Genomic DNA, 57,671 nt, shown 5'->3' with positions numbered 1-57,671 from the left:
TTCTTTAAGTGGTTGATCCGTCGTAATATCGATACCAGCAATCTTCGCAATCTCTGTTGGAGAAACACTACCACCGGCTTTTAAGGCAGTTAACCAATCTTCTACAGCAGGTTGACCTTCATTTTTAATACGTTGTGCCATAATTGTTCCGATAGTTAAACCAGCTGAATAAGTGTATGAGTAAAGTCCCATATAATATAATAGTGAGGTTGACGCATCCAAGTTAACTCAGCACCTGGTGTATACGTTACTACATCTCCCCAGAATGCTTTAATCACATCTAATTTAATTTCATTTAGCGCAGGGGCATTCAATGATTCACCTTTATCAACACGTTGATAGACTTCTCGTTGATAAGCTGCCTCAAGTAAATGCGTGACCATATTATGATAATATGTGCGTGCTAAAATAGAGCCGATTGCCCAACGTTTAAAACGTGGATTATGACTATTTTTGAATAAGTAATTTAGCATTAACATTTCGTTCATTGTTGATGGTGCTTCAACAAAATACATAGATGCTTCAGATTGTAAGTAATTTTGATGCGCTTGTGCAAATGTAAAATGGCCTGCATGACCTAATTCATGAGCTAGCACAAATGCCTCTGTCATTTTACCTGTCCACGAAATAAAAATATAACTATGTGACGCATAAGGGCTCGCACAATAAGCACCCGTTTGTTTACCTTTATTTTGTGGAAAATCTATCCATCTTTCATCATAGGCTTGATTTAACATTTTAACATAATCAGCACCTAAGACATCCAGTGCACCAAAAATATATTTTTTAGATTCTTCAATTGTAATTTCAGGCTCATATGTAGGATCAACCGAAATCTTTAAGTCTTCAAATCGAAGCTCGTCTAATTTATTTGTTCTTTGAATGATTTTCGCATATTTACGCATAATAGGGGCTAAATCAGACATAATCGTATCAATTTGGCGATGATACATCTCTAAAGTAACATCTTGTTCTTCGAGTAGGTACTCAATGACTGAATCGTAACCCCTCAAATCAGCTTCTAATTTTTCTCTTTGGACTTGAGCATTGTATACTGCAGCCGTTGTATGTTCATATTTTTTAATCGTGTCACTAAAATGACGGAAGCTCTTACGACGTAAATCCGTGTCTTCATGATCTTCATAGTAGCCTTCAAACGTCGTATAGTCCATATCATATTGCTGACCATTCACTTCGAAACTTCCGAAATCAATATCAAGCATTTTTGTGATGCCATAGATTTCACTTGCTGATGAAAACGCGGGTGCCATACTCGCCAAAGCTTCTTCTGCTTTGGCATGTAATTGATGCGGTTGTCTTTTTTGCAATTGCTTTAAATAATAACCATAAGGCAACTCATTAATTGCAGTATCCATCGTTTCTTTGTCTAAAGATAGCAACTCAGATTCAACAAAAGACAGTTGGCTTAAAATCTTACCATAATTCGTTGAAAATAGGGCGCTTAACCGTTGTCGTTCTGCGTCTGTAGTATCGACACTCAGCAATAGTTCTGCATAATTCCCTGCGCGATCTAATTCTATTAAGATTTGAGAAAAGGCTTCTAATCCTTTTTTAATGGTATCTAATTGGTTCAATTGCCCTTCATATTGCGCTTTAAAGCCTTGGGCATCTTGATATAATGCGTGAATCGCTTTTTCGTAAGCCGCTGAATCAGCGTATAAATCACTTAAATCCCAAGTTTCAGCTGTAGGAACTTCCGTTCTATGTGGTAATTTTTGAGACATATGTCATCATTCCTCCTTTAAATATGTATGTAACCATATTATAACGTTTTTATATGCATAAACGCATGTCAAAAGATATTGATAACTTAATTTGACTTTTAAAACTGATAAAGTACAGTAATTTTAGTATAATGAAATCTAAATCAAAGCAATTGAAGGAGACTAACCCATATGACGATACTAGAAATGCCGAACTATTTGTGGGTGACTTTACTCATTATGGTCGTCCTCACGTTATTTTGTACTTTAGTGCTCAATAAGTGGTTTTCTACAGCAATAACCATGTTTGTCGTGCTTGGTGTATTGGCATTTATCATACCCAATTTTTATGACATTACGTATGAACCGTTATTAGGATATGCAGCATTTGTCGCAATTCTAAGTTTAATCATTAGCGCATTGTTATGGTATTTTACACGCAATTGGCGAAAACAGCGTCAGCTTAGAAAATTTGAAAAAGAACGTGCACGCTTCGAAAAAAATCATTATCCAAAGTAATCGCAATATCCTTAAGCAAGTTGATATCAATCATCAACGGTTTAGGGATATTTTTTATTTTATGTATAAGGAAAAGGGCTCAATCCCTTTTTTATACATAACTTCCTATAATATATATTATGTAAACTAAAAAGTGATTTTTGAAATACATTGGTCTTTCTATACATATCTATAATGATTTACGTATTTACATATTAAATACATCATTTACCAACGCTTATTATGATTTAACCGTTAGTATTATGTTATGACGTTTATTATTTGCAGCTGATTGGTTTATATATCATTTAAAGATCTATGCAACACATGAATTTGCTATGGCTACATGGTATATATAAATTCACGCTTAGATAATGCGACAAATTTGAAGCTAAAGCCATCCATAGTGCTATAACCATGTTCAATAGCGATATTTAAATACCGTTAAAAGCTTATAAATGTATGATACATCAGCACAATCACTGATTTACAATAATAATACATAATAACATCTAAAAACCTATTGCTAAAGGCTTCAAATTTGCTCCATATGTAACGATTTAGATTCATACAGTGTTTAAGCGCACTCTAAAATGAAAGCGCTGTCAAAAGTCCTTATATGCTTGTTTTAAAATTTATATCACTTATTAGGTTTACATAACATAAATATGGTTAATTCTATTTTTATAAAAAAATTCGCGCTTTTTAGCTCAAAGCGCGAATCAATTGTTATTGTTTTTTAATTTTTGTACGTACTTTATTCAATGTATTGAAGACAAAGTATTTTACTTTATGGATAGGTTTATAAAAGTCACCAATAAGTTCTTCAATTTGCACATTGAATCCTCTTTTAAAGCGATATACACCATAATCTTCACTGTTTTCGGTAAAATCACCGGACAAACCGTAAAAATTGTAACGCTCATAACCATGTTCAAAGCAATAGTTAATCATAAACCAATGCATCGCATATGGTCCCATAAATTGGTTGTATTTCTCACTTGAGCCGCCCGAAAAATAATTGATTTCATAAGCATTTGCAAAATATACACCCGAAGCAAGATGAAGGATTGCACCATCTGTTTGACGTAATTCGCTAGCTCTTAACAATTCTTTTTGGTCATGATCAATTTGCGTATCTAACTCTGCAATTTTCTTGATTTGTTTGTCTGTTTTATTCTCTTTAGACATCATTTGATCACGTCTTGATTCTTTATCATTCAAGCTCTCTTGTAATGTCGTTATATACTCATCAAGATCAATATATGCTAACGGAATCAACACTTTATGGCCATAATGATTAATAAAGTTTTTGAAATAGTCGTCTGTTTTTGACACAAAGCCTGCACGTTCTTCAGTCTCTCTATAAAGCTCTAAAAAGAGATCGATTTCATCTTTTTCTAAAAATCTAACTTTCACACCAAAATTGTTCGCTTTATTGATATTTCTTTTGCGCTGACTATCGAACGATTTTTTTAATGTCTGTGGCGTTTGATCTTTTAAATCGAGTACGCCCATCCATCTCACTTGACTCGATGTGTCATATGTAGTTGTAAAGCCATGATGACGGTAACCGTGCGATTTGAAAAGTTGTACTAATTTATCATTACGCTCTCGATTCGGAAACGGTTGGATATCTTTATCATATATTTGATAAATCCAATATGGATCTATTTTGACATAAAGGCATTTATTTTTCGTTAAATATTGTTCTAATTCTTTTAAATAGAAGTCTACTAATCCTAAATCGCTATAATCCATGACCGGGCCACGATTTGAGTAATAAACATAACTGCCTGCTGTAGGAATTTTTGAAAATAAGCTGGCTGCAAGGATTTGATTGTTGTCATCTTTCACACCAAGCAACACAACTTGAAATCCGTCCGCTTCTCTTGTTGCAATATTTTCTTTTACTTGAAAATAGTGGCTTTCTAAAACAGGATTTTGAACAAATTGGTCGTATTCTTCAACTGTTAACTCTGTAAATTTCATACCAATAAATCCCCTTCTCTTTGCTATATCTTATCTTTTTATCTTGTCTTTTAATTGCTTTAATTTTAAGTAGACTGTATAGGCAGGTTTGTTTATAGGCTTAATAAAATCACCGACATATTCTATTACTTCTGCATTATAGCCTTTTTTAAATTTTATCACACCTGCATCTTCTGCATCTTCTGAAAAATCACCACTAATGCCATAAAAGTTATATCTTGGAATTTGATAATCAATCGCATAATTAATCATTTCCCATTGCACTGCGTAGCTTCCAGCAAAATGACGAAATTCGTTTGCTGTGCCGCCTGCATAATAAACAACCTCAAATGGATTAATAATAAAGAATCCAGCCGAAATCGGTAATGTGTCACCGTGTTTAAGTTGCAATGTTTCTGCTTCTTTTATTTTAGCTTGATTCGCTTCTAGTTGTTGCTCTAAATTTTTCTTTTTATTTATGGCTTTCTGATTTTCAGGACGCTTGTTGATGTCTTTATCTGCTTTTGCAATTTCTTTTTTAAAGTCTTGCGCTTCAGTGTTGAGCTCTGCTAAATATGCATTAAAATCAATATACGCTAGTGGTACGCGGACACGATCTTTATAGTATTTCATACGATGATAATAAAAATCGTCATCTCTATCTACAAAATCTTTTGTTTCAGATGTATCTTCCATAAACGAACGGAAAATATGTAATTCATCTTCGTTTAGATAGCGGACTTTCACACCATTTTTCTGTACTTTTTTCGTATTTCTTTTCCTTAAATTATCCATTTGATTTAAGATGTCTTTTGATGTTTTATTTTCAACATCGAGCACAGAATGAAAACGAATTTGCCTTATTGTATCAAACCCAGTTGTGAAACCTTCATGTTCAAAGTTTAATTCAGCCATTTTATCAAAAAACCAGTCACTGCCGTATCTTTCAATCACTTCACCATCATGGTTTCGCTTTAACATTGGTAAATAAGGGTCTACTCTCAAATACAATGCGTGATATTTCTTAACATATTTTGAAAGTTCATTAAAAAAGAAATGAACGAGCTCTTTATTTTCGTAGTCCATGACTGGTCCGCGGTTTGAATAAAAATATTTAAAAAACTTCATTACTGGCACTGCTGTCAGTAAACATGCTGCTAGTACGTTATTGTTGTTATCTTTAATGCCGACAAGATGTGTTTCAACACCTTCAGCAACCTTTAATTCATAGTTCCCTACCATTTGCGTGAAATGGCTATATGGCATTTGATCTGTAAACGCACCAAATTCAGCCGTCGTTAAATTTGTAAACTTCATTTTAATACTCCTATTTCTCTTTATATCTTCCAAGCATTTTTAATTTGTTCTGCTTTTCCTCTTATGGCATACCTAGAAAAAGCAACAGTGAAGTTTTAAATCCCCAGATTGTTTAAACTCTATCACCGTTGCGATTACGCCATATTCACCCTTTTATTCTTTCTACATTTTAACTTATTCCCTTCAAATTCGCCAATATGACGGTATTAAATTTAAACTAATTCTGAAAAACAGTATGCTTCTAAAAGGGCTTGAGCTGCTTTAATTGAATCTATATGTGTCCGTTCCAATGCATGTGAAGACTCAATTCCTGCCCCAAACAAACCGTGTTTGACATCTGCACCTGCACTTAAAGCGGCAGAAGCATCAGAACCATAATATGGATAAATATCTACTTGATATGGAATGTGGCGTTCACGACATAAAGACACCAGATGATGACGCAATTTTTTGTGGTAAGGGCCTGAAGCATCTTTTGCGCATATTGACACAGTGTATTCGTCTGAGGATTGACCATCACCTAATGCGCCCATATCAAAAGCGATAAATTCTTTGACTTTTGGATCAATATTTGAGTTCGCACCGTAACCAATTTCTTCATTATTAGAAATATAAAACTGAATTGTATAAGGGAGCCGCTTCGATTGTTCTTGATACCATTCCAAAAATTCAATAATGACTGCTACACTGACTTTGTCGTCTAAATGACGTGACTTTACAAATCCTGAAGCCGTAACTTCTGTTCGAGGATCAAAACTGACAAAATCACCGACTTCAATACCTAAAGCACGTGTTTCCGCTTCAGATGTCACCTTTTCATCTATTCTCACTTCCATATTAGTCTCATCACGCACAATTTCATGATTGTTACGATAAACATGTGGCGTCGTCTCATGGATTAAAATTGTACCTCGGTATGTTTGTCCTGTTGCCGTTTCAATCGTACAATATTCGCCTTCAATTGCATTATAACGAAAGCCACCAATAAGAGCTAAACGTAAACGACCATCTTTTAATATCTCTTTAACCATTGCGCCAAGTGTATCTACATGAGCTGTGATACACTTTTTCTTCTCATCGTTGTCGCCCTTAACTTCTATTAGTAATCCGCCTTTATTAGTAATATGTGTCGTGTAGCCACTCAATTCCACACGCTTTTTAACATAATCGATGGCACGCTCAGCACTTCCCGACGGACTATTGATGGCTGTTAATTCAGTTAATGTATCAATGACACGTTCATTCATACTCTTCATCCCCTTCTTCTTTTTATTCTATTGTAACGATGATACGCTAAAATCTCACGTATTCTTATCTCACTCTTGCAATTAAACGCGTTAAAATGATAAACTAGCCATTATTTATTATAAACTCAAGGGGGGACTTTGATGACTCACATCTTTTTTGTTGGTCTCGGTTTAATCGGTGGAAATTTAGCCAGTAATATAAAGTATTTTCATCCAAACGTAACCATTACCGCTTTTGATGCAAATCCCGACCAACTCGAACGTGCACAGTCTATAGGTATTATTGACCATGCCTCTTCAGATTATGAAACGACACTTAAGCAAGCAGACATCGTGATTTTTGCGACACCCGTTCAAACGACAGTTAAATATTTAAAAGCGTTGCCCCATCTTGAAACACAACCCGGTTTAATTGTCACTGATACTGGAAGTACGAAAGCAACGATTCAAGCATTTGAGTCGACTTTATTAGCTGCTCAAATCCACTTAGTCGGTGGGCATCCGATGGCGGGAAGTCATAAATCAGGCGTACTCAATGCAAAAAAGCATCTATTTGAAAATGCTTATTATATTCTCGTTCATAACCTTGCAGAAAATAATGATGCACGTCAGCAAATTCAGCAATTACTCGAACCTACGCGTGCCCACTTTATCCATTTAACTGCTGAAGAACACGATCGTATCATGAGTGTCGTAAGTCATGTCCCTCATTTCATGGCCTCTAGTCTTGTTCATCTTAATGCTTTTTTCGCTTCTGAGTCTTCTTTAATTCAAGACTTTGCGGCTGGAGGTTTTCGCGATATTACACGTGTAGCAAGTAGTAACCCCGAAATGTGGCGAGATATTTCAATTGAGAACAAGGCCCATATCATTTCGACACTTAAACATTTACAGCGTCAGCTTTCGAATACCATTCATTTGCTTGAAACCGAACAGCAAGACGCCCTATATGATTTTTTTAATGATGCAAAATCTTATCGCGATGCCTTGCCAATTCGTCAAAAAGGAGCAATGGAGAGTACTTTTGATTTATATGTAGATATCCCAGACCAACCGGGCATGATTTCAAAAATTACAGATATATTGAGCACGCATTATATTTCTATAAGAAACTTGAGGATTTTAGAGGTTCGTGAAGACATTTACGGTGCTTTACGTATTAGTTTTAAACGTCCGGAAGATCGAGATGCAGCACGTATTGCATTAAAAGACTTTGATACTTACTTAAGCTAACAGACAGGAAATATCAACGCATTTTGCATTTCCTTCCTGACTCGTGTTATAATAACTTCAACAAGAACTTCGTGCATGATATGCACCAATCCCCTCGCTATCGGAAGTAGCGAGGGGATTTTTTCGGCGCTAGCTTATCATATCGCCTATTTTTTCTTATTGCTGCGTACACGTAGCCAATGTGCAAATAACGCAACAATACAACCACTGACAACCGTGGTTGTGATGTGAACAAGAACTTCGGTCATTCATATGCACCTCCTCTCTGCGTCATCATTGACGCCTGAGAGATAGGCGACTTTTTTATTATACCACCTTCATTTTTACAATCCTAGCTTACTTCTTATCCACCGTAAAATAACAATAAATACGGGTATCTCAATCATACAGTTACATTTTATGTCCCGCCATTAAGCCTAATCTTCCATACTTTGTTCCCGCTTCAGTATAGGATATCGCTTTTGAAACGATTCCTTTGCCATATTTCTCTTGTAATTGATCGATCGTTTTCGCCAACTTTTCTTGACGTAACCTTTGAAATTCATCCGTAAATAAATCTAACTGTCTTTCACTTTCAGGTGACATTTTCGTCAACGACACACTCAAGGTCCGATATAATTCATTTGGGTCACAATACGTTTCAGCCAAACGCGCAACAACGTTATAAATATCTTGCTCTAAGTTGGTACCGACTTGTAACGTATACTGTTTAGAGATACCGCCTCCATCTTTGTAACCAAACGAAAAATGAATCGTCTTTGCGAGTTGTTCACGTTCTCGCAAGCGCCGTGCCACATCTTCAATGAGCTCTTGCATAACGACCTTTGCTTCTTGAAATGTATAATCACGCATCAAAATTTGGCTTTTACAAATAGAAGGGTTCATAATTTGATACGTTTCATTGATACGACTTTGATCAATCCCATTCGCATGTAAATGAAGGTCCACACCTATAATCCCAAAGTCTCTTTTTAAGTAAACGTACGGATACTGTGCTAATTGTCCAATTTTAAAGATCCCGCGTGCATTCAACTTTTTCTCCGTTCGTTTACTAATCCCCCAAAAAGAAGTCAAAGGAGAAATCTCCCATACTTTATCTGGCACATCTTCATAACGCCATTCGGCAATATAGCGCGGATTATTTTTAGCTTCATTATCCAGTGCGAGCTTACTGAGTAACATGTTAGAACCGACACCAATCGCACATTGCACTTTAGTTTCTTCATATATTTCTTTAATTAAACGCTCACAAAAAGAATGTAAAGTCGTATTAAAACGATAGTAACTCTTCGTCACATCCATAAAAAACTCATCAATACTGTACTGATGAAAATCTTCTGGTGGCACATAACGTAACGCGATTTTAGAAATCTTTAGTGATATATCTAAATACTTACGCATACTTGGATTAATAATATAAATATCGTTGCGATGCGGAATTTCAAATAGACGTGAACCTGTTTGAATACCTAACTTTTTAAGGGGTTGCGTTGCTGCAAGCACAACCGATCCCTGTCTTTTCGTATCTGCAACTACTGCTAACTTTGTCGTTAAAGGATCTAATCCTTTTTCAATACACGACACACTCGCAAAAAAACTTTTTTGGTCTATACACAAAATATCCCTGTTTTCTAATAAATGATAATCATACATCTCCATTCACCCTCACCTATCTGAAGTTATATTTCTATCATACACGAACATATGTTCTTAAATCAACACAAACAGTACATACGTTCTAATAAAATCATAAAAAAAGCGATGTCGCGCCTTTCATCAGCGGCAACATCGCTCAATTGAATCCTCACTGCTTATGAATGATTAACGTCGGTAAGGAATGACAGCTTCCATCTCTTCATCCAAACCGTGCCCAATATAAACATGAGTATGTAAATAAATATGGCTTTTAAGTGATTTAAACGTTAACGACTCCGGTTTAAAACTAAAGTCTATTTTTTTATCTTCACCTACATCGATAGTAAATGCTTCATCAATCACAAAGCGGTCTAGTTCGTGCGTTAAATATGAAAAGTCACTCGTTTCATCATCATTCGGATATTTTTCAATCATCGTCAATACAATATGTGTCACTTTTTGATCACTCTGACCTGCTTTGAGATGTACACAACCAGAAATTGTATCCGAAAGATCATATTCTCGCTGATTTAAACGAATAAATACTTTCATACCGTTGATGCCTAAAGATGTTAATACATTATCGAAACCCATAAAAACCCTCCATGTCTCTTGTTGTTAATCTTATCATAGCCAAAAATGATTCAATCGCGCAACCGATATCAAAAATGCTATAATGAAATAAAAATTGAGGAGGTCTTATCATGCCTATTGTTACAGTTAAATTATTAGAAGGTCGCACAGATGAACAGCTTAAAAATTTAGTAACTGAAGTGACAGATGCCGTAGAAAGAACAACAAATGCAAAGCGAGAAGCGATTTCTGTTATCATTGAAGAAATGAAAAAAGAACACTTCGGCGTTGCTGGTGTACGTAAATCAGACCAATAATACTAAAACCCCCTGTTTGATTGAAAACAGGGGGTTTTAACATCATTTTAATCATTCAAAAATGCTTGAATTCGCTTTTTATTTTCAGCTTTATCTATACCTAAAGCAGAGCCACCATCATTCGTCGTAATATTTTCGTAGCTTCCTTTAACAGGAACACTTAACGTCTTAATATCTTTATCACCACGGACAATAAAACTGAAGCCTGTTTGATAGATTGCTGAATCTGGCATGTTCGTACCGACATAACCCCGCATAATGCCCGCTAATTTAGGCGCCTTCATAATAGATGAAGGTTGTACGAGTTGTTGTTTCAATGCCGACATCACTTGTTGTTGACGACGTACACGTCCAAAATCCCCTTCCGGATCATTACGAAAACGTGCATAACCTAGTAACTCTTTCCCGTTTAGGCGATGATAGCCTTTTTTCAATGATACACCAATTTTGGCAGACATATCTTTTTCAACGTGAATAGGCACGCCTTTAGGCTCAAGTTCGTCAATCATCGCTTCAAAACCATTAAAGTCTAGTGTTGCATAGTACTCTGGCTCAATACCTAAGTTTGACTTTAACGTCTTGCGCAATAGTTCAGGTCCACCTAATGAATAAGCCGCATTAATTTTATAGCTGTTATAGCCTGGAATATCCGCATAAATGTCACGCATAATAGACACAATCTTCATATCTTTTTTAATATAGTCATATTGTGCAACCATAATCGAATCGGTACGAGACACACCGCCGTCTTCACGGTCCGCACCTAAAATTAATACAGTGGCTTTCCCATCATTTTTAATTGCACCATTAAATTTATGTATTTTCGGCGCTTGATTATGTTTTTTAGCCACTTCAAGACCTGACTTATAACTAGAAACACAATACATCACAAAGGCAAAAAGCAGAATGATAAACGCCAAGATAAACAAAGGCCATTTAGGTATCTTTATCTTTTTCTTACGCTTTAAAGTTTTCTCAGAAGCATTCGAGGTACTACGGTTTAAATTGTTTTCATTCATCTTATCAACCTTATATCTTCAAAATTATGTATCTATGTACTATAATAAATACATATTAACGTTATATAAATTTATTTTAAAAATCAAGTGAAAACCATAAAATCATACCAAGTTCTTATATGGAAGGGTGTTTAAATGAATATCAATACAGCATATTTTGCAGGTGGTTGCTTTTGGTGTATGACCAAGCCATTTGACCAAAACGAGGGCATTGAGCAAGTCACATCAGGTTATATGGGAGGCCACGTTGATCAACCGACGTATCAACAAGTGAAAACAGGAGAAACAGGTCACTATGAAACAGTCAAAATCGAGTATGATGTCGCACTCTTTTCATACCAAAAGCTGTTAGAAATCTTTTTCTCAGTGATTGATCCGACTGATGACGGTGGACAATTCCAAGATAGAGGTTCGCAGTATCGCACTGCTATTTTTTATACAAACGAAGACCAAAAAGAAGTCGCTGAAGCTTATATTGCTTCACTCGAAGGCACTTTTGACCACGATAAAGCAGTCGCCACTAAAGTTCTTCCAGCTTCTGAATTTTATGAAGCTGAAGCATACCATCAAGATTTCTATAAAAAAGACCCTGAACGTTTTGAACAACAAGAAAGAGAACGTGAAGCTTACGCGCAATCTCATCAAATTAAGTAAACATAAGCATACCATTGCTGATTTGAATAAAGGATTTTTATATCGGACTTATCACATATTGGTTTTAAACTACAGAAACACCGACAAAGTACTTATGACTTTGTCGGCGTTTTTATTTTTCTATTACAATTATTTTTTTCGACGAATCACTCTTGTCACTTTAATGAGACTCTCCCAGACACTTTGGCCTCGATGATACACTAAATAGCGTGACTCCCAATCTGGATTGAACTTGCTTTTATATTGACGTAAACCTTGGAAACTATACAAACCATTAAAGTGTTCATAAAAGCGACCTGCAAATTTCTCTCTAATATGACCATAAGGCACTTGTCCAACATTGGATAATGTCGCCATCCCCATATTAAAACGTGAATAGCCTTCTGATTGGGCCCATAAAATCATATTTAAATATAACGCGTCCATGAAAGGTAAGCCTAATGATTTATCCCAACGAATCAAATCGACGGAAATGGTATCTGCACCTTCAACAGGCATTAATGTACAAAAGGCATCAATACGACCTTCTTCATTTCTCAACACCCCAACTGGCGCTGCGTTAATATAGGCAGGCGTGAATCGACCTACTGAAAAGTAAAACTCTGATTGCTGACCTAGCCACTCTCGACTAATTTGATGCAATCGATCATACGTTTTCTCGTCTAACGGCGTCTCTAAAATTTCAAATTGATAACCTAATGATTCAAATTTATTCAACGTCGCTCTAAAACCACGTCGTTTTTTACCTGCAACTGTAAAGTCTGTCGCGTTGATTAACGCCTCTTCACCCAATTTGAAGAATTGGTTACCAAAGTCATGATAAAGCGTCAAATAATCTTCAGACACTTGATAAAAAATGACATCTCTACCTAAATATGTGGCATACTCATAAAACTCCGTCAGCAACGAACGGAAATCTGATTCTAAACCTACAGGATCACCTAAAATGATATAGGCACTTCGGTCATAACGATACATAACGAAAGCCGTTTGTTGTTCATTAACAAATACGAGCTTATCGCCACTATATAATAAATGGCTTAATAAATGCCCGCCATATTGTTTCAAAATTTGACTGGCCACTTCTTTATCATGATGTTCTCGAGGGCGACGATAATTCCATTCGAAAAGATAAATAATGACCACAACAATTAATGTCATACCAATGACAGACAACCAAAAAGTTGAACGTAATAAGAAAAAGTCAATTTTAGGCGGTTGTACTTCAATTAAGTATAAAAATTGCTTCACTAATAGCTGATTGAAATAAAGGACAATCGCACTAATGACTAAAATAATCGTTAATTTTTGGATACGAAGTGGTCGTTTAAGTACACGTGCTTTACGATAAGCAAAGATCAGTGCTGCAAGTATTAAAGCGATAACGAGTAATAATAACGTCGCGCCATATACATAAAAATTAGATAATAATAAGATAACGAGCGCTACAATCGCAAACAATATCGATCGTTTACTCCTAGCGATAATCCCACGTAAATTCAGCAGTAAAATCAAACTTGCACTGACATTTAAAATATACAATAGAATAAACAATGTATGATGCTTCGTATTTAAAGCATCGAATATAATGGAGAAATTACTAAAGAATAAAATCGAACTCATCATTAATACTAGAATACTCAACGCAAGTGATGGTATTAGCGCAACAAAGTCTTTTTGGAAAGACATTAAAAAACCTGAAACCTCTTTTGCGGGTAAAAAGTATTTTGATTCAGAAACATATTTTTTCGCAAGTGAACCGAATTCAAAAACGGTTAACACAAGTGCTATTAATAATGGGAAGAAGTAATAGGCAAAACGATATAAAAGTAACCCTAATACCACTTTTTCTTCGGCAATCCCTAAATGTTGTAGACCTAACAGAACTATTAAATCAAATGCACCGAAACCACCCGGTATAAATGAAATAAGCCCTGAAATCGCCGCAACAATAAAGACACTGAGAATCACTGGATAAGAGACATGCACACCTACAAGTTGGAATGCACAGAACAGAACGATACTCGCTAATAACCACTCTGAACTAGACACGAGTGTAAAGATAGACCCTAACCAACGCGCCGTCCGATCAATAGGCCAAATCCATGAAATAATAATAAATACAGGTAATAAAAAAGCGATAACGTATAAAAAGACTGTAAACCAAATCGATGTGCGGTATAAAAAGCTAACATCTAACACATGTGTCACGATTAATAGTGACAAGAAACTTAAACCTGTCAGCATCGACGTCAACATATAGGAGACAAATTGAACAAGCTTTTTGCGCTCATTTGTATAACTCCCATAAAACCACATACGAACACTAGCGCCAATAAAACCACCGAATCCGATAATATTATTAAACGCATTGATAATATAACCGACGCGCAACGCTTTAAAAGGAGAAAGATCTAATTTAAAACGACCGGTTAAAATCACGTCATAAAGTGATAATAAAATGACGGAACTTCCCCCTAATAAGAAGAGAATAATCATTTCCATTGGACTAATATGATTGAATAATAGGAAGACTTTCTTAAAATCAATAGCCGCAAGTTCTTTGACTAAAATCACTGTAATCGTTGTGATTAAAAAAATGATAAATGCAATTTTTAGATATTTAAGCAAGTGATGTTTTTGTTTTATCATGCAAACTGTTCCTTTCTCTATGTGTGAATCCATGTCTTAGAAAAAGAGATTGAGACACTTTATGATTGCTCAATCTCTCCATCTTTTATTGTTCTTTATTATATTCTTCCTCAGGCATCTCGTATCCACCTGCATCATCAGCGTAATATTTATTATAACGACGCTTGAATAATAGGAAGATGTGAGAAACTAAAACTTTGATAATCGCATAGGTTGGAATACCTAAAATAACCCCTACAATCCCTAAGAGATTACCTGCAGATAAAAGGACAAAGATAATCGTTAACGGATGAATTTTAAGTGTTTTCCCCATAATATTTGGCGAAATAAAATGACCTTCTATAAATTGAACTGCAGTCCAGACGACAATCAATTTTACCAACATAAATGGAGAGGTAATAATAGAAATAATAATCGCTGGTGAAATCGCAATCGTTGGTCCTAAATAAGGCACAACACTCGTTACTGCGGCTATACTTGCCAAAATCAAAGCATAATCTAAGCCGATAATGGAGTAACCGATAAATAATAAAATCCCTATACAGAAAGAGACAATAATTTGTCCTTGAATGTAAGACCCAACTTGTTCACTCATTTTATCTAATAAATCATGTACATCTTTGCGAAACTTTGGAGGAACAATTCTGTTAGAAAATTCTTTAAAACGATGCCCATCTTTTAACATAAAAAATAGAACAAAAGGAACTGTCACAATAACAACTGTGATATTCACAACAGTTTCAGCAAAAACACGTATTTTTGAACTTAAGCCATCAGCTAAACTAGGCACCTTTTCTTGTAAACCATGTAGTGTTTTTTCAATTTGCGAATAATAATCAGACAAAAATGGTATATGCATCATATTGTCCGCAAAGGAACTGAGTTTATTAATATAATTTGGAAAGTTATGCATTAAGCGTTCAAATTGAATTGTAACAAGTGGAATTAATAAATTTACAACAATCGTTATAATTCCAGCAATACCTAAAAATAAAATCGTAATGCCCCAGACCCGATTAATATTATAACGCTCCATTAAATTAATAATCGGATTAAACAAATAGTACAGAATGAGCGCAACAATAATCGGTGCTGCAATAGTATTAAATATAATAATGAAAGGTTGAAAAATATAAGACACACGATCAAATATAAAAATAACAACCCCTATTAAAATAAAAACAAGCAATGCAAATATTAAGTCTTTACCACCGAAAAATTTCATAAAGCGACTCTCACGTATGTTTAGATTTCGATGTTCTAATTGTTCTTTTTGTTGCTGTTCGGTCATAGATTTCACCAAGCCTTTTAGAAATTAGTTATAGTTTATCGCTTTTCCATAAAAATTTAAACTTAAATCTATAATAACAAACAAACATACGAATTTGTCGCAAAGATGAATATACAAGTCTTTAAATTTATTTCTATCTAAACGATGAACCTCATACGCTTCATTATACCATTAATATTACCAACGCTCTTCAGACTATAAACCGAAAATTTCAAATAATAAAGCATGATTTTCTGTTGAACGATGTTTTCCTTAGAAAATGAAATCACACGAATAATATAAAAAAGCTCTAAGATGATTATAATCAAATACCATCTTAGAGCGATTTCTATTAAGATTAAAGCTTAACCATAATTGTCAATACATCGGTTAATGTCATCAAGTCAAATGCATCTTGACCTTCATTCCAAACTTATCTGTTAAATTTCAAAAATTTTATCACCATGCTGAACAGTTTGCACATCTGTATAATCAAGATGTTTAATTTCAGATTGCGTTACAATAATTGGCGTAATATCGCTTTTCGCTGATTTTCTAATTAATTCTAAATCAACGGTCATTAAATGATCGCCTGCTTTAATTTCTTGCCCTTCTTCAACATGAACAGTAAAGCCTTCACCATTTAACTTCACCGTATCTAGACCAACATGGATAAGCAATTCTAAACCATTGTCTGAAACCAGACCTAGTGCATGCTTAGTTGGGAATACGAGTTGAATTTTGCCATCAAATGGTGCATAAATTTCACCTTCACTTGGACGAATTGCAATACCTTCACCCATCATTTTTTCACTAAAGACTTGGTCAGGTACTTCTGAAAGTGGCACAATTTCACCACTCATTGGTGCGGATACAAGACCAGAATGTGTCACTTCAAGATCTGATTGTGAACCATCAACAATAACTGTTTCATCATTATCATCAAGTGTCACAGGATCTCTAACCACTTTACCATCCATAATTTGTTGCATTTCATGTTTGATTTGGTCTGATTTTGGACCAAATATCGCTTGCATATTATTACCGACTTCAAGTACACCTGATGCACCTAAATCTTTCAAACGTGCGACGTCTACTTTAGATTTATCATTCACCTCTACACGTAGTCTTGTGATACATGCATCTAAATGCTTAATGTTGTCTTTATCACCCATCGCTTCTAAAACTTCATATGGTAAATCACTTGTCGATGTTGTCGTTGCTTTTGTTTGTTTATCTTCACGTCCAGGTGTTTTGTAATTGAACTTGACGATAAGGAAGCGGAACACAAAGTAGTAAATCACCGCATACACTAAGCCGACTGGTATAACAAGCCACCATTTCGTTTGGTTTGGTAAAATACCTAATAATAAGAAATCGATAAATCCACCAGAGAATGTATAACCTAAATGTAAGTCAAGTAAGTATAAAATTAAAAAGCTGAAACCATCTAATACAGCATGAATAAAGAATAATAATGGTGCCACAAATAAGAATGAAAATTCAAGTGGCTCTGTAATACCTGTTAAAAATGATGTTAAAGCAGCAGAACCCATTAAACCTGCTACAACTTTTTTATTTTCCGGTTTAGCCGTATGATAAATTGCTAACGCAGCTGCCGGTAAACCAAACATCATAACTGGGAACTCACCTTGCATAAATTTACCTGCTGTTAAGTTCGCACCTTCACGGATTTGCTCAATAAAGATACGTTGGTCCCCACGGAAAATTTGTCCTGCACCGTTTGTATATGAACCAAATTCAAACCAGAATGGTGCATGGAAAATGTGGTGTAGACCAAATGGTATTAATAGACGTTTAATAAATCCAAATAAGAATACAGCTAAACCTGTATTTGAGTCGAGTAAACCTTCACTAAAAGCATTTAAACCGTTTTGAATAATAGGCCAAATCAATGCCATCGGAAATGCTAATAAAAATGATGTTGTCGCCATCACAATAGGTACAAAACGTTTACCTGCAAAGAAACCTAAGTACGAAGGTAACGAAATATTATAAAACTTGTTGTAACACCAAGCCGCAAGCGCACCAATGATGATACCACCAAATACCCCTGTTTGTAGCGTTGGAATACCAAGTACACTTGCATAACCTTTTGCTGTGTCGCTAACATTATCAGGTGTAACACCTAAAAATTCACCCATCGTTTTGTTTAAAATAATAAAACCTACAAATGCGGCAATGGCAGCTACACCATCTCCACCTGCTAAACCAATGGCCACACCCATCGCAAAAATGATAGGCAAGTTATCAAAGATAATACTTCCCGCCGCAGCCATCATTTCAGCTACATTTTGAACACCATGGTTTTGAATAAAAGGTAAATACGATTGTAACTGATCACCTTGTAATGCTGCACCAAATGCAAGAAGTAGCCCTGCAGCTGGCAAAATCGCAACCGGTAACATTAATGCTTTACCAATACGTTGCAATTGTCCAAACAATTTCTTTCTCACTACATAAACCTCCCTATATTTATGACACATCACACTTCACACGACATAAAAAAAGGGCATGAGTCAACGACATGTGAAAACTGTTCACAATGTTTTAAACTCATGCCTAATCTAACTTAGTAACACGTTTTTATGCTTGTTTTTTAGATGCGAGCGACAGCTGATGGATATGCATCGTTAAATATGCCACTTCAGCTTCATATACGCGAACATCAATTTGTGATTGAATCATTTTAACTATTTTAACAGCTATATTGTAACATAATGGGTATTGTGTCTTCAATAGATTTTCAAAATTCAATTCAATGTTGGTGCCTTCACCTTTTTTCAATCGTTGCAATAAGAAATGGATATGTCTTACAAAACGTTGATATGGAATAGATGACTCTGGAATTTCAATCCCCATATCATGTTCAATCATTCGAATAGCATTATTAATTAATTTCGGAACGGTTTGCATTTCTCCAAATTCAACATCATTGATCTGCGAAGCGATATGAAGTGCAATAAAGCCGACTTCATCTTCCGGAAAATCAATGTTGAGTTGCAAGTTAATTCGCGTCACCACTTTTTTCGCAATTTGATAAGCTTCTGGATAGCTATATTTTGTCTCACTTAAAAATGGATTAGTAATTAATTGCCCGTTTTCCATACGCTTTAATGCAAAAATCAAATGATCTGTTAACGAAACGACAAAAGATTCTTCATGACTCAAATCGAAATGCGACATAATCATTTGAACAGAATCAATGACAACACGCAACACCCGTTCATCAGTGTGCGCAATTAACATTTTATAATGATCTTGCTCCGATTTGCTTTCTAATTTGAAAACTTTCTCAATCGTTTCTGGATCTCGAATTGTCATGCCCGGTTTTTTATTAAACCCTAATCCTTTTCCGATGATAATCACTTCAGATTGTTGATGTTGGCAAATAAGTACATTATTATTGAGGACTTTTTTAATTGTATACTGATTCACTGTCTTCACCTCTTACATCCAATTCAAATCATACCGCTTATTGCCGAAGATGAAAAGCACAAAATCATGGCTTATTCACAAAAAAATATGTTTAAATGACAAATGTTATACAATATTAAAATAACACGCTCACTCATCAACGTTCCACTTAAAAAAATTGTTAATAAAGGGCTGTAGACATTCATGCCTCAGCCCTTATTGAAACTAATCGTGTTTTTTATTTTTATGAATTTCGTTACCCCAACATTCAATACCAAATAAATTAATTTCTAATTCTTCTGGTCTGAAAATCGGTCGTTTTCCTGCTTTTCGTTGTTTCTGATAATCTTTCATCACTGCAAAAGCAATATTAGAAAGTCCAATAATCGCCACGATATTAACGATTGCCATTAATCCCATAAAGACGTCTGCAGTATTCCAAACTGTCTCAGTTTTAACGACTGCGCCAACAAATACAAGTAAAACGACAAAACAACGAAATACAAAAAGTACCATTTTATTCGTCGATAAAAATTCGATATTGGATTGACCATAGTAGTAGTTACCAATTACAGATGAAAAAGCAAATAATGTAATCGCTACTGTAAGGAAAATTCCACCAGCACTACCTAAATGCTCATTCAATGCTGATTGTGTCACAGCCACACCTTGTGGTTGTCCTTCACCGAACTTCAAACCTGTATATAACAAAATCATAATCGCTGTTGCAGTACAAACTAAAATCGTATCAAAAAATACACCGAGTGATTGAATTAATCCTTGCTTAACCGGATGTGAGACTGCGGCTGTTGCTGCAGCATTTGGTGCTGAACCCATCCCTGCTTCATTTGAAAACAGACCACGTTTAACACCTTGTAATACAGCAAATCCTACAGCGCCACCCGCTGCTTGATCAATACCAAAAGCACTTTTAATAATAGTTGAAATCATCGGCAAGATTTGATCAAAGTTTAATAATAAAATAATTAATACCATGAAAATATAAATAATTGCCATAATTGGAACGATAAATGATGATAATGTTGCAATACTACGCACACCACCAAAAATAACAATCGCAGTAATGACTGCTAAAATAATCCCTGTAATCACAGGACTTACGTTGTATTGCGTATTTAACGATTCAGCAATTGTATTGGATTGCACTGTATTAAAAACAAATGCAAATGTAATTGTAATTAATATCGCAAACAAAACACCTAACCAACGTTGATTGAGTCCTTTAGTAATATAATATGCAGGGCCTCCACGGAAACCGCCTTCTTTATCTGGCACTTTATATACTTGTGCTAAAGTGGCTTCAATAAATGCACTCGCTGCCCCTATGATTGCTATAATCCACATCCAAAAAACTGCACCAGGGCCACCTAATACGATTGCAGTTGCAACACCAGCGATATTACCCGTTCCCACTCGAGAACCCGCACTGATTGCAAAAGCCTGGAATGGTGAAATACCTTTTTCACCACTGTCTAAAGTTTCCGATTTTTCAGTTAAAGCTCTAAACATTTCTGGAATCCATCTGATTTGAACAAACTTAGAACTAATTGAGAAAAATAAACCTGCTGTTAAAAGTAAACCAATTAAATACTGAGACCAAATCAAATCATTACCGACATGAATAAAAGCCTTAAACCACCCCGGAATTAAACTATCAAAATCTCTCACACAAATCCCTCTTTACTTTTTAATTTCAAAATGTAAACAATCAAGTTAAAACAACTAGCCCCATTTTATCATCAAAGTATAACAGTGACTATAAATTTTTTTAGTGCTTATTCAACAAACAGATTCTCTATCTCGCCAAATACTGTTGTATCGACAACGAAGCTACCATTTGTATATTGCTCTGATAAATGAATATCTTTAATTTCGCCTTCAAAAGTATCATTTTGAGAAATCAGTTTGTAGCGATTTTGATCAGGTTGACACACGCGCGCTGACACAATACGATGCGGCTGTTTCTTTAACTCTTTCAACAATGTAATTCCACGTTGAGCACGTTTCGCTTGTTGTAAGACTTTAAAAGCGATACGTTTAAGTGAACCACGCTGAGTCGCAATTAAAATCGTGTCTTGTGGTGAAACTGTATTAACCATCACAACATGGTCATCATTTTTTAAATTAATTCCCTTAACACCTGCAGCACGTAAACCCGTATCAGGTAATTCTTCAAGCGCATATGTGAGTGACATCCCTTTGAAAGTTAAAAATGTCAATAACTGCGAAGGGGTCTTCGTTGACACATGCATGACTGAAATCAATTCATCGCCATCTTTAATTTTAGCTGCCACGAGTGGTTTATTCGTGCGTGTTGATTTAAAACCAGAGAGCAAGCTTTTCTTAATCATACCTTGACGTGTCGCTGTGATGATGGCACTTTGATCATCGAATTCAGAAACAACATAGCAATCAATAACTCGCTCATCCTCATCAATCGGCACAATCTGAGAAACATGTTGTCCCAAATCCTTCCATTTGATATCTGCAATTTTATGAACGGGAATGAACAAGTAACGCCCTTTATTTGTAAAAACAAGCGCATTGTCTTGCGTATTGACTTCTAAAATTTTAAGTACACCATCTTGCTCTTTCAATCCGATTTCATCTTTGCCACTTGCATTAAAACTACGTAATGATGTTCTTTTAATGTAGCCTTCTTGCGTAATACTTAACATCACTGTTTCACTCGGTACAATGACTTCTTTGTCGATTTTGATTTCTGCTATTTTTTCTTCAATCACTGAGAGACGTGGTGATTTAAATTGCTTTTTAATCGCTGTAAGTTCTTCTTTAATGACATTTAATAATGCATCATGGTGATCTAGAATGTGGCGTAATGCATCGATTTTTTCTTTTAACTCTGCATGTTCTTCTTGAAGTGCCACAATGTCCGTATTTGTCAGGCGATATAATTGCAACATCACAATCGCTTCAGCTTGAGCTTCAGTAAAATCGTATTTTTCAACTAAATTATCTTTAGCATCACGTTTATTTTTGGAATTTCTAATTAACGCAATCACTTCATCTAAAATCGATAAAGCTTTCATTAGTCCTTCTACAATATGCATTCTCTCTTCCGTATGTTTCAAATCATAACGTGTACGTCGACTCACGACTTCGATTTGATGGTTTAAATAACTATCGATGATTGATTTAATGCCCATTAATTGAGGACGTCCTTCGCGTATCGCAACCATATTGAAATTATATGCAACTTGTAAGTCCGTATTTTTAAATAAAAAATTTAACACTGAAGTCGCATTGACATCTTTTTTAAGTTCAATTGCAATTCGAAGACCGCTTCGATCCGTTTCGTCACGTACTTCAACGATACCGTCCACTTTTTTATCAGCACGAAGCTCATCAATTTTTTTAACGAGACTACTTTTATTCACTTCATAAGGAATTTCAGTAACAACAATTTGATGACGTCCGTTTCTCAACGTTTCAGTTTCAGACTTCGCGCGGACAACAACCTTGCCTTTACCTGTCTCATAAGCTTTTTTAATACCGTCAATCCCTTGTACAATACCACCAGTAGGAAAATCAGGGCCTTTAATATGTTTCATTAACTGATTGACAGTAATATTAGGATGATCGATATACTTTAACGTCGCTGTAATCACTTCTGCTAAATTATGTGGCGGAATATCCGTGGCATAACCTGCAGAAATGCCTGTTGAGCCATTGACCAATAAATTTGGAAAACGTGCCGGTAATACCATAGGCTCCATTTCAGTATCATCGTAGTTCGGAACAAAATCTACCGTATCTTTATGAATATCACGCAAGATTTGCTCAGAAAGCTGGCTCAATTTTGCTTCAGTATAACGCATCGCTGCAGGCGGGTCATTATCAATACTTCCGTTATTCCCATGCATCTCAACTAATACATGACGTAATTTCCAGTCTTGGCTCAAACGTACCATCGCATCATATACAGAGCTATCGCCGTGTGGATGTAATTGACCTATAACATCACCGACTGTTTTAGCACTCTTTCGAAAATGTTTGTCATACGTGTTGCCATTGGAATACATTGAATAAAGGATACGACGCTGTACTGGTTTTAAACCGTCACGTACATCAGGTAAAGCACGCTCTTGAATAATGTATTTACTATAACGACCGAATCGATCTCCAATCACGTCCTCTAAAGGTAAATTTTGGATGATTTCACTCATTATGCATCCTCCTCTTCAACTGTCTGGTCTGACAAAACTTGAATCTCATCATTTTCTAAAATGCTTTGATCTTCCTGCATGCCAAATTGAACATGACGTTCAATCCAATCTCTACGTGGCGCAACTTTATCACCCATTAATGTTGAAACACGTTTAGATGAACGTACCTCGTCATCAATTTGAACACGAATCAACGTTCTTGTCTCTGGATTCATCGTTGTTTCCCATAACTGGTCTGGATTCATCTCACCTAAACCTTTATAACGCTGTAAAATAAAACCTTTACCCATCTCTTTTTGTAATTTTTCTAGCTCTTCATCTGTCCATGCATATGAGACTTGTTTATTTTTACCTTTACCTTTTTCTAGCTTATAAAGGGGTGGTAACGCGATATACACACGTCCTGCCGCTACAAGTGGTCGCATATACTTAAAGAAAAATGTCAGTAGCAATACTTGTATGTGGGCACCATCCGTATCCGCATCGGTCATAATAATGACGCGGTTGTAATTACTGTCTTCTAAACTAAAATCATTACCGACGCCAGCACCAATTGTATGGATGATTGTATTGATTTCTTCGTTTTTGAAGATGTCTTCTAACTTGGCTTTTTCTGTATTAATGACTTTACCTCGCAAAGGTAAAATAGCTTGAAATTTACGATCACGTCCAAGTTTAGCAGAACCCCCTGCAGAATCCCCTTCGACAAGATAAAGTTCGTTTTTCTCAGTGTTTTTACTCTGTGCTGGTGTTAACTTACCAGATAATAATGTATCTTTACGTTTATTCTTTTTACCTGATCTCGCTTCTTCTCTTGCTTTACGTGCAGCTTCTCTTGCTTGTTGTGCCTTAATCGCTTTTTTCACTAACGATTTTGATAATTGTCCTTTTTCTTCTAAGTAATACGGTAATTTTTCAGAAACGACAGCATCAACTGCACTTCTTGCTTCAGGCGTACCTAACTTTGATTTTGTCTGTCCTTCAAATTGCAATAAATGCTCAGGTATCCGTACAGAAATAATTGCAGTTAAGCCTTCACGAATATCATTACCTTCTAAATTCTTATCTTTTGCTTTCAAATCACCAATACGTCGCGCATAATCATTAAACACACGTGTCATGGCTGTTTTAAAGCCCACCTCGTGTGTACCACCGTCTTTAGTACGGACGTTGTTAACAAAGCTCATAAGGCTTTCAGAATATTGATCGTTGTATTGAAAAGAGACATCCACTTCGATTTCATTAGCCGTTCCTTGGAACAAAGCCACATCATGTAAGACTTCTTTACCTTCATTCACATAGCTTACAAAAGCTTTAATCCCTTCTTCATAATGGTAAATTTCGCTGCGTTCTTTTCCTTTACGTTGATCATCAAGTGTAATCTTTAATCCTTGTAATAAGAAGGCAGATTCTTGCAAACGTTCACTTAACGTATCAAAATTAAAGCTTGTAGCATTTTTAAAGATTTCAGGATCCGGCTTGAATGTCACCTTTGTTCCTGTCTTTTTCGTTGTGCCTTTTTGAACTAATTTTGTTTGTGGCACACCTCCGTGAGCGAAGTGTTGCTCAAATATTTTTCCGTCACGATGAATTTCAACGCTGAGCGATTCACTTAACGCATTCACAACTGACGCCCCTACACCATGCAAACCACCAGACGTTTTATAACCACCTTGTCCAAATTTCCCGCCGGCATGTAGCACAGTAAATATCACTTCGACAGTAGGCTTTCCAGAACGATGTGTCCCTGTTGGCATACCACGTCCATTATCCGCTACAGTAATACTTTCATCTGCATTGATTGTGACGTTAATTTCGTCACCATAACCATTTAAAATTTCATCAACAGAGTTATCTACGACTTCATATACTAAATGGTGTAAACCACGTTTATCTGTAGATCCTATATACATCCCCGGTCTTTTTCTTACAGCTTCAAGTCCTTCAAGCACTTGAATTGCATCATCCGAGTAATTATTAACTTTCTTTGCAGACACTCAATTCCCCTCCTACAAACATACGTTCGTTCATCAAACTATACAATAGCTATTCTTATATAAAATCATTGAAAATGCAAGCGCTAATCTATATCATGACTAAAATAAATATTATTTTTATCAATCCTGACATCTATTTAGAAATTAGGGAATATGTCAAAAAAACAATGATTTATTGCCATTTTTTAGTCCACCTTTTGATTAAATGTACAGAAACGACTATAAAAATACATGACTCTTTGTGAAATTATGTTAAAATAAGAGCAGGTACTAAAAGGATGTGAATACTTATGGTGATAGCCCTACTATTCATTGCAAGTTATTTAATTGGTTCTATTCCAAGTGGTTATTTAATTGGGAAGATTTTCTTTAAAAAAGATATTAGGGAATATGGGAGCGGCAATACAGGTGCAACAAACAGTTTCCGTGTACTAGGTAAACCAGCTGGGTTTGCTGTCACATTTTTTGATATATTTAAAGGGTTCATCGTTGTATTCCTTCCAGCGTTATTCAATGTGGAAATACACGGTTTACTCGTAGGAATTTTTGCAATTATCGGTCATGTTTACCCTATCTACTTGAAATTTAGAGGGGGAAAAGCAGTGGCGACAAGTGCTGGCGTCCTGCTTGCTGTTAATCCGATTTTACTATTAATACTTGCTTTGATTTTCTTTATCATTTTAAAATTAACAAAATATGTTTCATTATCAAGTATCATTGCAGCAATTTGTTGTGTGATTGGCTCATTTTTCATTAGTGATTATGTATTATTAATAACGAGCATCGCTGTTTCAGTTCTACTCATTTATCGACATAGTAGTAATATTAAACGCATTATTAAAGGGACTGAACCTAAAATCAAATGGATGTAATACTTAAAATTTGAATTTAGTTTAAAACCCATTAAAATAAGGTAAACAAATCATATCCTTATACTGGGAGGAGAATTCGACATGAAAATAGAATTTACGAATGATGCCATTACTTGGTTTAAAGATGAACTTGACTTACCAGAAGACGGAAAAGTGTTACGCTTCTTTGTTCGCTATGGTGGAGAGTTCCAATTAAAACAAGGATTTAGCCCAGCTTTTAATGTAGATTACACACGTGATATAGATGAAATTGGATACGAAGAAAAATTTGATGGCATTCATGTCATCGTAGCAGAAAAAGATGTTTGGTATTTTGAAGATCATCATATAAAAGTAGATATTAAAAATGATGATGTGCTTTATGAAGCCGAACTTATTGAATCATAAATTAAATTAACAAGAAAAATCGAGGTGGAATCACAATTTCCTAACCTCGATTTTTTTATGATTGCGTTGAAACAATTTCTATGACAAAGCTATTAAGACTACAATAATCATTACTCTAAATTTTAATAGCCTCATTTGCCCTGCAATTTGCTGATGCACAAACGAGATGATAAAAACAAATTGATGTTTTTATATGGACGACTCTTGTGTGACTTCTAACTCTTCGCCCGCTTCATTTCTTTGCTGAACATCATGATAAACTTCATACCAATTTGGAAAAGCTCTATCTAAACGAACAGGTTTGCCTTCATTTTTAGTGATGATGACATTATCTGTATAACCCGTTGTCGCAAGCTCACCTTTTTCATTATAAACTTCATATTGATAACGAGAGCGTAATTTTGAAAACTTAGACACCCATGTTTTAATTGTTACTTTTTCAGGATAACCAATACTCTTTTTATAATTAATATTCAGTTCTGTTACAGGAGAAACAATACCTGCTTCTTCCATTTCTACATAGTCTAAGCCGAGTTTGCGTATGTAGTCTGTACGTGCAACTTCAAACCATGTCGCATAGTTACCGTGGTAAATCACACCCATTTGGTCTGTCTCTTGATAACGTGCTTCGATTTCAGTTAATGCGTAGATCATTATTTTACCTTCCTTCTCTTAGCGCTCATGCCACTCATTTTACCATAAAAAACCACCCTAGAAACTTATAATGAATTTGGCAATAGATGTATCAAGGATATTAACCTCTACGTATCAAAAAATAAAGCCCGGTACATCAAAATGACCGGACTTTATATAATATTTTCTTATCTATTCATTATGAAGAAGCTAATTTTTTACGTAACACAAGTTGTAAAATACCACCATGACGATAGTAATCAATTTCTACATTAGAATCGAAACGTGCAATGGCTTCGAACTCAACAGTAGAACCATCTTCTTTCGTTGCAGTTACTTTCACTGTGTCTCTAGGTTGAACAGATTCGCTAATTTCAACTGAAATCGTTTCTTTACCGTCTAAACCTAACGTATCCGCTGATTCACCTTGTTTAAATTGTAATGGTAAAACACCCATCATAACTAAGTTAGAACGGTGAATACGCTCATAACTTTGTGCAATAACTGTTTTTACACCTAATAAATTTGTACCTTTCGCAGCCCAGTCACGAGATGAGCCCATACCATAGTCGTTACCTGCTAATACAACAAGGCCAGTGCCATCTTCTTTATATTTCATAGCTGCATCAAAGATTGGCATTACTTCTCCAGTTGGCCAATATGTTGTGAAGCCACCTTCTGTTCCTGGTGCTAATTGGTTTTTAATACGAATATTGGCAAATGTACCACGAACCATGACTTCGTGGTTACCACGACGAGAACCATAAGAGTTAAAGTCACGTGGAGAAACACCATTTTCTGTTAAGTAGTGTCCTGCTGGCGTATCTTTACCAATTGCCCCTGCTGGAGAGATATGGTCAGTTGTAACAGAATCACCAAATTTACCCATGACACGTAAATCTTTTAATGGTTCAATGTGACCTGGTTCTTTAGATAATCCTTGGAAGAATGTTGGGTTTTGAATGTACGTTGATTCAGGATCAAAATCATACAACGGTTGATCTGTCGTATCGATTTGGTTCCATAATTCGTTGTTATCATAAACACTCTTATATTCTTCTTTAAACAATTCAGGTGTAACAACACTTTCTACAGCGTCTGCTACCTCTTGAATAGATGGCCAAATATCTTTCAAGAATACATCGTTTCCTTGTGCATCTTGGCCTAAAGCTTCTTTGTGTAAATCAATATCTACAGTTCCCGCTAAAGCATAAGCTACAACTAATGGTGGTGAAGCTAAATAGTTCGCTTTGACAAGTGGATGGATACGTCCTTCAAAGTTACGGTTACCTGATAATACAGAAGTTACTAATAAATCTTCTTTAGCGACAGCTTTTTCAATTTCTTCTAATAGTGGACCTGAGTTACCAATACATGTTGTACAGCCATAACCGACTAAGTTAAAGCCAAGTTTGTCTAAATAGCTTTGTAAACCTGAGTCACGTAAATAACCTGTTACAACTTTTGAACCCGGTGCTAAAGACGTTTTAACATAGGCTGGAACTTCTAATCCTTTTTCAACAGCTTTTTTAGCTAGTAACCCCGCACCTAACATCACGTAAGGGTTAGAAGTATTTGTACAAGAAGTGATCGCTGCAATCGCAATGTCACCTGTCGTCATTTCAGTTGTTGAACCATCTTTGAATTCGATTGTTGCCTTTTTATCGAATTCTGATGCGTCTAAACCATGACCTTGGTTACCCGCTGGTGCAGTCACTGATTTTTCGAACTCTTTTTTCATATCGCTTAAGAAAATTAAATCTTGTGGACGTTTTGGACCTGATAAAGAAGCTTCAACTGTAGATAAATCAAGTTCCACAACGTCTGTATAATTTGGCTCTTCATTAACATCAAAGAACAGGTGATTTTGTTTTAAATACTTTTCAACTGTTTCAATATGTTCATCAGAACGACCTGTTAAACGTAAATATTTTAACGTTTCGTCATCAACAGGGAAGAAACCACAAGTTGCCCCGTATTCTGGTGCCATGTTGGCAATTGTCGCACGGTCAGCTAAAGGTAATTTATCTACACCTGGACCGAAGAATTCAACAAATTTACCTACTACCCCTTTTTTACGCAATAACTCTGTTACGCGTAATGCTAAGTCTGTCGCATTTGCACCTTGAGGCAATTCATTAGATAAACGTACACCAATAACTTCAGGAATTGGGAAGTATGATGGCTGACCAAGCATGCCCGCTTCTGCTTCGATTCCGCCAACACCCCAACCTAAAACGCCAAGGCCATTAATCATTGTAGTATGTGAGTCCGTCCCCACTAATGTATCTGGAAATGCAACGTCTTCTCCATCTTCTTCACGTACGTGAACAACATTAGCTAAATATTCCAAGTTAACTTGGTGTACAATCCCTGTTGCTGGAGGTACAGCATTATAATTTTTAAACGCTTTAGTAGCCCAGTTCAAAAATTGATAACGTTCATAGTTACGTTCGAATTCTAATTTCATGTTGCGCTCTAAAGCTTCTGGATTTGCGTAACTATCAACTTGTACAGAGTGGTCAATCACTAGGTCTACAGGAACTTCTGGGTTGATTTTAGACAAGTCTCCGCCAACATCGTCCATTGCTTTACGTAAAGAAGCTAAGTCTACAACCGCTGGGACACCTGTAAAGTCTTGTAAAATAACACGTGAAGGTTTGAATGGCACTTCACCTTTACTATTTTCTTTACCAAATTTTGAAAGCGCTTTAATATGTTCGTCTGTAATAACGAAACCATCTTCTTGACGCAATACTGATTCAAGTAATACACGAATAGAATATGGTAAGCGGCTTACTTGAGTAAGTCCTTGTTCTTCTAACGTTTTCAAATCATAGTACGTTAAGTTTTTTCCGTTTAATTGAAATGACTTTTTAGCTTGTTCTTTTAATTTTGAAGCCATCGAATATCCCCCCTGATATTTTTATATGCCGTTGGTTTAATTGTATAATTAACGCTTTATGAAAACAACTAAATGATGATTAAAACTGGGGTTTTGAAGTTTTGACTTTCTAATCGGTTATTATAACTAAAACTTATGACTTTCATCAGGTGTAATAAGTATATATTATTAATTGAGAATGATTTTCAATCAACTGTTGATCAATAAAAAAGACAGGTCCATCCACTGTATTTTCATTTCAGTGAATTGAAACCTGTCTTTTAATTAAATGAATTTATTTTTCTTGATCTCGCAACGCTTTACGTTTTGAAATTAATTCCTCTTCATAATCTTGTTGTGAACTTGCGACATATTCTTTCAAACGATGTTTATTAGGGGTTAATGTTAAGCCCAAGAACTTACGCTCTTTATTCGCATCTTTATAGAAACTAATCATCATCAGTATGACAATCAATGAGAACGGCAAGGCACTAATAATCGCTGCACTTTGCAACGCATTTAATCCTGCTGCACCATCGCCTCCGCCTGATAATAATAAAACAAATGCGATAAGTGATTGTGCGACACCCCAAGTTACTTTAACAAAACCACTTGGATTAAGTGAACCGTATGTTGTCTGCATACCTAGTACAAATGTCGCTGAGTCTGCTGATGTAATAAAGAATGACGCAATTAAAAGTAACGCGATAATTGAAAGCACCATGCCTAATGGCACATGATGAAAGACACCGAAAAGTTGTGTTTCAGGTGACATTTTGAAAATTTCTGTATGTTTTTTAGCCGTTTCAATACCTAAAACGCCAAACACACTAAACCAAACGAAACTTACAATAACAGGCACTAAGAGTACGCCTGAAATAAATTCTCGAATTGAACGCCCTTTTGAAACACGAGCAATAAATACACCTACGAATGGGCTCCAGCTTAGCCACCAGCCCCAATAGTAAAGCGTCCAATTTGTCATCCATTCACGTTTTTGAGGATTTGTTGGTGCTGCATCAAAACTGTTAAATAAGAAAGAATTTAATAAGCTTCCCGTTGAACTTGTAAACATGTTTAAGATTAAGATTGTCGGTCCCACAATTAACCCGGCAATCAATAATAAAGTCCCTAAACCGATGTTCAAGTTACTTAAATATTGAATTCCTTTACTTAAACCAGACCAAGCACTCATTATAAATAAAATTGTCACGACAACAATAATAATAGATTGCGTAATGATATTGTTAGATGTGCCGAATAGGTAATGTAAACCACCTGAGATTTGAAGTGCACCCATACCTAGAGAAACGGCTACCCCAATAACTGTCGCAAATACAGCTAAAACATCAATAATCGTACCAACGAGACCATCTACATGATCCCCTAAAATGGGACGTAATGTTTTAGATAATAAGCCCGGTTCACCTTTTCTAAATTGCGCATAAGCTAATGCAAGTGCGACAACACCATATACTGCCCACGCATGGAATCCCCAATGAAAGAACGTCGCACGTAATGATTCAGTAAATGCTTCCGTTGATTTCGGATCAGCATTAGGGGGTGACGCAAAATGAGAAATTGGCTCTGCTGCACCATAAAAGACTAATCCAATCCCCATACCTGCACTAAATAGCATCGCAAACCAAGAAATTGTGTTGAATTCCGGTTTATCGTGTGGTCGGCCTAACTTCAATTTCCCTATCGGACTGAAGATTAAGAAGATACAGAAGAATACGATAATCGTCGTTAAAATAAGATAGTACCAACCCAGTTTATCTGTAATCCAAAGTTTTATCGTATTCGTAAATTCACCAAACTGCGTTGGAATGAACACACCGACTAACACAATCGCAAAAACGATAATTGCACTAATCAGGAATACCGGAGAAAACTTCTTACCATTTGGTTCTGGAGTTGAAGAACTCATAAAATAACATACTCCCTTTCATATATTAAATTTTAAATAATCACGCACTTTATATTAACAATGTACAAATATTTTAAAGCGCAATCGACATATATACAATAACAAAACATTATCGTATAATCAACGAACTAAGAATCATATCAATTTCTTTATTAATTAAATCTTGCAATATTTTATGAGTAATGTATAATCGGTGTGCCATTAAATATGTTTATTGGAGGGGAAAAAAGCCATGTTAAAAGAATTTAAAGAGTTTGCATTAAAAGGTAACGTGCTGGATTTAGCTGTTGCTGTTGTAATGGGTGCTGCTTTCAATAAAATCGTGTCATCATTGGTCGAAAACATCATAATGCCTTTAATCGGTTTACTATTTGGCGAAGTTGATTTTGCTAAAAACTGGTCAATGTTCGGTATCAAATATGGTATATTTATTCAATCTATCATTGATTTTATTATCATCGCTTTTGCATTATTTATCTTTGTTAAAATTGCAAATACGCTCGTGAAACCGAAAGCAGAAGAAGAGGAAGAAGCTATCGAAGAAAACACTGTACTCCTAACTGAAATCCGCGATTTATTACGTCAAAATCAAAAATAAGTGGGCATTAAAAATGACAGGCGATAAGGTAGAAAAGAATCTCTATCTTACCGTCTGTCATTTATATTTTAAGCTAGTCCAAAAATATAGGACGTATAATTATTCATTGTAACGTAATAAAGTTGTACTTTGATAATTTTTAGAAACTACATCTAAAATAACAGGGATACGATTTTTTAATTCAGTGACATGAGAAATAATTCCTACTAATCGTCCACTCGATTGAAGTTGAATTAATGTATCTAACGCTGTCTCTAAAGTTTCTTGGTCTAATGTCCCAAAACCTTCGTCAATGAACATCGCATCTAGTGCAATGCCTCCCTGCTCATTTTGTACCACTTCACAAAGACCTAAAGCTAATGCCAGTGACGCTTGAAATGTTTCTCCCCCAGATAATGAGGTAATATGACGTGATTGGTTTGAGTAGTAGTCAAAAACTTCAATTTCTAAACCACTAAACCCTCTTCCTTTTTTCTCATTCCTAATCAACTCATACCGTTGACCTGTCATACTTAACAATCTTTGATTCGCTTTAACGAGAATTTGTTCTAGAAAATGCATCAGTACATAATTTTCTAAAGTTAAATTATGCTCATTTTTTCCATTTAAAATTTCGGCGAGTTGAAAGAGTTCAATTTGTGCTGACAATGTCTGCTTTAAATGTGCTATCTCCCGTTCTATTCGTTGTATCGTCTTCTTATTTTGATCTACTTGAAAAGCAAATTCATTCAACTGCTTTTGCACAGACTCATATTGTAATTGTGTTTCTTGTTGCTCTTTTTTCAAAATATCTATATCATGCGGTTCAATAGTTAAAATTTGTGTCGTAACATCTTGAAGTTTAAATTGAAGTGCTTGTATTTCATGATGAAATTGCTCCACTTCAGACGCATAGTCAGATTTGTTTTCACTTTCGTTTGAAATGGTCATTAATGTCGTCTCATCCGCAATATCTAATTGCTTCATTGCTGTTTTCAATTCTTCGTCGAGTCGATTTAGTTGTATTGTAACATCATCAATTTGTTGTGCTATAAGACGCAGATCATAGTGATGATTTTTCACTTTATTTTGTGTATTTTCTAATTGTTGTGTTAACGCTACTTTTTGCGCTTCAAAGTCTTGAACTTCCGCATCAATTTGCTCAAATGCCTTTTGAAACTTCACAATATCATCATATCCTGTTATTTGTTGAAAACTTCCTAACTGTTCTTGAATGTGTTGTTGTTCTTTTTCTAAAAGTTGCTTTTGACTCATATTTTCATCCAACACTTTATTGATACGTTCAACTTGTTGTTGTAATGCTTCAATCCGTTTATTTTCACGATCAACGGCTTCTATATCATTTTTAACATTTAAAAGTTGTGCTTCATTTTCATTTAATAAATTTTTATCAAATTGAACGTCTCCAATTTCATTTATTCTTTCCTTTGTATGCGTAATATCTGCTTCGCAATGAATTTTTTGCTCAGTGAGTTCTCGAATTTGAATTTCAATTTTCGCATTTTCACTTTGCAATGATTTAATGGCCTCAATCTCCGGACCATGATCGACATGTGAAACGTGTTGCCCACACACAGGACAAGGTTCGTCAACTTGTAAAACTGTTCTTAAAGTAACAACCGCTTTTTCATGATCGAGTAAGTGTTGATCTTGACTTGAAATCGTATGCAATTGTGCGCGCTGTGCCTCAATTTTATGCGTTAAATTTTCATATTGTTTGTTGAGTTGTTGAAGACTTTCTTCATGCTTTAGCTTGAGTTGCATGCGCTTTTCAGATTCAATAAGTGACGTATGCTGTTCAGTGAGCCTCATTTGCATATTTTGTAACTGTGATTTTTTCTCATAATCCGGTTTTTTCTCAATATCCACTTCACTAATTTGTTGTAATTCATTTTTAGCTTTATCCATTTCTTCTACGAGTTGCTGATGTTGTGCGTTGATTTGTTGGTCACGCTGTTGCTTTTGTTTTAACTGTTCGACTTGTTGAAAATAATGTCTCGTATTTTGGATAAATTGTGATTGTTGAGCTATCCGTTCTTGTTGAGCTAAATGTTTTTCAAGCAATGTTGCATCTTGTGTTTCTAGTTCTTTCAATGCATCAAATTCTGATGTTAAAGTAGACTGCTTACTTTTTTTGGAATTCAGTGTTTTTTCGTATTCAAGCTTATTTTGATACGTTTTGATAGCCACTTGGCTTTCAGTTATCAATTTTAATTTCTTTTCTAGCTCCGTAATTCGGGGTTGTTGTTCATTTAACTGATTTAATTTGTGTTCTAAGTCCGCTTTTTGTTGTTTTAATTGTTGACGTGATTCTTCACGTGCAACCGCTTCATTTATCTTTTTCATAGCGGCTTCACTTTTGCTTTTCTCCACTGCCGTTTCGTCGACCTGTTGTTGTCCTATACGTTGAAACATCGGTAATGCATCAAGAATCAATTCATATTGTTCACTTTTCAATTGTTTTTCTGCTACTAATTCAGCGTCATCTAATGTATACATTTCATCCCAGCTGCTTTGGATTTTTGTATAGATTTGATTAATTTCATTCTTCATATTTTTAGTTTTATCTACCAATTCATTTTTAAGAATGTCATACAATTGCGTATTAAAAAGCGTTCTCAAAATCGCCTGCTTATCTGTGCTATTTGAAACTAAAAAGGATTTAAATTCGCCTTGAGGCAAGATAAATAACTGTCTAAATTGATCTTGTTTAAGCTTTAAAAGATTTAAAATAAATTGGTCTCCGGCTTGAATTGTACTTTCAACCAGCTCAAAAACGTCACCATTTAAATGGTAAACTTCAAGTTTAGGTTTTGTCTCATTTTTATTTCCTGGTTTCAAAAATGAAGCTTCTCGAACGACCTTATAACGACCGCCGTTGATTTCAAATTCAAAGGTAACCGTTAATGGTTCCTTAGGTTGCGCAAAGTGACTTCTCAAATGTTTCACTTCTCGTTTTTCAGTAGACGCACGTCCATATAGCGCATAGACCATTCCATCAAATATCATCGTCTTACCTGAACCTGTTTTTCCGCTAATTAAGAAGAGTTGATTCGATTGTATATTTGAAAAATCAATGGTTTCATCTAAAAAAGGCCCAAAATTTTTAAGATGGAGGCGTATCGGTTTCATCTTTTATTCCTCCCCTTCTATTTTTTCTAACAATGCCAATACATTTTCTTTTTGCAATTCCGATAACTTTTCAGTAGTCATTTCACTATAAAACTTCTCCACGATATCTATTGGATGCATTTTTTTAACATCTTTTAAAGCTTTAGATTGATATTGGGAAGTCTGTACTTGTTGTGTTAGTGATAAAGTGTTGGGATAAATTTGCTTTAACTTTTGCATTGGATCTTTTACATGACTGAGTTGTTCAACAATAAAGTGAAAATAACTTTCGTCACTTTTACGCTCAAATTCACCATTCATTAAATCATCAAATTTTGCTTCGACTACTTCTAATTCGTGTTTAGGTTTCAAAGGGACAAAAGACTGTTTTATTCCATGAGACTGTACGTCAAATATTCGAATCCCTTTTGCTTGTCCAGCTTCCGAAAAGGAATATTGCAAAATTGACCCACTATAGACGATATGCTTAAATGGCGTCGCAAATGGATGATGTATATGCCCTAACATCACAGCATCAAAATCATTTAAAAATTGGGGTGAGACCGCTTCAATTGTACCTACAGTAATTTCACGTTCAGAGTCACTTTTAGGTGCACCATTTAAAGTGAAATGTCCCACTAAAATATTCGTCATATTTTGGTCTAAATGTGGTTGAATACGTGCAATCAATTTCTTAACCGCTTGCTCATATGTTTCAATCGGTTCATTCAGAAATTCACGCGCTTCTGATACAGTAAAAAACGGCATAGTGTAGAGTGCAACATCCTCAAATATGTATGGCGTTAAACACTGCTCTAATTCTGTAGCAATGTACAATTGATTGTGCTGAAACCATGAAGCTCCATAACGTAGACGCTCTTTACCATCATGGTTGCCATTAATCATAACAATAGGAATTCGTAAATCTAGATTTATCTTTGCGATAGTATTTTCCATTAGTCTAATTACATACTTATTTGGATACGTTGTATCATAGATATCACCAGCTATAACGAGCAAATCAGGTTTTTCTTTTATAAGCACTTCTATCAATTGATCCACAATATACTGTTGATCTTCCAAAAATGAATGGCCATTTAATACTTTTCCTAAATGCCAATCCGCTGTATGTATTATTTTCATATTGATCACCTCAGAACAAACGTTCGTTATTATTGTATAGGTGTTTTTATTGGAATTCAAGCGCCCATTTCAAATCTATCATTTCATCATTTAATGATAATATCAATGCCTCGCTTTAACTCAATAAACCTAAAAAAAGAATGAGATTGAAACCAAGAGATTTCATTATCCCACTCCAGCATATTGATTATGATTAAAAAAATGGATTGAGGCTGAAACACTCAACTCAATCCAAGACGGTTAATTTATAAATATCAGCGATTCAACAATGTATGAATATATCGCCAAGCTGCAAGCATTTTTTATTAAAACAAACGACACGTACAACACATAAATGAAACATTACATTTTAATAATATGCTCTTTATTGTACAAGTTGATGCTTAATTTTGCGATAGCGACGTAACATCGCAAGGCGCCATGGCAATAACATACTAAAAGCTAATAAAAAGAACATACCTGCTAACTCACCCGGATCAATATTACTGCCTATAAATACTTTTAATACTGTTCTTACCAATAGAAGCGTGATGAGCACAAGCGGGAAAGCTTTAGATTTTTTTAAAAAGATTTGGCTCCCTTTTGTTTCAAAGTGTGATGTCATAATGAGTACACTCGAAAAAATCACACCTAATACAACTGACTCTAAAATTTCAAAATTAGAAAGTCTAAAATAGGGAACAACGTACATCAATGCACCTGTTGCCATAAAAAAAGGAGGTAAAAGAATTTTCTTTTCATTCACTGGATATTTTTGCGCTTTCATTCTAATTACAATGACCGCTGCCCCCATGACAAATGCAATAAGAATCGATAATACTAAATACGTCAATGTTGCTCCTCCTCATTTCTCATTCGATACTCAATAGTATATCACATGACATTTAAATTCGTTAATTTTCTTACTTCGACGTATTATTTAAGATTTTACATCTAATAATGTGTTTTTTCATAACTCATGTTATACGCACGTCTATCAATGTCTTTTATTGAAACTACTGACTTATCTTATAATAATATATATAAAAAGAGAGCATTAATAATAAACTAACCACTAACAAAATAAGACCTATAAAAAGATGTGTTTCGATTAAAGCAATTACTAATATAAGACTTAAACTAGTCAACCATAACATTACTATAAACAAATAAATCAATTTAGTTTTTAAATGTGCAGGCACCTTTTGCGCATCAATTGAAGCGATAATATTCACATCTTTTGTTATCCCAAAATAAATAGTCACAATCGTTGATATAACAATAATGAGTATGATACTAATCATGTATGTCATACCTCCTCTTATCCATTATAACAAACGAAACCACAATTATATTACGTTTATTTTTAATTTTTTTCTATATGAATAAACTGGACGTACTTTGACATAACATAGACCCTACCTCTTTCAGTTAATAGAGTGGAAGTCACTTGTCTTAAAATTAATACCAAGTAAGGTATAGCCATACGCTTAAAGCCCTTCTTTATTTTAACCTAAAAAAATAGCAAAGTTGAGTACGATTTTTATTACCGTACTTCTCTTTGCTATTATCAACATCATGGATATTACATTTTTTTGTCCATGTTTTTATTCATCATTGTCATCATTTGATTAATCTTCTTTTGAGATGGTTTTTGTCCCATTTGCATCATCATCATGCGCAACATTTCTTCATTAATAGGTGGGTTCTTTTTTAAATAGTCCATCATATATTTACGTGCTAAGAAAAAGCCCCCCACTAATCCACCGATAAGTGCAATAACAATTAATAAAATTGCTAACCATGTAGCCATAGTTTCACCCACTTTCTGTATCCTTTTGCATTTTACTAAAATTATGTATTCTTTTCAAGATATGAAAGCAAACTTATATGAATAACTAAAAGAAAAGCCAAGCTCAATTTTGAACAAATCAAGCTCGACTTTTGAATGCGATCATCAATTATAATTTTTCAATTTCAGATAATATGTTTTCTTTTGTAAAACCATATTTTTCGACAACTAAGTCGCCAGGGGCACTTGCGCCATAACGATCAATACCTACAACAAGACCGTGCATACCTACATATTTATGCCAACCAAGTGATGATGCCATTTCAACAGCAACACGTTTTTCCACGTGTGGTAATAAAATTTCGTCTTGGTACGCTTTTGATTGTGCTTCAAATGCATTCCAGTTTGGCATTGATACAACACGAACACCTTTACCTTGTTCTTCAAGTGCTTTTGCAACTTCAACTGTTAAACTTACTTCAGAACCAGAAGCTAATAAAACATACTCAGGCGCTTTTTCAGTTTCATAAACGACATATGCACCTTTTCTAACGCCTTCTTCTACAACAGATTCTTCTACATCTAACACTGGTAAACCTTGACGTGTTAATACTAAAGCAGTTGGGATACCGTTTGATTCAACAGCAACTTTCCATGCAACACGTGTTTCATTACCATCAGCTGGACGAATCACGTTAAGATTTGGAATGGCTCTTAAGCCTGCCAATTGTTCGATTGGTTCATGTGTAGGACCATCTTCACCAACAGCGATTGAATCGTGTGTAAACACAAATGTAGAACGAAGTCCCATTATTGCTGCTAAACGTAAAGCAGGTTTTAAATAGTCACTAAATACAAAGAATGTTGCACCGTATGGATGTAAACCACCATGTGCAGCCATACCATTAACGGCAGCAGCCATCGCAAATTCACGCACACCGAACCATACGTTTTTACCTTCGCCATTTTCAGCTGAGAAGTCTGTTTCTTCTTTTACATTTGATTTATTTGAAGATGCTAAGTCAGCAGAACCACCAAATAATGTTGGAACAGCTTTACTTAATGCTTGAATTACATCTCCTGAGTCTGCACGTGAAGCACCTTTATGACCTAATTCGAATTTTGGAAGTTCAGCTTCATAACCTTCAGGTAAACGGCCTTCTAAAGCATCTTTAAACTCTTTGTATAATTCAGGATATTGTTGACTGTATGCTTCAACTTTTTTATGCCATTCATCTTCATTTTCATTGGCACGTTTAATCATTGTTGAATTGAAGATTTCATAAACTTCGTCGTCAACATGGAAATATTTAGAACTATCTAATTGATAGTTTTCAAATGTAAGCTTACGTTCTTCTTCACCTAAAGGTGCACCATGAACTGAATTACTATTTGATTTGTTTGGTGAACCTTCACCAATAATCGTTTTAACTTCAATGATTGTCGGACCATTTTGTTGTTTAGCTTCAGAAATGGCTTTGTCGATAGCCTCTACGTCATTACCATCTTTAACAAGAATATGGTTCCAACCATACGCCTCAAAACGTTTTTTAATATCTTCAGAAAATGATTTATTTGTCTCACCATCTAAAGAAATGTTGTTAGAATCATAAAGTGTAATGAGTTTGTCTAGTTTTAAATGTCCTGCTAATGATGCTGCTTCATGAGAAATACCTTCCATTAAATCTCCGTCAGAAGCTAAAACATACGTATAGTGGTTGACTACTTCGATGTCTTTATTAAATTTAGCTGCTAAATGTTTCTCAGCCATTGCCATACCTACAGACATTGCAAAACCTTGACCTAGTGGACCAGTTGTAATTTCTACACCTTTAGTATGGTGATATTCTGGATGTCCTGGTGTTTTAGAACCCCATTGTCTGAATTGTTTAAGCTCTTCTAATTCTAAGCTTCCTGAAACATGGAGTAAGCTGTACAATAATGCTGAACCATGACCCGCTGATAAAATGAAACGGTCTCTGTTAAAATATTCATTTGAATTAGGGTTGAAATTCAAATGACGTGTCCATAAAGTATAAGCCATAGGTGCTGCACCCATTGGTAATCCAGGGTGTCCTGAATTTGCTTTTTCAATGGCGTCAATACTTAAACCACGTAATGTATTAATCGCAAGTTGATCTTTTGTTTCTGTCATATTATTACTTCCTTCCTTTCGAATGCTCATCATATTTTCATTATAACCGAAATGGTAGTATAAAGCCTAATAAATCAGCATGCCAATCAGCAAATATAAACTAATTTTAGATTAGTTACGTAAATGATTTTTCTTTTGGATTTCTTTAAGTTTTTCAGGTGTAACATCATTACCTTCTGGATCAATCACTTTAGTGTTCTCAATTTGGCTTTTGAAGCTACTTCTGAACATTTCTAAATATTCACTTCTCAATTGTGATTGCTCTTTTGCTTCACTTTCTGTTAAACCCTCTTGCTTTTTCTTATTAGCTAATTCATTGATTCGATTCAATTTTTCTTGAGTAAACATCATCAATTCCCTCCGTCATTTTCTTTTCAAAAATATAACAGATATAGTGGATAAAACCAAACACTTGGACTTATATTACAATTTAAGCGGAATAGCGTCCGTTTTATAGTCAAATCTTTCTTATCTTGTGAAAAAATAGGCATATAGAAAGGTACAATTTATTAAAAAATTAAAATAGCTAATTCAAAAGAAGGTTGTCTTTTTCTTTTATAGACTTTATCAATAGTTCGTCTACCAGTCTAACTGACCTCGAGCATATTTTGACTCGAGGTTCAAATGAGACTGAAAACTTCGATGTGTCATAATATATGGGATGTCTAATTGGAAAAGAAATGGAAGTAAAAATGGAGGTTAAAAGTATTTCGTACGCAGAAAAAGTTGATTTTGATTAACGACCAAGTGTTGTCGCAATGGCTGGCTGATTCGTATCGATGTGTTCGTGTTTTTGAACTTTTTCTGTTTGGTTTGTTTTCAATTGATGATCTGTCATTTCGTACGTTTGTTCTGTATGGCTACTATCGCTTGCTAATACAAAGAATGTAAAGAAAAGTAGTATAGATATGATAAATACCGCTAAGAACAGGTATATTTCTGAAATTTTAACATGAATCATTGCTATCACTCCTAGAACGTTTGTTTGTATTAATACTCTAACAGAACAAATGTTCTATGTCAACATCAAAACGAACAAACGTTTGTGATTATTTCATCAATATGTTATACTAATTTCAAACCAAGCGAAGAAGGAGTGTGCGAAATGAGAGAGCTCACAAAGAGACAAAGCGAAATATTTGAATTTATAAAGCATGTCGTGCAAACAAAAGGGTATCCACCGAGTGTTCGAGAAATCGGTGAAGCAGTTGGTTTAGCTTCAAGTTCAACTGTGCACGGTCATTTATCTAGATTAGAAGAAAAAGGGTATATTAGACGAGACCCCACTAAGCCTCGTGCCATAGAAATTGTGAATGAACTCATGGGAGAACCTGTGAATATGGAAGAAACGATCTATGTGCCTGTCATTGGTAAGGTTACTGCAGGGACACCTATTTCTGCTATTGAGAACGTTGAAGAATACTACCCATTACCAGAACATTTCACTTCAACACATAACGGCCAAATATTCATCCTAAATGTTATAGGAGAGAGTATGATTGAAGCTGGTATATTAGACGGAGATAAAGTTATCGTTAGAAGCCAATCTATCGCTGAAAATGGTGACATCATTGTAGCTATGACTGATGAAGACGAGGCTACAGTAAAAAGATTTTATAAAGAAAAAAATAGATACCGTCTTCAACCAGAAAACAGTAGTTTAGAACCTATTTATTTAGATAATGTCACTGTACTCGGAAAAGTGATTGGCTTATTCAGAGAAATGTAAAAATGACATTTGATCACTCCTTCTAAAAAAAGCAAGCGACTTAATGAAGCACATTCATTAGTCGCTCGCTTTATTTTTTTATTTTTTATTGAGTAATTTTTTAATACGATCTAAAATATCTTCCGATTGATTTAAAGGAGGTTGATTTTGTTGATTAATTTCTTTTCTCCAAATCATATTCACTGTTAATCACTTCCAAAGAAGCTATTCCCCTTTATCTCAGCATCAAACATTAACCGATATAGTTTTCTGTGAAAAATGGTTGACGGTCTGAATTAAAATCAACACCAATACCTATTGTTTTCACACTTCTATTCAATATATTTTTACGATGTCCTTTAGAATTCATAAGTCCATGATGGGCATATATAGGACTCGTTTGACCATATGCTAAGTTTTCTGCAGCAACTTGATATTGATGTCCATCAGCTTTAATACGATCAAATGGTGTTTTACCGCTTAAATCATTATGATCAAAGTAATGATTTTTTGCCATATCAGTACTATGCTTTCTTGCTGTTTGCGCAAGAGAATCAGAATAAGCTAATGGTTTTAAGCCTTTTTGAACTCTTGTAGCATTTAACAAGACATAATCACCTTTTTCAAAACTATCACTCAAATATTTTGAAGGGGCAGCGTACTGCGCATTTAATTTATTCTCCATCGTATGACTGATTTGCATCAATCCCATGAGTCGATTGTTGTCATATTTATCATAGAAAGCAGTTGTGTAGATGCCATTTTTATCAAAAATATCATAATCTTGTTGCTCTTTTTTATAAATCGTATGACCTTTTTTAATTTCCTCTACAGGTGTTCCGAGTTTATCACGGACAAAATCTTTAGGGCTTCCATATTTAATCCCATTTTTAGAAGTAATCATATTTTGATTCGTATACAACCCGTGTACTTTATCATTGATAAAACTGACCATGACAAATTCGTTAAAATCATGATGGTAGACATACCAACGTGTACCATATTCGTTTCCTATTTTGGATACTGGTTGCCCAAGTTTTGCTTCAACTTGCTTTTTAGTCATATTCATTTGAATATTCCTCATCGCAAAAACTTGCTGTTCTGGCGTTTTTAACGTCGTTTCATTTGTTTCACCATCGACAAATTGATCAATTTTTTCATTCGCTGGCTTCACAAAATCAGATATTACCGTACTCGGTTGAATGGGGACAAAAAGAATGATTAACAATCCTATAAGAAAAAACAAAAGGAATTTACGGATGATCAACAGCTCCTTTAATCTCTGTCACCATTAAAAATAGAATTACGAACGATGACGTAGTCTACCTTTCTGAGCGCATCAATGTCTTTGCCACCTGCATATGAAATCGAACTTTGTAAGTCTTCTTTCATTTCAGTGAGGGTATCTTTTAATGCACCTTTATGTTCGACAAACATTTTTTTACCCTCAACATTTTTACGTTCACCTTTTTGAAATTCTGATGCACTACCGAAGTATTCCTTGTAAGTTTTACCATCTATTTCAACCGTTTCTCCTGGTGATTCTTCATGGGCAGCAAATAATGACCCTATCATTACCATTGAAGCACCAAAACGGATTGATTTTGCGATATCACCATGTGTTCGAATACCACCGTCTGCAATAATCGGTTTACGCGCCGCTTTACTACAGTGATTCACCGCTGCCAGTTGCCATCCACCGGTACCAAAACCAGTTTTAATTTTAGTGATACACACGCGACCTGGACCGATACCTACTTTTGTAGCATCTGCACCCGCATTTTCAAGTTCTCTTACGCCTTCAGGGGTACCCACATTCCCTGCGATAACAAATACATTCGGTAATTGTTTTTTAATATGCTGAATCATTTCAATAACTTGATCTGAATGACCGTGTGCAATATCGATTGTAATATACTCAGGAGAAAGACCTTCTGCTTTTAATTGATTGATAAAATCAAATTCACCTTGTTTTACACCTACTGAAATTGATGCAAAGTAGCCTTTTTCATGCATTCTTTTAACGAATGGTAAACGTGCTGCTTCGTCAAATCTATGCATAATATAGAAGTAATCATTTTGAGCAAACCACTCTGCCAATGATTCATTCATCACGGTTTGCATATTTGCTGGGACAACAGGTAATTTAAAACGCTTCGGTCCAAATTGAATGGAAGTATCGATTTCTGAACGACTTTTAACTACACTTTTATTAGGGATGAGTTGTATATCTTCATAATCAAAAATTTTCATAAAAAAAGCCCCTTTATATATTTATTCCTATGATAATATACTATCTTTAGGAAACAAAGTAAATAAAGGGAGATCGGTTTTACCAGCTTGATTTTTTAACACCAGGGATTTGTCCTTTGTGTGCATGTTCTCTAAATGCGATACGAGACATTTCAAATTTACGCATAACACCACGAGGACGACCTGTAACTTTACATCTACGAGTTAAACGTGTAGGTGATGCGTCTCTAGGTAATTTTTTAAGACCTTCATAGTCACCTTTTGCTTTTAATTCTCTTCTAATTTCAGCATATTTAGCGACCATTTCTTCTCTTTTTTTCTCTTTAGCTATTTTAGACTTCTTAGCCATTTATATGAACAACTCCTTTGAATCGTAATTATTACGTTTTACATCATAGCACATTCTTTTCCCTATTCGCAAGCCTTTAAAATATAAAAAAGTAAAAAAGAGTTGGCAAAAATGGAGTGACATGCTAAAATATTAAATCGTAATAGTTTCAATTTGAAAAGGAGGTCCTACCCATGCGCGTAAACGTTACTTTAGCATGTACTGAATGTGGTGATCGTAACTATATCACAACTAAAAACAAACGAACTAATCCTGAGCGTATTGAAATGATGAAATACTGCCCAAGATTAAACAAACATACTTTACACAGAGAAACTAAATAATCGTAGTGCTTATATCATAACACTACGATTATAAAGTATAAAAGAAAATGAATCTATCATTTCTTTAACTTAAATCACAAGTGTCATTGCCTTGTCATATTTTCGAGGCAATTAGACATTCATTGAGGATTTTTATATTTAAACGATTTGATTATTAATTTTGAGTTGAATTATTTATGTCCTAGGCTCTTTTAACAGTAGAGCAGGATACCTATCTTTTATTTAAAATACGACACCAGTCAAATTACGTCACACACGCGAATACGTAATTTGACTTTTTTATGTGTTTTAAAGCTCAATGAAGTCAATTGAGTCACTTCAAACTCTCTTCAGTATATATTTATTATGTTATACATACCATGTTAAATTTTGAGTCTACTCCTCTTTTATTTAGCCCACTGAACGAAATGTTTGCTTACTATTTTAATTACTTAGAAGCAAAATTGAATCGTAGCCTTAAACGCCATCCAGGCTATTTGGCATATTCCACTCTTAATGAATATGCTTAAAAACCTTATTTTTATCACTTTAAAGTCTTAAATTTCTATTGAAACTATACTACTTTAGAAGTAAAATAAATGAAAATCTAAATTATGAGGAGAAATTGTTTATGGCAGAAAAGAATTTGAGTAGAACCCTCCAATCAAGGCATATCACAATGATTGCCATTGGGGGTGCTATCGGAACAGGATTGTTTGTAGCAACCGGTGGCGTTATCGCACAAGCTGGCCCAGGTGGTGCCATACTCGCATACATGATTATAGGTATTATGTTGTACTTTTTAATGTCATCTATCGGGGAAATGGCTACATTTTATCCAGTGTCAGGTGCATTTAGTAGTTATGCAACACGTTTCGTTGATCCGTCACTTGGTTTCACGATGGGATGGCTTTATTGGACTATCTGGTCGTTGGTTACAAGTGTAGATGTCATCGTCGCATCTAATGTGATTAGTTATTGGGATACCTTTCATTTCTTCTCACCTCTTGTTTGGAGTCTGCTTTTTCTAACATTACTATTCTTAGTTAATGTATTCACTGTAAAAGCCTTTGGAGAAGCTGAGTTTTGGCTCTCATTAATCAAAGTCATTACAATTATTATTTTCATAATACTCGGTATTTTAATGATTTTTGGTATTCTAGGTGGGCATTACTATGGTCTTAAAAACTTTACGATTGGAGAAGCACCGTTCGTAGGCGGCATTTCAGGATTTTTAAGCGTGCTGTTAATTGCTGGATTTTCAGTTGGTGGTACTGAAGTTGTGGCGGTAACTGCAGGGGAATCTGATAATCCAAGAGAATCTATGCCTAAGGCGATTAAACAAGTGTTCTGGAGAATTTTACTGTTTTATATATTATCCATCGCTGTTATTTCAGCCATTTTAGCTTATACTGATCCGACATTACTTAACGAGAGTGGATCCATTGCACAAAGCCCATTTACGATTGTATTCGACAAAGTAGGTATTGCATTTGCTGCTTCTGTTATTAATGCGGTCATTTTAACTTCATTACTTTCAGCAGCTAATTCTGGTGTCTTTACTACAAGTCGTATGCTTTATTCATTAAGTCAACATGGGCAAGCGCCTCAATTTTTAGGTAAAATTCATCATCGCTCAAAATTACCTTTAAATGCTTTATTTACAACTTTTATTTTTATTGCGATTGTTACGCTCTATGCCAATTACAATCCAAAAAGCGTCATTGGGTTGCTAAATATTATTGGTGCACTGGTCACATTTGTATGGGGCTCAAGTTTAATTGCACAAATCCGAATGAGACGTGCAATTAAGAAACAAAATAAAGATATTGATCAACTACTTGCGTATAAAGCACCGTTCTTCCCTGTGGGACCGATTATCGTTATTGCAATCTTGTTGTTCTTAATATTTGGTAGTTCAGCAGAAGCTATTGTTCATTTTGAAGTTTCTAAATTACTTCAAAGCTTTTTACCTATTATTGTGCTAATTGTTGTTTATTTCGTACACAAAGCAATCAATAAAACAAAAGTGATTCCTCTTGAAGAAATAGATTTAAGTGAACATGAGTCCTATCGCGAATCATAAATATCACTTTAATCACTTTCTTGAATTACACCCTATACTCGATGACTATTTTCAGTAGTCATCGTGCACTATCATGGAGTGAGACGTACAAAGTCACGCTCCATGTTTCTTTTTATCCCCCATCATTTTTAACTTGCCTATATTGATGTGAAAACCTATTTATCTCCCATTTACTATAAATCGTTAAATAATGTATAATTAAGTTAATAAATTGTAAAGGTGGTTATTGTATGGTCGGTCAAACAAACCTTTTCGATGATGTTTTAAAGCCGGATGAACGTTTTGTCATCGTCGTTCAAGCTTTAGAAAATAAAAATGGGCAATTAGCAAAACGTACGTTAAGAGAATATAGTAGCTTAACCCATGATCAGATGAACAATTTATTTCAACATTTAAAAGAACTATATTTAGACTCTGAGTTTGAAGCGAATCAATCTGCATTCACAATTACAGTCTATACGAACTTAGACTATACTGCAGATCAAGTGTATGCCCATATTAAACGTCATCGTGGCAAACACGAATGGACACATACTGCAAAATAGCATCATCTATTTGTTCCATAAAAAACAACACAAGTCATAATGATAACAGTTGAATTTCACTTTATAATCCATTTTATCGTTATCTAAAGACTTGTGTTGCTTTTTAAATTTTTATATGCGAACAGTGTACGGCTTTAATCTATTTTATTTCACGAGTCCGAGTGCTGCTTATTTGTTTATAAGTTGTTCTAACGCGTATGGAATTCCATCTTCATCATTACTTTTGGTTACCATATCTGCTTGTTCTTTTACTTCATCAGATGCATTATCCATTGCAACTGCAGTCCCAGCAGTTTTAAACATTTCTAAATCATTGGCGCTATCACCAAAAGCTACAATATAATTTACATCAATATCCAATCGCTCCGCTAACGCTTCAATGGCTGCACCTTTTGAAACGCTTTTTCTCATGAATTCTAGGAAAAATGGTTTACTTGTAGTCATGTCGATAGCTTCATTAAATTCGTTTCCGAATTGTTTAGTAATTTTTTCAATGTTTTCTTCAAAGTCAACACCCATTACTTTCGGAACTGATTTTTGAATGTAACTTTTCAAATCATCTACTTTTTCCATTTCTAAACCAGTCAATTCAGATTCTCGATTCATGTATTCATGTTCACCATCAAAGATAATCTTGCCGTGATCATACGTAAGAACAAATAAATCATGTTCTCGACAAAAATCTACAATTTTATCAAATTCTTCCTTCTCAATATCTTTTTTTGATACAACCTTATCAGCAGCTAAATCAGTTGTTTGAGCACCGTTATAGCTCATTATATAACTGCCATACTGATCCATTTTAAGTTCTTTTGCTGTCGGTAACATCCCTTCAGTCGGACGACCTGAAGCTAAAGCAAGTTTATAACCTTCATTTTGTAGATCAAGCAAATAAGATTTTGTTTTTTCTGAAAGATGGTTTTCAGAAGTCATTAATGTATCATCCATATCCATTACAATTAATTCAATTTTCATCTAACAATCTCCTTTCAACTTGTTTATATCTTACAATAGTCTTCCGAACATATACAATCAAACCGATTGGTAAATAACAAATAAAGTCCTTTTATAGTGCACTAATGAATCAACACAGATAAAAAAGAAGAGTGAGACAGAAATCAATTCGGATTCGTCCCACCCTTCCACGGCAAAGATGACTAAGAATGTACAAACTTTCATACAAAAACATACGTAAAGAGTACATCTATGCACCTTTTATTTAAAGCCCACATTAGACTAAATGTATAATATTTCAGTGTCAAGTTTCCATCTTATTTGATATGTAAATCAAACGCGACACGGTACCTGTTTAATAATGATGAATGACGTCGCTCACCACACCTGTTGTATTTACAGTTGCTAACTCTGAATGACAACTTTTAACTTCTTTGCGTAATGCGCGCACAAGCGGACCGCTGTTTTCTTTTTTTACCATCGTTAAAATGGTTGGCCCCGCTCCTGATAAAACAGTGGCATAAGCATGATAACGATGAGCAATTGTTTTAATTTGATCAAAATCTTGAATAAGATGTTGACGAAACGGTTCGTGCAAGCCATCTTGTTCCATCATTTGACCTGCGAGAACATAATTATGCTGAATTAGCGCACTTATCATGGTATTGCTAATAGCGCTATATTTCACCGCTTCTTTATGCGTCAGTGTCTCTGGCAATACTTTTCGTGCTGTTGTTGTCGCTAACTCATAGCTTGGTATTGTAACGATAAAATCAACATCTGGTACATCAATATGTGCAACACTTGTGACATGTGTTTCTTCATTATGATAGCCCACTACTAATCCGCCATAAATCGTCGGTGCGACATTATCAGGATGACCTTCAATATTAGTGGCAAGTTGTAAAAGCTCGTACTTGGATAACTCTATATCACCAAAATAATTGGCGATGTATAAAGCAGCAACAAGTGCAGATGCCGAAGAGCCAAGACCTCGCGCTAGAGGAATGTCACTAAACATTCTTATTTCTAAAGCAGGTAAGGTCACTTGATACTTATTGGCCACTTTTTGAGCAATCTGATACATATAATGCCCCTCATCTTCAGGTAAACCGACCAAATGCGGGCCTTCATGAACAAATCTCCATTTTTCACCTGAAATGATTTGCGCCTCGATGTATAAAAACTTGTTCAATGCCATACCAATTGAATCAAAGCCACAACCCAGATTCGCTGTCGATGCGGGAACTTTTAAGCTCAAATTATTTTTTGTCATTGTAACGCATCCTTAATATATTGAATAATACTTTCCTTATTATTTGGTAATGCTTGAATTGGATTCTCTAATAAACCAATCGCAGTGTCTGGATCTTTTAAACCATTTCCTGTTAATACCGCAACAACACGTTGTCCTGGTTTGAGTCGACCTTGACGATGTAATTTAATCAGACCTGCAATAGACGCATTACTTGCTGGCTCACTAAAAATACCTTCTTTAGACGTCATCAATTGATAAGCTTCTAAAATTTCTTCATCTGTGACAGCATCAATAAGTCCTTGTGACTCATCAATAGCCTGTACTGCTTTCTCCCAACTTGCAGGATTACCAATACGAATCGCCGTTGCGATAGTCTCTGGATTTTTCACGACTTTGTTTTGCACAATTGGCGAAGCGCCTTCTGCTTGAAAGCCAAACATCTGTGGTAATCCAGATTGATTTGCATCATGATAAGTTTTAAATCCTTTCCAATATGCAGTAATATTGCCTGCATTACCGACTGGTATCGCTAAAACATCGGGTGCTTGTCCATCAAGTTGGTCGACAATTTCAAATGCACCTGTTTTTTGACCTTCAATTCGGTATGGATTGACAGAGTTTACTAATTCAATTTCACCGTCTTGCGCTACTTCTTTTACGATTTCTAAAGCTTCATCAAAATTTCCTTCAATAGAAACAATTTCTGCACCATACATCACAGCTTGTGATAATTTACCCAATGCGATTTTACCTTCCGGAATAACTACAATCGCTTTTAAACCTGCTCTTGCAGCATAAGCAGCTGCCGAAGCAGATGTATTGCCTGTTGATGCGCAAATCACAATTTTACGCCCTTGTTCCTTAGCTTTAGTGACTGCCATCACCATACCTCTATCTTTAAATGAACCTGTAGGATTGGCACCTTCATATTTGACGTAGAGTTCGATACCTAACATTTCAGAAATTGTATCGCAATAAATTAAAGGCGTATGCCCTTCATTTAATGTCACTTTAGGTGTATCATCTGTGACTGGTAAAAATGATTGATATTCTTCAACAAGACCTTTCCATAATTTCATGCTTATCAAACTCCTTCAACTGGATATACTTTTTGTACGTGATAGCCTTCTTCTGATTCGACGTAAGTTGTTGGATGATGATCAACACCTACAACAACCACTGCTACACTATGAGGCGATAACGGTTCAATTTGAAGAGACTTATGAAAAGGTAGCTTGCTTTTCAATGTCGCTTCGACTTGTTTTTGTGAAACTTCAGGTGTATTAACCACTAAATAATAACTTTCCTTTTCTTTTATCGTTACTGTTTCGCCATCATCCATCATTTCTTTTGTTTTATCGGTTTTTAATTCAAAATGCGGTGGTAATGTATGAAGATCAGACTCAAATTGGAGTGCAACATTTAATAAGTCACTCACGACTGCTGAGCCTGTCGCTAAACTGCCGGCACCTTTCCCATAAAACATAGTTTCTCCTACAGCGTCTCCGATAACATATATCGCATTGTATTCATTTTCAACCGCTGCAAGTTGGTGTGAATGCGCAATTAAAGTCGGTTTCACGGATGCTTCCACTTTACCGCTGACATAGGCACCCTTACCGATAAGTTTAATCTTGTATCCTAATGCTTTTGCTGCATCTATATCGTGGGTCGTTACACCACTAATCCCTTCTGTTTCAACATCTTTTAAATTAATTACTTGGTTAAATGATAAATAGGAAGTAATAACGACTTTACGCGCTGCATCGATACCTTCAACATCATCTGTTGGATCGGCTTCTGCAAATCCTAAATCTTGTGCTTCTTTTAAAGCATCTTCGTAAGGTGTGCCTTCTTCTGTCATTTTAGTCAAAATAAAATTCGAAGTACCATTAAAGACACCCATGAATTTACTGATATTATTCGCATTCAATCCATTGTTTATTGCATTGACAATCGGTATACCCCCAGCTACACTCGCTTCATATTTAAGCGCCACTGCATTTTCTTGTGCTAGGTCTTCTAAAACACGTAAGTGAACAGCCAACAAATCTTTATTCGCCGTAATGACATGTTTCTTTTGAGTCAATGCTGCTTTTAACCAGTCCACAGTCGGCTCAATCCCACCCATCACTTCAATAATAATATCAACATCATTGTCATTTAAAATGTCATTGATGTCCTCGGTTAAGTGATATCGAGAAATGTTCAATGGACGTTTTTTTGATGTGTCTCGGACCAAAATATGTTTGATGTGGATATCTTTTTGAATTGTATCTTTAATTTGTTGATGGTTCTCTTCAATGATTTTTACGACACCTGAACCGACAGTACCTAATCCTAATAACGCAACATTGAGTTGTTTCATCTAAATCCCTCCGCTTAAATTCTCTCAAAAATTATTCAAGTACAGTTGAAATATATGTAAATATGGTTTAGTATAAATTCATTCACAAAGTTTGTAAAGTTCTAAAAATTTAGAAATATACCTTTATATTACCATTAGTCTTTAACAAACTAAATAGGCAAAGCATCATTAAAGAAAGGTTGTCAAAATTTATGAAAGTATCAAAATTTGGGGGGAGTTCAGTAGCGTCTGCTGAACAAATCAAAAAAGTTTTAAACATTGTAAACAGTGACAATGATAGACGCATCGTTGTTGTTTCTGCACCTGGTAAACGAAATGATGATGATATCAAGACAACCGATCTTCTCATTAGGTTGTATGAAAAAGTAGTTAATGGGCTGGATTATATACATAAAAAAGAAGAAATATTAACACGTTTTCAAGATATTATTGATGGGCTCTCACTGAAAACAGATGTCCTAAACGAAATCGATCAAACATTAGAACACCATATTTCTACATTAAAAGATCAGCCTGCACGTTTATTAGATGCGCTGAAATCTTCAGGAGAAAATTTTAATGCTCAAATTATTGCTGCATATAATAATGAACAAGGGATTCCAACGACGTATTTGTCACCGAAAGAAGCGGGTATTATTGTGACAGATGATCCGGGTAATGCTCAAATTCTCGAATCAAGTTACGACCAAATCAACCAACTTCAAAGCTACGATAAAAAAATCATTATCCCTGGCTTTTTTGGCTATTCTGAAACAAATCATATTGTGACATTCCCTCGTGGCGGCTCAGATATTACTGGTGCCATTGTAGCTCGAGGTGTTAAAGCTGATTTGTATGAAAACTTCACAGATGTTTCAGGGATTTATCGGGCAAATCCAAAAGTGATTTCTAAACCAGAAATTATTAGCGAAATTACTTATCGTGAAATGCGTGAGTTATCTTACGCTGGATTTAGTGTCTTTCATGATGAAGCATTACAACCTCTTTATCGTTACCGTATACCTGTTGTTATTAAAAATACAAATCGACCTGATGATCCGGGGACTTATATTGTACATGATCGAGAAATTGATCGAAAAAATGTCGTAACCGGTATCAGTTGTGATAAAAACTTTACGAGCATTAACATTAAAAAGTATTTAATGAACAGACAAGTGGGCTTCACCGTGAATATTCTTGATATTTTGGCTAAACATCATATTTCATTTGACCACATGCCGTCTGGAATCGATAATATTAGTATTATCATGCGCTCAGCACAACTCGCTGGAAAAGAACAAAAAGTATTAGAAGAAATCCGTCAACGCTGCGAAATTGACGAATTAAGTGTTGAAAATGATTTGGCTATTTTAATGGTTGTCGGTGAAGGAATGAGTGCAGCGGTAGGCACAGCAAATAAAATTACTGACGCACTCGCACAGGCCAATATCAACTTAAAAATGATTAATCAAGGTTCATCTGAAATCTCAATGATGTTTGGTATATCTACTAAAGATGCCGACGACGCAGTCAAAGCGTGCTACCAACATTGTTATCTAAAATAAGTAAAGAAGAAGTACTTATCCTCCCTCTCTAATGAGATGTTAGTGATAAGTACTTCTTTCTGTAAGTAACTTTCTTAATAAATCTTCGCCTACTGCCACTTTTAACGTAATAAACTGATAATAACTCATGCGATCTATTAAGTGGCGACAATATTGAACTTGTTTTTGACTCACAGGTTCATGTAATAAATACATCAAAACTATTTCAGGTTTTATATAATCCACATTCCATTTTAACGAATGATAATATATTTGTTTTTCAGGAATTCTAATATTATTATTTAATCGGAACATCCACTCTTCATTATCTACATCATAAATAATTATATTGAGTAATAATATTTCATTTTCATAAATTTCTACAGATGCGATTTGATGTAGACGATGCTTCTCACAATTCACCATTTTCCCATATTTATCCAAACCCTTAATTCGATAATTCTGAGGAATCGCACTTAAAACGGTCAACAAATCCATTCTGTTGACGCATATTTCTATCCCATCTTCCAAACATAACTGATCATTTAAAAATAAATTAGTCGCTGCTTCTCCGTGAAATTTAAAATCATTGGGAACACGTTCAATTAATGTGTACATCAATTGATTGACATGGCATTTTTGATTTCCTTCCATCAATTCGCACCTCCTTAGAAAACGCTTACACATGACAGTAATTATACAAGATAAGTTTTCACTTATCAATCAACTTGCGTTAAAAAAACATTTGTTACTACATTTGTCACAATTATTTTGATATTTTTTTATTAAGTATAATAATTATAATCTTTAGGCAATGCAAATCCATTATTAAATTATAATACTAGTAATAGTTGTTTAGTTTCAGAAAATTTAATAACAAAAATCTTTAATATTCATACTTTTACGTTGAATTATATATTATTTCATTGTAAGCTATTAAATATATCACTCCTACATTTGAACAATAACTATTTCGGTTTAAAAATAATTGAATTCCTATTTAATAACAGTTAAAATTTTACATGTATGGATTGGATATTTTGTGTACTTTTAAATGACATAAACAGTTTTTTTGAATTTCCTTAAGAATATTCTTTTAAAACTATAAAAATTTTAATATAATATGACTTAGGGTATTAAGAATTTAGAAAAGGAGTGAAATTATGAATAACCATTTTAAAATGGAAACTGAAGCTATCTTCTTTTATGAATCAAATAGAAAGAAAATTATCAGTGAATTAAAAAAGCAACATGGTCTCAAGTTGAATGACATCTTGTTTTTATATCACTTAAAAACGACAAATAGCCGCCGTATTTCTTTGCACAAAGTCAAACAATCGATTGACTTCAGTTTAATGGAGATACATAAATCTTTAACGGCGTTGACTGAAAAAGACATCATTGGTAAAGAACGTTCTACAGAAGATGAAAGAAAAGTGTTTATTACTATTGATGACAAACAAGCTAAGACGATGAATCAATTATTAGATGATTTTAACCAAATCCAAAAAGAAGTGCTTCAATAGGCCTTCTACCCCAACAAAATGACCGTACGATATAACAGATATCATTCTCCGTGGTATCTGTCTTTTTATTATTCAAAAATATTTTCACTTTATACATGCATGAAATTAGACATTCATTTAAAATTAACATAAGATAAATATTAACTTATATCTCATTACAACAAGGTTATGAAAGGAGGATAAATGCCATGTCAATTATGATTTGGGTTATCATATCTGCCTTATTTATTATTGTCTTGCTCAGTTTATTGCGTGTTAAATTTTATCAAAACAAATTAGAAGTTGAACTTTATACAAAGAGTCAGCTGTTAAATAAAATATCTAAAATGAAGCAAGAAAAATATCAATTCCAAACTAAAGAAAAAGATTCAAGTGAATATCATCTCGACTTGCGCCGTGCCAAACAGACATTAACTGAAGATTTGGATGCACTTGTTGATGATGAGAAAATCCGTCATTATCGTATATTTACTACAAGTCAAATTGCACCTAAGAATACGATATATCCTTTTATTTCGCAGTTTGATATTCTTGTAGTCACAAATATTGGTTTAATTCTATTGAATCTTAAAGCTTTAAAAGCGAAAACATTCTATCACTTTGAAGGACGCTTACCTTTAAAAGATGAAAGTGACATTCATCAAATTGTAGGGCATTACATTGCCTACCAATATCACAACCAATTTCAATCAGAATTAAGAACACACTATACATTTAGTGAAAACATTCATGAGAATGAAGTGACGTATCAATTTAACAAATATGATTCATATGAAATGGCTGAGAAAGCAACACAAAATCTGCAAATGCATTTTGAATCCTTAGTAGATGTGCCGGTTTCTACAATTGGCGTGATCTACTGCGCGAAACAAAATGGAGAACGTATTGATGGTGATGCAACACCATATAGTCAAGTTTATACTTGTGAAAACAACCAAGATTTCCAAAATGCATTACAACAATTTGTTGCTACAACACATACTAACCTTTCAGATGCATCATATGAACAAGTGATTAACAATATTGAACATAAAAATTAAATTCTGAATTTTAGTGTATCCAATATGCAAGTGCATTAAATAAGGTTGTATATTTTTTAACGGTTGGTGAAATATTCACTGACCGTTATTTTAATTTTTGATATCAAAAAAGCACAAATATCTCTATAATTGTAAGTGCCTAAACAAACCATTAAGGAGATATTGTGCCTATGTATAATGATATATCAGAAATGCTTGGAATTAAAGTCAAAAATTTAAAAATCACTCAAAATCTAGGATTACATGTACATAAAAACGTAAAGGCATTATTATACGAAGGCCAATTGAGGGCATTAATAATAAAATAAAACTGATTAAACGGGTTTCTTATGGCTATAGAAATTTCTGGAATTTTAGGAATAGAATCTTAATCATTTCCAAGGTATTTCTAAGTGAATATAAAAAACGCATTAAACAACAAAATAACGTTGCTTAATGCGTTATCGTCTCGCCAACCGATGTTGACTAAGAACCTAAAATTACAGAGTACTAAAACAGACCATTTAACAGAAAACCTCATGA

The 57,671-nt window shown here is 34.8% G+C and carries 48 protein-coding genes and 2 pseudogenes (1 of these 50 cut by a window edge); 16 read left to right on the top strand and 34 right to left on the bottom strand.

Annotated elements, in window-relative coordinates:
- Positions 1 to 1,745: pseudogene (pepF, locus tag HMPREF1208_RS03810) on the bottom strand (oligoendopeptidase F); it reaches 84 nt to the left of the window's first position.
- A 171-nt stretch (positions 1,746 to 1,916) separates the two neighbouring features.
- On the opposite strand from pepF, the gene HMPREF1208_RS03805 reads away from it, so the two are divergent.
- Positions 1,917 to 2,243 (top strand): hypothetical protein, encoded by a 327-nt coding sequence (locus HMPREF1208_RS03805; protein WP_016425032.1) that lies wholly within the window; start codon positions 1,917 to 1,919, stop codon positions 2,241 to 2,243.
- A 708-nt stretch (positions 2,244 to 2,951) separates the two neighbouring features.
- Here HMPREF1208_RS03805 and HMPREF1208_RS03800 read toward each other — a convergent pair.
- The 3 genes from HMPREF1208_RS03800 to HMPREF1208_RS03790 form a co-directional block, all read right to left on the bottom strand.
- Positions 2,952 to 4,214, bottom strand: a complete 1,263-nt coding sequence (locus HMPREF1208_RS03800; RefSeq protein ID WP_016425031.1) for an aminoacyltransferase — start codon at positions 4,212 to 4,214, stop codon at positions 2,952 to 2,954.
- A 30-nt stretch (positions 4,215 to 4,244) separates the two neighbouring features.
- Positions 4,245 to 5,510 (bottom strand): aminoacyltransferase, encoded by a 1,266-nt coding sequence (locus HMPREF1208_RS03795; protein ID WP_016425030.1) that lies wholly within the window; start codon positions 5,508 to 5,510, stop codon positions 4,245 to 4,247.
- Positions 5,511 to 5,722: 212 nt separating this feature from the next.
- A complete protein-coding gene (locus HMPREF1208_RS03790) occupies positions 5,723 to 6,757 on the bottom strand; it encodes a M42 family metallopeptidase (RefSeq protein WP_016425029.1) in 1,035 nt (344 codons plus the stop codon).
- A gap of 141 nt (positions 6,758 to 6,898) precedes the next feature.
- Between HMPREF1208_RS03790 and HMPREF1208_RS03785 the strand changes: the two genes are divergently transcribed.
- Positions 6,899 to 7,990 carry a prephenate dehydrogenase gene (locus tag HMPREF1208_RS03785; protein ID WP_016425028.1) on the top strand — a complete coding sequence of 364 codons (1,092 nt, stop codon included), beginning with the start codon at positions 6,899 to 6,901 and terminating at the stop codon, positions 7,988 to 7,990.
- Positions 7,991 to 8,136: 146 nt separating this feature from the next.
- Here the strand turns inward: HMPREF1208_RS03785 and HMPREF1208_RS12035 are convergent, their stop codons facing one another.
- The 3 genes from HMPREF1208_RS12035 to HMPREF1208_RS03775 form a co-directional block, all read right to left on the bottom strand.
- Positions 8,137 to 8,238: a type I toxin-antitoxin system Fst family toxin gene (locus tag HMPREF1208_RS12035; protein ID WP_126496119.1), complete on the bottom strand. Its 102-nt coding sequence runs from the start codon at positions 8,236 to 8,238 to the stop codon at positions 8,137 to 8,139.
- Positions 8,239 to 8,380: 142 nt separating this feature from the next.
- Positions 8,381 to 9,643 carry a Y-family DNA polymerase gene (locus HMPREF1208_RS03780; RefSeq protein ID WP_016425027.1) on the bottom strand — a complete coding sequence of 421 codons (1,263 nt, stop codon included), beginning with the start codon at positions 9,641 to 9,643 and terminating at the stop codon, positions 8,381 to 8,383.
- A gap of 168 nt (positions 9,644 to 9,811) precedes the next feature.
- On the bottom strand, positions 9,812 to 10,219 hold the full coding sequence (locus HMPREF1208_RS03775; protein WP_016425026.1) for a sporulation protein: 408 nt from the start codon (positions 10,217 to 10,219) through the stop codon (positions 9,812 to 9,814).
- A 110-nt stretch (positions 10,220 to 10,329) separates the two neighbouring features.
- On the opposite strand from HMPREF1208_RS03775, the gene HMPREF1208_RS03770 reads away from it, so the two are divergent.
- A complete protein-coding gene (locus HMPREF1208_RS03770) occupies positions 10,330 to 10,515 on the top strand; it encodes a 2-hydroxymuconate tautomerase (protein WP_016425025.1) in 186 nt (61 codons plus the stop codon).
- Between the two features lie 47 nt (positions 10,516 to 10,562).
- Here the strand turns inward: HMPREF1208_RS03770 and HMPREF1208_RS03765 are convergent, their stop codons facing one another.
- Complete coding sequence (locus tag HMPREF1208_RS03765; protein WP_016425024.1) at positions 10,563 to 11,534, bottom strand: LCP family protein; 972 nt, start codon at positions 11,532 to 11,534, stop codon at positions 10,563 to 10,565.
- Between the two features lie 135 nt (positions 11,535 to 11,669).
- Here HMPREF1208_RS03765 and msrA point away from each other — a divergent pair, with 135 nt between their 5' ends.
- Positions 11,670 to 12,188 (top strand): peptide-methionine (S)-S-oxide reductase MsrA, encoded by a 519-nt coding sequence (msrA, locus tag HMPREF1208_RS03760; RefSeq protein ID WP_016425023.1) that lies wholly within the window; start codon positions 11,670 to 11,672, stop codon positions 12,186 to 12,188.
- 129 nt (positions 12,189 to 12,317) lie between these two features.
- Here the strand turns inward: msrA and mprF are convergent, their stop codons facing one another.
- From mprF to parE, 7 genes are all read right to left on the bottom strand, one after another.
- Entirely contained in the window at positions 12,318 to 14,840 is a 2,523-nt protein-coding gene (gene mprF, locus HMPREF1208_RS03755) for a bifunctional lysylphosphatidylglycerol flippase/synthetase MprF (protein WP_016425022.1), read from the bottom strand.
- Positions 14,841 to 14,925: 85 nt separating this feature from the next.
- On the bottom strand, positions 14,926 to 16,131 hold the full coding sequence (locus HMPREF1208_RS03750) for an AI-2E family transporter (RefSeq protein ID WP_016425021.1): 1,206 nt from the start codon (positions 16,129 to 16,131) through the stop codon (positions 14,926 to 14,928).
- 419 nt (positions 16,132 to 16,550) lie between these two features.
- Positions 16,551 to 18,587 carry a glucose-specific PTS transporter subunit IIBC gene (gene ptsG, locus HMPREF1208_RS03745; protein ID WP_016425020.1) on the bottom strand — a complete coding sequence of 679 codons (2,037 nt, stop codon included), beginning with the start codon at positions 18,585 to 18,587 and terminating at the stop codon, positions 16,551 to 16,553.
- A gap of 130 nt (positions 18,588 to 18,717) precedes the next feature.
- A complete protein-coding gene (gene glcT, locus HMPREF1208_RS03740) occupies positions 18,718 to 19,569 on the bottom strand; it encodes a glucose PTS transporter transcription antiterminator GlcT (RefSeq protein ID WP_016425019.1) in 852 nt (283 codons plus the stop codon).
- A gap of 204 nt (positions 19,570 to 19,773) precedes the next feature.
- On the bottom strand, positions 19,774 to 21,237 hold the full coding sequence (locus tag HMPREF1208_RS03735) for an alanine/glycine:cation symporter family protein (protein ID WP_016425018.1): 1,464 nt from the start codon (positions 21,235 to 21,237) through the stop codon (positions 19,774 to 19,776).
- Positions 21,238 to 21,344: 107 nt separating this feature from the next.
- On the bottom strand, positions 21,345 to 23,756 hold the full coding sequence (parC, locus tag HMPREF1208_RS03730; RefSeq protein WP_016425017.1) for a DNA topoisomerase IV subunit A: 2,412 nt from the start codon (positions 23,754 to 23,756) through the stop codon (positions 21,345 to 21,347).
- Positions 23,756 to 25,753, bottom strand: coding sequence for a DNA topoisomerase IV subunit B (gene parE, locus HMPREF1208_RS03725; RefSeq protein ID WP_016425016.1), 1,998 nt, complete (start codon positions 25,751 to 25,753; stop codon positions 23,756 to 23,758). The genes parC and parE overlap by 1 nt, the downstream gene beginning before the upstream one ends.
- Before the next feature lie 290 nt (positions 25,754 to 26,043).
- Here parE and plsY point away from each other — a divergent pair, with 290 nt between their 5' ends.
- Positions 26,044 to 26,625: a glycerol-3-phosphate 1-O-acyltransferase PlsY gene (plsY, locus tag HMPREF1208_RS03720; protein ID WP_016425015.1), complete on the top strand. Its 582-nt coding sequence runs from the start codon at positions 26,044 to 26,046 to the stop codon at positions 26,623 to 26,625.
- 81 nt (positions 26,626 to 26,706) lie between these two features.
- Positions 26,707 to 27,012, top strand: coding sequence for a HesB/YadR/YfhF family protein (locus HMPREF1208_RS03715; RefSeq protein WP_016425014.1), 306 nt, complete (start codon positions 26,707 to 26,709; stop codon positions 27,010 to 27,012).
- A 189-nt stretch (positions 27,013 to 27,201) separates the two neighbouring features.
- Here the strand turns inward: HMPREF1208_RS03715 and menI are convergent, their stop codons facing one another.
- From menI to HMPREF1208_RS03700, 3 genes are all read right to left on the bottom strand, one after another.
- Complete coding sequence (gene menI, locus HMPREF1208_RS03710) at positions 27,202 to 27,666, bottom strand: 1,4-dihydroxy-2-naphthoyl-CoA hydrolase MenI (RefSeq protein WP_016425013.1); 465 nt, start codon at positions 27,664 to 27,666, stop codon at positions 27,202 to 27,204.
- Positions 27,667 to 27,844: 178 nt separating this feature from the next.
- On the bottom strand, positions 27,845 to 30,550 hold the full coding sequence (acnA, locus tag HMPREF1208_RS03705; protein ID WP_016425012.1) for an aconitate hydratase AcnA: 2,706 nt from the start codon (positions 30,548 to 30,550) through the stop codon (positions 27,845 to 27,847).
- A 274-nt stretch (positions 30,551 to 30,824) separates the two neighbouring features.
- A complete protein-coding gene (locus HMPREF1208_RS03700; protein ID WP_016425011.1) occupies positions 30,825 to 32,459 on the bottom strand; it encodes a BCCT family transporter in 1,635 nt (544 codons plus the stop codon).
- A 232-nt stretch (positions 32,460 to 32,691) separates the two neighbouring features.
- On the opposite strand from HMPREF1208_RS03700, the gene mscL reads away from it, so the two are divergent.
- Positions 32,692 to 33,057 carry a large conductance mechanosensitive channel protein MscL gene (mscL, locus tag HMPREF1208_RS03695; protein ID WP_016425010.1) on the top strand — a complete coding sequence of 122 codons (366 nt, stop codon included), beginning with the start codon at positions 32,692 to 32,694 and terminating at the stop codon, positions 33,055 to 33,057.
- A gap of 99 nt (positions 33,058 to 33,156) precedes the next feature.
- Here mscL and sbcC read toward each other — a convergent pair whose 3' ends face one another.
- The 8 genes from sbcC to sosA form a co-directional block, all read right to left on the bottom strand.
- The gene (gene sbcC / locus HMPREF1208_RS03690; RefSeq protein WP_016425009.1) at positions 33,157 to 36,189 is read right to left on the bottom strand and encodes an exonuclease subunit SbcC; all 3,033 of its coding nucleotides are present in this window, start codon (positions 36,187 to 36,189) and stop codon (positions 33,157 to 33,159) included.
- 3 nt (positions 36,190 to 36,192) lie between these two features.
- Positions 36,193 to 37,311 carry an exonuclease subunit SbcD gene (gene sbcD, locus HMPREF1208_RS03685; RefSeq protein ID WP_016425008.1) on the bottom strand — a complete coding sequence of 373 codons (1,119 nt, stop codon included), beginning with the start codon at positions 37,309 to 37,311 and terminating at the stop codon, positions 36,193 to 36,195.
- A gap of 364 nt (positions 37,312 to 37,675) precedes the next feature.
- Positions 37,676 to 38,143, bottom strand: a complete 468-nt coding sequence (locus tag HMPREF1208_RS03680) for a CcdC family protein (RefSeq protein ID WP_016425007.1) — start codon at positions 38,141 to 38,143, stop codon at positions 37,676 to 37,678.
- A gap of 163 nt (positions 38,144 to 38,306) precedes the next feature.
- Positions 38,307 to 38,594, bottom strand: coding sequence for a hypothetical protein (locus HMPREF1208_RS03675; RefSeq protein ID WP_016425006.1), 288 nt, complete (start codon positions 38,592 to 38,594; stop codon positions 38,307 to 38,309).
- A 281-nt stretch (positions 38,595 to 38,875) separates the two neighbouring features.
- The gene (locus HMPREF1208_RS03670) at positions 38,876 to 39,103 is read right to left on the bottom strand and encodes a YneF family protein (RefSeq protein ID WP_014613986.1); all 228 of its coding nucleotides are present in this window, start codon (positions 39,101 to 39,103) and stop codon (positions 38,876 to 38,878) included.
- 148 nt (positions 39,104 to 39,251) lie between these two features.
- A complete protein-coding gene (tkt, locus tag HMPREF1208_RS03665) occupies positions 39,252 to 41,237 on the bottom strand; it encodes a transketolase (RefSeq protein WP_016425004.1) in 1,986 nt (661 codons plus the stop codon).
- 111 nt (positions 41,238 to 41,348) lie between these two features.
- Positions 41,349 to 41,585, bottom strand: a complete 237-nt coding sequence (locus tag HMPREF1208_RS03660; RefSeq protein WP_037559263.1) for a DUF896 domain-containing protein — start codon at positions 41,583 to 41,585, stop codon at positions 41,349 to 41,351.
- Positions 41,586 to 41,973: 388 nt separating this feature from the next.
- The gene (sosA, locus tag HMPREF1208_RS03655; protein ID WP_016425002.1) at positions 41,974 to 42,198 is read right to left on the bottom strand and encodes a DNA damage-induced cell division inhibitor SosA; all 225 of its coding nucleotides are present in this window, start codon (positions 42,196 to 42,198) and stop codon (positions 41,974 to 41,976) included.
- A gap of 144 nt (positions 42,199 to 42,342) precedes the next feature.
- Here sosA and lexA point away from each other — a divergent pair, with 144 nt between their 5' ends.
- On the top strand, positions 42,343 to 42,966 hold the full coding sequence (gene lexA, locus HMPREF1208_RS03650; RefSeq protein ID WP_016425001.1) for a transcriptional repressor LexA: 624 nt from the start codon (positions 42,343 to 42,345) through the stop codon (positions 42,964 to 42,966).
- A gap of 232 nt (positions 42,967 to 43,198) precedes the next feature.
- On the opposite strand, the gene HMPREF1208_RS03645 is transcribed toward lexA, so the two are convergent.
- The 3 genes from HMPREF1208_RS03645 to rpsN form a co-directional block, all read right to left on the bottom strand.
- On the bottom strand, positions 43,199 to 44,215 hold the full coding sequence (locus HMPREF1208_RS03645; protein WP_170166963.1) for a CAP-associated domain-containing protein: 1,017 nt from the start codon (positions 44,213 to 44,215) through the stop codon (positions 43,199 to 43,201).
- Positions 44,216 to 44,220: 5 nt separating this feature from the next.
- Positions 44,221 to 45,198 (bottom strand): GMP reductase, encoded by a 978-nt coding sequence (gene guaC / locus HMPREF1208_RS03640; RefSeq protein WP_016424999.1) that lies wholly within the window; start codon positions 45,196 to 45,198, stop codon positions 44,221 to 44,223.
- Between the two features lie 79 nt (positions 45,199 to 45,277).
- Entirely contained in the window at positions 45,278 to 45,547 is a 270-nt protein-coding gene (gene rpsN, locus HMPREF1208_RS03635) for a 30S ribosomal protein S14 (protein ID WP_016424998.1), read from the bottom strand.
- A gap of 173 nt (positions 45,548 to 45,720) precedes the next feature.
- Here rpsN and rpmG point away from each other — a divergent pair, with 173 nt between their 5' ends.
- From rpmG to HMPREF1208_RS03620, 3 genes are all read left to right on the top strand, one after another.
- A complete protein-coding gene (gene rpmG, locus HMPREF1208_RS03630; protein ID WP_014613994.1) occupies positions 45,721 to 45,870 on the top strand; it encodes a 50S ribosomal protein L33 in 150 nt (49 codons plus the stop codon).
- A gap of 610 nt (positions 45,871 to 46,480) precedes the next feature.
- The gene (locus tag HMPREF1208_RS03625) at positions 46,481 to 47,935 is read left to right on the top strand and encodes an amino acid permease (protein ID WP_016424997.1); all 1,455 of its coding nucleotides are present in this window, start codon (positions 46,481 to 46,483) and stop codon (positions 47,933 to 47,935) included.
- A 230-nt stretch (positions 47,936 to 48,165) separates the two neighbouring features.
- Positions 48,166 to 48,480, top strand: coding sequence for a hypothetical protein (locus HMPREF1208_RS03620; RefSeq protein ID WP_016424996.1), 315 nt, complete (start codon positions 48,166 to 48,168; stop codon positions 48,478 to 48,480).
- A 168-nt stretch (positions 48,481 to 48,648) separates the two neighbouring features.
- On the opposite strand, the gene HMPREF1208_RS03615 is transcribed toward HMPREF1208_RS03620, so the two are convergent.
- The 4 genes from HMPREF1208_RS03615 to HMPREF1208_RS03600 all read right to left on the bottom strand — a co-directional run bounded on the left by HMPREF1208_RS03615 (position 48,649) and on the right by HMPREF1208_RS03600 (position 53,060).
- Positions 48,649 to 49,455: a Cof-type HAD-IIB family hydrolase gene (locus HMPREF1208_RS03615; RefSeq protein WP_016424995.1), complete on the bottom strand. Its 807-nt coding sequence runs from the start codon at positions 49,453 to 49,455 to the stop codon at positions 48,649 to 48,651.
- Positions 49,456 to 49,789: 334 nt separating this feature from the next.
- Positions 49,790 to 50,710, bottom strand: a complete 921-nt coding sequence (gene thrB / locus HMPREF1208_RS03610) for a homoserine kinase (protein ID WP_016424994.1) — start codon at positions 50,708 to 50,710, stop codon at positions 49,790 to 49,792.
- Positions 50,707 to 51,771, bottom strand: coding sequence for a threonine synthase (gene thrC, locus HMPREF1208_RS03605; RefSeq protein ID WP_016424993.1), 1,065 nt, complete (start codon positions 51,769 to 51,771; stop codon positions 50,707 to 50,709). The genes thrB and thrC overlap by 4 nt, the downstream gene beginning before the upstream one ends.
- Before the next feature lie 5 nt (positions 51,772 to 51,776).
- On the bottom strand, positions 51,777 to 53,060 hold the full coding sequence (locus HMPREF1208_RS03600) for a homoserine dehydrogenase (RefSeq protein WP_016424992.1): 1,284 nt from the start codon (positions 53,058 to 53,060) through the stop codon (positions 51,777 to 51,779).
- A 191-nt stretch (positions 53,061 to 53,251) separates the two neighbouring features.
- Here HMPREF1208_RS03600 and HMPREF1208_RS03595 point away from each other — a divergent pair, with 191 nt between their 5' ends.
- Entirely contained in the window at positions 53,252 to 54,604 is a 1,353-nt protein-coding gene (locus tag HMPREF1208_RS03595) for an aspartate kinase (protein WP_016424991.1), read from the top strand.
- A gap of 39 nt (positions 54,605 to 54,643) precedes the next feature.
- Here HMPREF1208_RS03595 and HMPREF1208_RS03590 read toward each other — a convergent pair whose 3' ends face one another.
- Positions 54,644 to 55,237: a hypothetical protein gene (locus tag HMPREF1208_RS03590; RefSeq protein ID WP_016424990.1), complete on the bottom strand. Its 594-nt coding sequence runs from the start codon at positions 55,235 to 55,237 to the stop codon at positions 54,644 to 54,646.
- Positions 55,238 to 55,746: 509 nt separating this feature from the next.
- On the opposite strand from HMPREF1208_RS03590, the gene HMPREF1208_RS03585 reads away from it, so the two are divergent.
- From HMPREF1208_RS03585 to HMPREF1208_RS11755, 4 genes and pseudogenes are all read left to right on the top strand, one after another.
- Positions 55,747 to 56,109: a transcriptional regulator, SarA/Rot family gene (locus HMPREF1208_RS03585; RefSeq protein WP_016424989.1), complete on the top strand. Its 363-nt coding sequence runs from the start codon at positions 55,747 to 55,749 to the stop codon at positions 56,107 to 56,109.
- A gap of 188 nt (positions 56,110 to 56,297) precedes the next feature.
- Positions 56,298 to 57,149, top strand: coding sequence for a hypothetical protein (locus tag HMPREF1208_RS03580; protein WP_016424988.1), 852 nt, complete (start codon positions 56,298 to 56,300; stop codon positions 57,147 to 57,149).
- 170 nt (positions 57,150 to 57,319) lie between these two features.
- Positions 57,320 to 57,457, top strand: coding sequence for a hypothetical protein (locus tag HMPREF1208_RS12030; protein WP_016424987.1), 138 nt, complete (start codon positions 57,320 to 57,322; stop codon positions 57,455 to 57,457).
- Positions 57,430 to 57,585: pseudogene (locus tag HMPREF1208_RS11755) on the top strand (transposase); the annotation flags it as partial. The gene HMPREF1208_RS12030 and the pseudogene HMPREF1208_RS11755, both read left to right, overlap by 28 nt.
- Positions 57,586 to 57,671 lie beyond the last annotated feature (86 nt).

The organism is Staphylococcus sp. HGB0015 (assembly GCF_000411275.1).
Taxonomy (GTDB): Bacteria; Bacillota; Bacilli; order Staphylococcales; family Staphylococcaceae; genus Staphylococcus; species Staphylococcus schleiferi.
This window is presented reverse-complemented; position numbering and strand designations above follow the sequence as displayed.

Bases quoted from the DNA above. Each gene is read 5' to 3' on its own strand.
- parC (WP_016425017.1), bottom strand. From the start codon at position 23,756: ATGAGTGAAATCATCCAAAATTTACCTTTAGAGGACGTGATTGGAGAT.
- thrB (WP_016424994.1), bottom strand. From the start codon at position 50,710: ATGACAAAAAATAATTTGAGCTTAAAAGTTCCCGCATCGACAGCGAAT.
- sbcC (WP_016425009.1), bottom strand. From the start codon at position 36,189: ATGAAACCGATACGCCTCCATCTTAAAAATTTTGGGCCTTTTTTAGAT.
- HMPREF1208_RS03775 (WP_016425026.1), bottom strand. From the start codon at position 10,219: ATGGGTTTCGATAATGTATTAACATCTTTAGGCATCAACGGTATGAAA.
- HMPREF1208_RS12035 (WP_126496119.1), bottom strand. From the start codon at position 8,238: ATGACCGAAGTTCTTGTTCACATCACAACCACGGTTGTCAGTGGTTGT.
- HMPREF1208_RS03615 (WP_016424995.1), bottom strand. From the start codon at position 49,455: ATGAAAATTGAATTAATTGTAATGGATATGGATGATACATTAATGACT.
- HMPREF1208_RS03790 (WP_016425029.1), bottom strand. From the start codon at position 6,757: ATGAATGAACGTGTCATTGATACATTAACTGAATTAACAGCCATCAAT.
- HMPREF1208_RS03580 (WP_016424988.1), top strand. From the start codon at position 56,298: ATGTCAATTATGATTTGGGTTATCATATCTGCCTTATTTATTATTGTC.
- HMPREF1208_RS03620 (WP_016424996.1), top strand. From the start codon at position 48,166: ATGGTCGGTCAAACAAACCTTTTCGATGATGTTTTAAAGCCGGATGAA.
- HMPREF1208_RS03715 (WP_016425014.1), top strand. From the start codon at position 26,707: ATGAAAATAGAATTTACGAATGATGCCATTACTTGGTTTAAAGATGAA.
- guaC (WP_016424999.1), bottom strand. From the start codon at position 45,198: ATGAAAATTTTTGATTATGAAGATATACAACTCATCCCTAATAAAAGT.
- HMPREF1208_RS03625 (WP_016424997.1), top strand. From the start codon at position 46,481: ATGGCAGAAAAGAATTTGAGTAGAACCCTCCAATCAAGGCATATCACA.
- menI (WP_016425013.1), bottom strand. From the start codon at position 27,666: ATGATCTACGCATTAACTGAAATCGAAGCACGTTATCAAGAGACAGAC.
- HMPREF1208_RS03700 (WP_016425011.1), bottom strand. From the start codon at position 32,459: ATGAGTTCTTCAACTCCAGAACCAAATGGTAAGAAGTTTTCTCCGGTA.
- HMPREF1208_RS03795 (WP_016425030.1), bottom strand. From the start codon at position 5,510: ATGAAGTTTACAAATTTAACGACGGCTGAATTTGGTGCGTTTACAGAT.
- sbcD (WP_016425008.1), bottom strand. From the start codon at position 37,311: ATGAAAATAATACATACAGCGGATTGGCATTTAGGAAAAGTATTAAAT.
- HMPREF1208_RS03675 (WP_016425006.1), bottom strand. From the start codon at position 38,594: ATGATTAGTATCATACTCATTATTGTTATATCAACGATTGTGACTATT.
- HMPREF1208_RS03595 (WP_016424991.1), top strand. From the start codon at position 53,252: ATGAAAGTATCAAAATTTGGGGGGAGTTCAGTAGCGTCTGCTGAACAA.
- rpmG (WP_014613994.1), top strand. From the start codon at position 45,721: ATGCGCGTAAACGTTACTTTAGCATGTACTGAATGTGGTGATCGTAAC.
- thrC (WP_016424993.1), bottom strand. From the start codon at position 51,771: ATGAAATTATGGAAAGGTCTTGTTGAAGAATATCAATCATTTTTACCA.
- HMPREF1208_RS03800 (WP_016425031.1), bottom strand. From the start codon at position 4,214: ATGAAATTTACAGAGTTAACAGTTGAAGAATACGACCAATTTGTTCAA.
- mscL (WP_016425010.1), top strand. From the start codon at position 32,692: ATGTTAAAAGAATTTAAAGAGTTTGCATTAAAAGGTAACGTGCTGGAT.
- HMPREF1208_RS03600 (WP_016424992.1), bottom strand. From the start codon at position 53,060: ATGAAACAACTCAATGTTGCGTTATTAGGATTAGGTACTGTCGGTTCA.
- acnA (WP_016425012.1), bottom strand. From the start codon at position 30,550: ATGGCTTCAAAATTAAAAGAACAAGCTAAAAAGTCATTTCAATTAAAC.
- HMPREF1208_RS03660 (WP_037559263.1), bottom strand. From the start codon at position 41,585: ATGTTTACTCAAGAAAAATTGAATCGAATCAATGAATTAGCTAATAAG.
- tkt (WP_016425004.1), bottom strand. From the start codon at position 41,237: ATGACAGAAACAAAAGATCAACTTGCGATTAATACATTACGTGGTTTA.
- HMPREF1208_RS03785 (WP_016425028.1), top strand. From the start codon at position 6,899: ATGACTCACATCTTTTTTGTTGGTCTCGGTTTAATCGGTGGAAATTTA.
- mprF (WP_016425022.1), bottom strand. From the start codon at position 14,840: ATGATAAAACAAAAACATCACTTGCTTAAATATCTAAAAATTGCATTT.
- HMPREF1208_RS03780 (WP_016425027.1), bottom strand. From the start codon at position 9,643: ATGTATGATTATCATTTATTAGAAAACAGGGATATTTTGTGTATAGAC.
- plsY (WP_016425015.1), top strand. From the start codon at position 26,044: ATGGTGATAGCCCTACTATTCATTGCAAGTTATTTAATTGGTTCTATT.
- rpsN (WP_016424998.1), bottom strand. From the start codon at position 45,547: ATGGCTAAGAAGTCTAAAATAGCTAAAGAGAAAAAAAGAGAAGAAATG.
- HMPREF1208_RS03590 (WP_016424990.1), bottom strand. From the start codon at position 55,237: ATGGAAGGAAATCAAAAATGCCATGTCAATCAATTGATGTACACATTA.
- msrA (WP_016425023.1), top strand. From the start codon at position 11,670: ATGAATATCAATACAGCATATTTTGCAGGTGGTTGCTTTTGGTGTATG.
- HMPREF1208_RS03805 (WP_016425032.1), top strand. From the start codon at position 1,917: ATGACGATACTAGAAATGCCGAACTATTTGTGGGTGACTTTACTCATT.
- HMPREF1208_RS03765 (WP_016425024.1), bottom strand. From the start codon at position 11,534: ATGAATGAAAACAATTTAAACCGTAGTACCTCGAATGCTTCTGAGAAA.
- HMPREF1208_RS03770 (WP_016425025.1), top strand. From the start codon at position 10,330: ATGCCTATTGTTACAGTTAAATTATTAGAAGGTCGCACAGATGAACAG.
- HMPREF1208_RS12030 (WP_016424987.1), top strand. From the start codon at position 57,320: ATGTATAATGATATATCAGAAATGCTTGGAATTAAAGTCAAAAATTTA.
- HMPREF1208_RS03670 (WP_014613986.1), bottom strand. From the start codon at position 39,103: ATGGCTACATGGTTAGCAATTTTATTAATTGTTATTGCACTTATCGGT.
- lexA (WP_016425001.1), top strand. From the start codon at position 42,343: ATGAGAGAGCTCACAAAGAGACAAAGCGAAATATTTGAATTTATAAAG.
- sosA (WP_016425002.1), bottom strand. From the start codon at position 42,198: ATGATTCATGTTAAAATTTCAGAAATATACCTGTTCTTAGCGGTATTT.
- HMPREF1208_RS03750 (WP_016425021.1), bottom strand. From the start codon at position 16,131: ATGACCGAACAGCAACAAAAAGAACAATTAGAACATCGAAATCTAAAC.
- HMPREF1208_RS03585 (WP_016424989.1), top strand. From the start codon at position 55,747: ATGAATAACCATTTTAAAATGGAAACTGAAGCTATCTTCTTTTATGAA.